Below are 57,671 nucleotides of genomic sequence, written 5' to 3'. Positions count from 1 at the left end.
AAAAACAAAATCTACAGCGTTCATAATTGTGCTTGTCCAAATAGGATCATAAAAAGCTGCTAGTAAAATACCGACAACAGCTGCATTGACTCCAAGTAGTGCGCCTTGTATGAATGATATTTTTCTCACGCTGTTCCAAAATGGTACAACACCAATAACGAGTAAGAAAGCAGGGAAGAAAATTGCAATTGTTGCGAGTAATGCCCCAAGCGTCCCGTTTAACACTGCTCCTATATAAGAGGCGAATGTAAACAGTGGTCCTGGTACTGCTTGTGTTAATCCGTATCCAGCTAGGAACTGTTCTTTCGTCATCATTCCGTTTTGTACGAACTCACCTTCAAGAAGAGGCAGCACGACATGTCCTCCTCCAAATACAAGTGCGCCAGAGCGATAGAAACTATCAAATAAAGCGATGTAATAAGAGAACGGTCTTAATATTGGTAGCAGTAGTAATAGTCCAAAGAATAAGACGAGACAAGAAACTGCTATCTTTTTTGAAATAGGTACTTTTATATTTTGAGATTGGCTAATTGGTTGGTTGCGATATAAAAACCAGCCGATAAAGCCACATATTATGATGAGGGTGACTTGTGTCCAACTACTTGGCCATAATAAGGCGATTGCGGCAGTTACAATCGCAATCGTTGCACGATTTCGATCTGGAGTTAACTTCCGCGCCATTCCCCATATGGCATGAGCGACAATAGCGACTGCTACAAGTTTTAGTCCATGAATCCAGCCAGCACTTCCAAGATCGAACTGATTAAGGAATGAGGCGAAGAAAACCAAAACAAGCACAGACGGTAAAGTGAATCCAATCCATGAAATAATAGCTCCTAATAGCCCGCCCCGTAATAATCCAACCCCCATACCGACTTGACTGCTGGCAGGACCGGGAAGGAATTGACATAGTGCTACTAAATCTCCATAGCTTCGTTCATCCATCCATTTTCTTTTTTGCACGTATTCGTGGTGGAAATAGCCGAGATGAGCGACAGGACCGCCGAATGAAGTAAGTCCTAATTTAAATGAGACGAGAAAAATCTCTAATAATGTATGAAAAGTGTATTTGTTAGTTTTCAATGGAACCTCCTATAATGTTTTTCTATGTGCATTATACAAGAGACTTTCAATCTACAGGAACAATTACAATGTAAAGATTTTGTGAATCTTTTCTTTGTAATTAAAATTGAAAAAGTCATAAATGATTATGTCTAAACCATAAAGTAGTAGAAGTAGTGCTGGGAAATTTATATAAGGAGAATGCCTTATGACAACACATTTCTTTGCCAGGTTAACAGGTAAGAGGGAAGTGCCTCCTGTAAATACAGAAGCTTTTGGGGTAGCAGAGTTTATTTTTAGTGATGATTTAACGAAATTGCATTACAGAGTCATACTAAAAAATATAGAAAAGGTTACATCGTGTCAAATTCATTTAGGGAAGTCTACTCAAATTGGTCCTGTTGTTTTATATTTGTATGGTCCACTGGAGCAAGGTATTAGCTTGAACGAGGGAAGCATTACTGGTGTAGTGAATGTGGAGGATTTTGAGGGACCTTTACAAGGGAAATCATTTGTACATTTACTTCAAGAAATTATTCAAGCAAACGTATATGTTAATGTCCATACGAAATCACAAAAAAGAGGAGAAATAAGAGGGCGAGTTAGAAAAGTAAAGAAATAGAGGAAAAGGCTGTCCATATGTTGGAACAGCCTTTTCTTCTTAATATAAGGTGCTAGTTTTAGCGATTATTGTCGGTAAAGCGATATATTTTGAAAATCGCTGATATAACTCGCGTTACGGTCGATATTTTTAAAAACTGCCTCGATTAATTTTTCGCAGGCTGATTTTTAATAAAGAAGTCCATAACGTAAAATACTTCGTCATCAGGTATTTGTATTTCAAATGTATTTTCAATTGGTTGCAATGCTTTTTTTACTTTCATATACATCCAGTATTCATCTTGTCTTCTTTTCTCTTTATCAGGATGAGGAAGAAGGCTTTCTCCTTTTTGAAGACGGTCAACCATACAGCTCATATGCAGAATAACACCCATTAAGCTATCAGGAGTTAGCTGTAAGGAAATTAATTCTTGAATTGTATTTAATGCGTAACGAATTGTTTTGATCAGTAATGCCCCATCGTTACGCTGCATTTGTTGTTCAAGAATATCCGCCATTTTTGCATATGTTTCTTCATACGTAATTAATTCTTGAATGGGCTGAATTACTGTGTAGTTTACGATGTCTTGGAAATGATATGTTAAGCACGGCACTTGCACATCGAAATTCGTGACGATACAAATGATGTTACGCTCTTTTTTTATGTTCTCAATCATTTTCGTTAAATCTTTTTCATGGACGATACTAATCGGAATAATTTCAATTAAGTCTTTATCAAATCTTAAATAGTTTTCTAACATTTTTTGAATAGCTAAAGCACTTCCTTCACCAGTTAAACAAGCTGTTAAAATAACAGATTTCATTGGAGAGAGAGGTTTTTTCTTTTCTTCTTGTACGTTTAAGTAAAATGGTGTTAAATTTTTTACTGTTTCATACAGCGCATCTAATGAATAACCGAGCTGAGCTTTTCGAGCTGCTTCTAGTGCATGTGGTGTGCTCGTCATCGAGAGAACACGTACAGGGATTTTGAACTCCGTTTCTAATATGTCACCGATATAAGCAAGTGACCCCATATCAACAAGTAAGAGAAGCCCATTTACATTTTGTAGTGTTTTCATATACACTTTCACACGTTCCAAGAAATCTTTCGGTGATTCGTGTAACGGCATATCAATACCGGTTACTTCCTCAATGCCGAGAAGTTCGTTTGCAACGTTTGCCATTTCAGTTGCGATGCCATTACCGTGTGCTAATATTAATACTTTTACTTCTGTTTGTGAGGCAGGAATTGGATCAACAACGAAGAACATTGTTAAAAAGCCAGCTTCATCAATAGGCATTGTTATTTGTAATTCTTCCTCCAGTAGTTGAATGCATTGCATAGCTACGGAAAAAGCTTCTTTATATTTCGTACGAATTTGATTTAATTGTGGGTGATGTATTTGTTTTCCGCTTTGTAAACGTTGTAGAGTTGTCTGTACATGTAAACTTAAAGCGAGAAATACTTTTTCATCAAACGTCTTAGATAAATGCTTTTCAGCAAGTTCCGCTATTTTTTCACATACGGAAACGATATTACGATCCACAATTTTAAAAACATTTTCATGGCTTGTTTTTTTGGATATTTGGTTAAAATATTGTACGAAAAAGCTTTGAACATCATTTTCTATTAGTAATTCTAATTCTTCCTCTTCAATACCACGGGCTTGAAGTTCTTCGTATTTATAGTCAATATAATCGTAAATAGAAGAGCGTTTTTCATCTTCTGTTTTATGATTACTCCAACCTTCCTCACCTGTAAATACAAATGTTTCATTTGGTATTTGGTATAAGTGACGGCTCTTCCTTTCAATGAACAACCCTTCTTTCATATACCAAGGTAAATCTGTACTTGAAACATAGACAGAATCACGTTTCTTTGTGACCAAATCAGAATAGGCTTTCGCACAGGCAATTTGAACATCTGTTTTTAATTGACCAATGTTATTGGGACAATTATAAAAGACGAAAGCACGCATTGCATTTGGGCTAACGTGAATGTCTTTTCGCAGACGAATTGCTTCATTTGTGAAAAATAGCTGTAGTAAAGCAAAGCGCTCTTTATGTGTACGCTCACGAAGTGGTGGCAGCGTAACAGTCATCGGTATACGTCTTGTAAATGTTTTTAATAAAAATGAATTTGGTTCTTCTGTTGTTGCAGTAATGATTAATACTTGTGCTTTACGTTCGTTCTCTGTTTCTCCAAGGCGGCGGTACACTCCGCGGTCAATAAAGGTGAAAAGCATTTCTTGTCCCTCTGGAGGTAGGCGATGTACTTCATCTAAGAAAAGAATTCCTTCATGTGCTTTTTCAATTAATCCTTTTTGATCACTTGCTCCTGTGTAAGCTCCTTTTTTAATCCCAAATAATTGCCCGAGTAGTAGCTGTGGATTATTTGCGTAATCAGCACAGTTAAAGACGATAAATGGTGCATTTTTAGGAAGCTGTTCAACTTCAATTGCATATTCGTGCATTAAAGAAGCAAACATAGACTTTCCGACCCCTGTTTCTCCCAGTAGTAAAGTATGCATACCGTTTGGAGGATAGAGCATAGAAGCTTTCGCTTTTTCAATTGCGATTTTAAGGCTCGTATTTTCAATTGCAAATGTATCTAATGAAGTTACTTCTTTTGAATGCGTTTCCAACGAAGTGTTCGTTTCTATGTAAAAACGAACAGGTCGCGTATTTGTTTTTAATAAACGTTTATCTTTTACAAGTTTGTTTAAGTCGCTACTTACATTGGCGCGATCTAGTTGCAACAGGGTAGCTAGTTCTGATGCGGTTACACCTTCTGTATAATTGCCTTCTTGTATTGCGTTAAAAATGAGATCTATTCGTTTCATTTCTATTCACCTCGAAACTTCATCACTATTTAAAATTTTACACAAAAACGGGAAGGGTGGGAAGAGAAAAATAAAACAGCTTTAGCACATAGGCACTAAAGCTGTTACAATCTTGTGTCTTTCCAAAAATTTACCTTGAGATGAGAAGAAGGATTATAGGGAAGAAGTTTGTATCCTTGTGACTGTAAATAATCAATTACTTTTGGCAGTATTTGTACGGTTACACTCGAATCATGCATTAAAATGACTTCTACTTGTTCATCACTTTGATTACGTACTCTTTCGAGTATGGCAGAAGGATTGTCATAGCTTTTCCAGTCGTATGTATCGATTGTCCAATCCCACATTTTATACTGGGCCGATACAAGTGCGTCACGGTAATTCTTTTTTAAGTAAGGCATACTACCATATGGAACGCGAACGAGATGTGTATTTAATTTCGTAACTTGCTGGACAATGCTTTGTGTTTGCTCCATTTCTGCAATTAAAGTGGAAGGGTCACCAGTGTAAAGGCGTTTTACATCATGTGACATGCTGTGGAGACCGATATAATGTCCTTCTTTAATTAATCTTTGCATCGTTTTTGTGTAATGTGGCACTTTTCCGCCAATAACAAAGAAAGTTGCTTTTCCGTTCTTTTCTTTTAAGATGTTTAAAATTTGTGTAGTATATTTGTTTGGCCCGTCATCAAATGTTAAGTACGCAATTTTTTGTGTAGGAGAGGTCGTTTCAGTATTTGGATGATATTCAGCAGGAATAACAGTTGTTGCTTCAGTATTAGATGATGCGTACATAGTAATGGTTAAAAATAAAATAATACATTGCAATACTCGCTTGATCATAACATTCACCCTCAGTTTGACAATCAAGATGTAAAAAGAAAACTTGATACGTTTCTTATTATGTATATCTTTCTCCAATAGAGGAACTCTCAAACAATCTATATTTTGGAAATGTAAAATAATGAATAAAAAAATAGCATCCTCTTATAAGAAAGAGGGTGCTATTTGAATATTTCATAATGGTAAAGGCTATACTACAATTAGTCTTCGCGTTTTTTCACTTTTTTATAAAAGGAAATAAGTGGTTTGTAACGTTCATGTACAAGCCCGATTATTTCAGCAATGATTTCTGTGAAGAAAATCAAAGCGAAAAGAAGAATAATGGATAACCATAACGTTGCACTAGTGAAAATAATGGCATTTACACTAAAGAAAATACCGAATGCGTATATTATTAGTACCGTTTTGCGATGAGAGAATCCCATTGCAAGTAAGCGGTGATGTAAATGCGATTTATCTGGTGCTGAAATAGGTTTTTTATTTACGATACGACGGATGATTGCAAATATCGTATCAAATATAGGTACACCTAAAATGATAATTGGAACAATAAAACTGAATAACGTTACACTTTTGTATAATCCAAGTAACGATATAACAGAAATACAGTATCCTAAAAATAGTGCTCCTGTATCTCCCATGAAAATTTTTGCTGGATGGAAGTTGTAGAATAAAAATCCAATTGTACTTGCTAATATAATTAATGCGAGTGGCAAGATAATCGCTGTTCCAGTACCCCATGGGCTAGTGAAGGCCATATATGCTAGCGTTGCAAGTACGATAGACGAAATCCCAGCAGATAATCCATCTAAGCCGTCAATTAAGTTGATTGCATTCGTAATACCTACAAGCCAAAATACTGTAATTGGATAAGCAAGCCATCCAAGTTCAGTATCCCCAAGGAATGGGATATATAATACTTGCACTAATAATCCACTTTTTACAATCATAATGGCAACTAACAGTTGTCCACCGAATTTTACTCTCGCAGATAACTCGTACATATCATCTAAAATTCCAATGATTACAATGATAATCGCACCTAGCGTTATCGATAACATTCTTTGCTCATATAAGCCGCCGACAACAAATCCTACAGCTACACCGATAAAGATTGCTAACCCGCCAAGACGTGGCATAATCTTTTGGTGCACTTTACGTGCGTTTGGCTTATCTGTCGCTCCTATTTTAAAAGCTAATTTAATAACTAAAGGAGTAACGACGAGTACAGTGATGAAAGATGCCAAAATGGCATAAATCACTTGTGAGTCCATTAATACCCCACCCTTTATAGTCTAACGTAATTTTTTTTTTGAAAATATATTTATCTGAAAATTATGATGTTTATTTACAGGCTCATAACATATGGTATCACAAAAAGATTAGAATTCAATCTTTTTTTCTTTTTACGGTTAATGGAAGCGGATAGAATATATGACAATTGTATATAGAATATTGAATCATATAAGAAGGTTAATCGTACTGGACTTTGGAATATGACATTTCCTCTTTTTCTTCGATAGTGAATACTTTTAGTTCAGTATTATAAGTGTTACACGTAGAAATGAGTAAGTCTCGTGTTAAAATGTGGGAATTTATCTGGAGTGAGCTGGTAACTGGATTCCCAATGATTAAGTTTCACTTTATATTATAGTGCATTTAATTTTACAAAAACTTTAAAAAGAATGAGGGAAGTAATTCATATAATGAAAAAGGAAAAGAGTTTTCTCATTTTTAATGTGAGAGGGGGAAGCGCAGGGAGAATTCTATATTTCATATCTTTTCTATTGTATATTCCTGTGCGAAAAGGAAATGAAAATTACGATAGTAGGTACTGGATATGTTGGATTGATTACAGGAGTAGGACTGGCAAAGTTGGGGCATTCAGTTACATGTTTTGATATAGATGATGAGAAAATTGAACGGATAAAACAAGGGGATTTACCTATTTATGAGGTTAGATTACATGAATTAATAAATCATGCATATGAGAATAATGCTTTAACTTTCACATCAAATAAAGAAGAGGCGTTTGAGGATGTAGAGTTTATATTTATTGCAGTTGGAACACCACCTTTATTAGATGGGACGGCGGATTTAACATATATTCAGAGTGCTTGTAATGATATTGGAGTATATGCGACGAACGATATTATTGTTGTTACGAAAAGTACAGTTCCAGTAGGTACAAATGATGTAATGAAAGGATGGATTGAGGAGGAGTTAAAGGGGAGATATACATTACATATCGTATCGAATCCAGAGTTTTTGCGTGAAGGTTCAGGTATTTATGATTTCTTTCATGGAGATCGTATTGTAATTGGAGCAGATAGTGAGGAAGTAGCAAGAAGAGTAAAGAGTTTGTATAGCGAATTACGCTTAGAAACGTATGTTACAGATATTAAAAGTGCAGAGATGATTAAATACGCGTCGAATGCCTTTTTAGCTACAAAGATTAGTTTCATTAATGAAATTTCAAATATATGTGAGAAGGTAGGCGCAAATGTATTGGATGTTGCTAAAGGGATGGGAATGGATAAGAGGATCGGTGCATCTTTTTTAAATGCAGGTATTGGATACGGGGGATCATGTTTTCCAAAAGATACGAAAGCGCTGGTGCAAATTGCGGGAAATGTTGCTCATGATTTTCGTTTGTTAAAAGCGGTTATTGAAGTAAATAATAAGCAACAACTGCTATTGATTGAAAAAGCGAAAAAAGTCATGAACATGAATAAAAAGCGGATTGCAGTTCTTGGCGCATCCTTTAAACCGAATACGGATGATATTAGAGAGGCATCATCTCTTATTATAATAGAAGCATTAATTAATATAGGTGCAGATATTGTTCTTTACGACCCAAAAGCAATTCAATATGTGAAAAATATATTTGAAGATGCTATACAATATAGTAGATGTATAGATGTATAGATGTATAGATGAATCGATTAGAGATGCGAGTGCGGTTTTTATCGTAACAGAATGGGAAGATATTCAAACTTATCCGTTAGAAAAGTACGTACAACTCATGAGGGAGCCTATTTTATTTGATGGGAGAAATTGTTATACTGATGAAGATGTTAAGAAACAAAAGATAGATTATTACTCGGTGGGAAGAAAAAGTATTTGTAATAGAAAAGTTTCTGTTATGCGTTAAAAAGGGATGTACTCATACATATTTTTATATGTCATAATAGAAGCTGTAATTAGTGAAAGAAAAGAGGCAATCACATGACTGAACGTTTAAAAGTAATGACAATTTTCGGGACACGTCCAGAAGCAATTAAAATGGCACCTCTTGTATTAGAGTTGCAAAAACACCCAGAAAAAATTGAATCGATTGTGACTGTAACAGCACAACATCGCCAAATGTTAGACCAAGTATTAAGTATCTTTGGAATTACGCCAGATTTCGATTTAAATATCATGAAAGACCGCCAAACTTTAATTGATGTTACAACGCGTGGCTTAGAAGGTTTGGATAAAGTAATGAAAGAAGCGAAGCCGGATATTGTACTTGTACATGGTGATACAACAACAACATTTATTGCAAGCTTAGCTGCTTTTTATAATCAAATTCCAGTAGGTCATGTTGAGGCGGGCCTTCGTACGTGGGATAAGTATTCTCCATACCCAGAAGAGATGAATCGTCAATTAACAGGTGTAATGGCGGATCTTCATTTCTCACCAACAGCAAAATCAGCAACGAACTTACAGAAGGAAAATAAAGATGAGTCACGTATTTTCATCACAGGAAATACAGCGATTGACGCGCTACAAACGACTGTAAAAGAAACATATAGTCATCCTGTACTAGAGAAACTTGGAAATGATCGTCTTGTACTTATGACAGCTCACCGTCGTGAAAACTTAGGTGAACCGATGCGTAATATGTTCCGTGCAATTAAGCGTCTTGTTGATAAGCATGAAGATGTACAAGTTGTGTATCCTGTTCATATGAACCCTGTTGTTCGTGAAATAGCAAATGAAATTTTAGGTGAACATAACCGTATTCATTTAATTGAGCCGCTAGATGTAATTGATTTCCACAATGTTGCAGCTCGTTCATACTTAATGTTAACGGATTCTGGTGGTGTACAAGAAGAAGCTCCATCACTTGGGGTACCAGTTCTTGTTCTTCGTGATACAACAGAGCGCCCTGAAGGTATTGAAGCAGGTACGCTGAAATTAGCAGGAACAGACGAAGAGACAATCTTTGGTCTTGCTGATGAGTTGTTATCAGATAAAGAAGCTCATGATAAGATGGCGAAAGCATCTAATCCTTACGGTGATGGTCGTGCATCAGAGCGTATTGTAGAAGCAATTTTACAACACTTTAATAAGTAAATAAAAAAGGCCCAATCGGATAGATTGGGCCTTTTTGTTATGGCTGATTGCGCATAATCCACTCTGCATGAGCATTTGTAGAAGGTGGCGGATCAGTTGGTGTTTTATTTTGGTTTGTTTCTTTTTTTGTTTGTTCGTTAGAACTTGAATTTGAATCAGGATTTGAGTTGTTTTTTGTAGTTGGATTTTTTGCTTTTTCTCCTAATTCTTTTTCAATTTCGTTACGCACCGTTTCTACACTGATTGGATCTGGAAGGAAGTAATAAATACCGCCTATCTTTTTGTCTTCGCCTTCAAGCTTTAACGTTTGCATTGTAGAAGGATCAAATCCAGAAATTTTATTGTAAAGAGCAAGTCCGTCTGAAATAGGAATGTCGGTTTTTATATATTTTCCAACGACAGCCGTTAAATCTTTAATTTTAAATACAGTAGATGTGGAGTTTAGTTTATGAGCAACAGCGGCCAGTAATTGTCTTTGTCTAGCAGCTCGACCATAATCGCCATTTGGATCTTGCTTTCGCATACGGACGTAAGCAAGTGCTTCTTCACCGTTTAAGTTTTGCTGTCCTTGCTTAAATTGAATTTTTTTGTAGTAATCCACGTCAGAGCGCTCCCAGAAATCGAAGGGTACGTCAACAGTAACACCGCCAACAGCATCAACGATACCTTTAAAGCCTTGGAAATCAATTTTAAGATAATGGTCTACAGGAACTTTTAGAAAGCCTTCGACAGTTTTGATTGCCATTTCTTCTCCGCCGTAAGCATGGGCAGCGTTAATTTTGTCTTCTTTATTTTTACCAACAATTGTAACTCGAGAATCACGAGGAATACTCATAAGTGAAATCTTTTGCGTTTTCGGGTTGACTGTTGCAAACATTAATGAGTCTGTACGACCATTTTGACCGTCTGTCGCATAATCTTCTATACCCATAATGAGAATTGTAAAAGGTTCCTTTGTAATTTCTACATCTTTGTTTCTTAAATCCGATTTTTCACGAGTAAAACCACTATACATCCCCATAAGAGAAGAGTAAGAATTTAACACATAAACTCCTATACTGCCAAATAAAAATGCGAAAATAAGGAAGAAGAAAAGTTTCCTTCTTCGTTTCTTTTTTATTCTGCTATTTTGGAGATGATAATAACGTTCTTCCATATATAATCTCCTTAGTTCGTTAGTTCATTTGTAGGGAAGTAATTCACTACATTAATCTTTAAAGGTGATAAAAGAGTTATGCTTAGATAACATCTTGTTCTAAGTACAACATATCTCCTTCTGTAATTGTACATTTCCCGTTTGTTAATTCAATCATCCAATCTGTAAAGGCTTGTTTGCCGTCTTCTTCAACATACGTATCAAATGTGACATTTTCTAGATAATGTATATCTTTAATGGCATATTTTGAATTGCGTAATTCATTTTCCACTTTGCCAAGTAATGTGTAATCAATCTCGGTTTGCATCACACGCATTAGTTTTCGCTGGACAACACCGACATGATTAATGCCTTCGCTTGTACACTTTCCATATGCACGAATTAATCCACCTGCGCCAAGTTTAATGCCACCAAAATAGCGTGTTACGACAACAACGGTATCTTTTAGTCCACGTTTTTTAAGTACTTCTAGCATTGGTACGCCAGCTGTACCGCTAGGCTCGCCGTCATCATTTGCTTTTTGAATATGATCTTGTTCGCCAATTAAATAAGCGGAACAATTATGTGTTGCATTCCAATGTTGTTTTTTTATTTTTTGTATAAATTCTTGAGCCTCTTCCTCAGTCGTTGCTCGACTAATATAACAAATAAATCTTGATTTTTGAATGACGATTTCGTGTTCGCCGTAGTCTTTGATTGTTAAATATTGTAATAGCACTTGTATACGCCCCTATCTATCAAAATGACTAGTACTTTCCATTTTAAAAGCGAGCCTTTTTATATTCAAACATTTTTTCTAAATACGTTGAAGTTTTTGGTGATTATTTTATCTTTTTGTTGTAATTTGTCGAGATGGTGAGTATAATTTCAACCGGCATTTCCCTGTATGGATGCACCATTTGTAGTTTTCGTGTAAAATTAGGAAATAAAACTTTTTATAAGGCAGGTACGAAAATGAAAATAGCTATTGTTACTGATAGTACAGCATATATACCGAAGCAAATTCGTGATGAACTCAATATATATATGATTCCATTAAACGTTGTGTTTGGAACAGAATCTTATCAAGAAGAAGCTGAAATTTCAGCAGATGATTTTTATGTGAAAGTACGTGAACAAGAGGAACTTCCAAAAACTTCTCAACCAGCAATCGGAAAGTTTGTTGAGCTATATGAAGAACTAGCTAAAGATTATGATGCAGTTATTAGTATTCACCTATCAAGTGGAATTAGTGGTACATATCAAACATCAACAACAGCTGGACAGATGGTAGAGGGTATTGATGTATATACGTATGACTCTGAAATTAGTTGTGAAGTACAAGGATTTTATGTGCGTGAAGGTGCAAAGTTAGCAAGTGAAGGAAAGAATCCAAAAGAGATTATCGCTCGTTTTGATGAAATGAAGAAAACGATGGACGCCTATTTTGTAGTTGATGATTTACATCATTTGCAACGTGGTGGTCGATTAAATAGCGCGCAAGCTTTCATCGGCAGTCTGTTACAAGTGAAGCCAGTTTTATATTTTAGAGATAAAATCATTATTCCGTTTGAAAAGATTCGTACACGTAAAAAAGCATTAAAACGTATCATTGAAATTTTTGATGAGCAAGCAAGTAAAGGTGTACCTATGGAAGCAGTTATCATTCATGCGCAACGTGAAGAGGAAGCGAATGAATGGAAGAAAGAATTAGAAGCAAAATATCCTCACGTCACAATTCGTACAGGTTATTTTGGAGCTGTAATTGGTACGCACTTAGGTGAAGGTGCATTAGGTCTTGGATGGTATACGAAGTAATAAAGATATAAAAAGCTCTCTTTTTAAGAGGGTTTTTTTACGGGTATGTTACGTTTAGTTGACAAGTTAATATTTGGAAATGGTAAAATGTACGTAAAATAAAATAATGAGGAAAGTTTTATAACTTACTTTTTACAAGAAACTATATTATAATAGAAGAGAGGTGAAACATATGGAGCATAATTCTTGTTTATGTCCAAAGTTTGAGTCAGCTTTTACTTTGCTTAGTAAGAAATGGACTGGCTTAATTATTAAATCTTTGCTTGAAGAGTCGAAACGTTTTAGAGAAATCGCAGATATCATCCCAAATATGAGCGATCGTATGTTGTCAGAGCGTTTGAAGGAATTGGAAAGCGAGGGCATTGTAGTTCGTAATGTTTATCCAGAAGTACCAGTTCGAATCGAGTATGGCTTAACTGACAAGGGAAAAGCGTTAGAAAGTGTTATGGATGAGGTCCAAAATTGGGCTGAGAAATGGATGAAGTAGCATTTCATTTGTATTCGTATATTTAATAAAACGTAAGGGATTCCTTACGTTTTTTCTTTGTTCACAGAAGTGAGAAAATTATATAAATTTCTACACATACATACAAAAATATACGAATTTTGCGCTAGAGCTACAAATAATATTACATTTGTTTTACAAAAACGTAACATTAGCAAAAAAAATCCCGAATTATGGTATAAATTTTATAGGTTATATACGGAAAAAGAAAAAAGAAAGCGGTGTAAAAAATAAAATGAAAAAGCTAAAAATGGCATCTTGCGCATTAGTTGCAGGGTTAATGTTTTCAGGACTAACACCAAATGTATTTGCAGAAGATAAAATTTCTGACGTGAAATCACAAATTAATACACAAAATGACACTTTACATAAACAACAACAAGAACGTGATGAATTACAAAAACAAATGAATGACTTAAACAAAACAATTCAAGGTTTAGATAAGTCTGTTCAAGAGAATGCTGCAAAACTTGATGAAACAACGAAAAAAGTTTCTGATACTGAGCAATTAATTGAAAAGAAAAATAAAGATATTGCAGAATTACAAACAAAGATTGCAAAACGTGAAGAGTTATTAAGAAAGCGTTTAGTTGCACTTCAAGAACAACCAAATACGAACGTTGTAACAGAAGTTCTTGTAAACTCTAAAAACGTTGCAGATTTAGTTGATCGTTTAACTTCTGTTTCTAAAATTCTTGAGTCTGATGAAGATATCATGAAAACACAGCAAGAAGATCAAGCTAGTGTGAAAAAAGATGTTGCAACGGTAAAAGAGAAACAAAAAGAATTAAAAGAAGCACAAGCTCAAATTGAAACTGCTAAGAAAGAACTTGACGCTGAAAAAGAGAAAAAAGCAACAGCGGTAAACGATTTAAGCGGTAAAATGGATACAGTTGTAACTACAATGACAAGTACGGAAAGCCAATTAAAAGAGCTTGAACAACAAGCATTAAAATTACAACAAATTGCTGAAAAAGAAGCGCAAGAAAAAGCTGCACAAGAAGCTGCTGCTCAAAAACAAGCAGAGCAAGCTGCACAACAACCAGCAGCGGCTCAACCAGCACCAACACAAGCTCAACCAGCAGCTCCAGCAAATAATGCTGTACAAGCTCCAAAAGAAGAGTCTAAAAAAGAAGAGCCTAAAAAAGAAGAAGCGAAAAAACCAGCTCCAACTCCAGAAGTACCAGCTGATACTAAAGGTGGCAGACAAGATGTTGTCGAAAAAGCTAAAGGTTTAGTAGGTCTAAAATACGTATGGGGTAGTGCGTCAATTTCAAACGGTGGTTTTGACTGCAGTGGTTTAATCTCTTATGTTTACGGTTTAGGTCGTCAAGATACTAGAAGCCTGTGGAGTTCTGTACAAAAGATTAGCGCATCTGAAGCGAAACCAGGAGATCTTATCTTCTTACAAGGTACATATAGAGAAGGTGTATCTCACGTTGGTATTTATATCGGTGGCGGTCAAATAATTCATGCTGCTGATGAGTCAACAGGTGTTACTTACGGTAGTGTAAATAGCTCTTACAACCAAAAACATTTCTTAGGTTACGGAAGATTATAGAATTATAATTCAATAAAAAACGTGTATAAAGTCGATAGCTTACTATTTTATAAGTAGGTTATCGGCTTTTTTGAGTTTTTACGGGATTTGAAGAAGGGTTTATAGTAGTGCTGGAGGTGATTGTTGATGCTGGCGGGGAAACAGTTGCTATTAGACGAACTTTCTTCAGATTTACAGAGGGAATTAAATGATTTGAAAAGGAAGGGAGAGGTCATATGTGTACAAGGTGTAAAAAAGAAGAATTCTAAATATATGTGCCAACGCTGCGGAAATGTAGATCAGCGGCTATTTGCGTCGTTTTTATGTAGAAGGTGCAGTAAAGTGTGCACATATTGCCGGAAGTGTATAACGATGGGGAGGGTAAGTGAATGTGCTGTACTTGTTCGCGGGATTGCTGAAAGAAAGAGAGAAAAGAAATTAAACTTGTTACAGTGGAACGGGAAGTTGTCTACTGGTCAGAATTTGGCGGCACAAGGTGTTGTAGAGGCTATTAAGCAAAAAGAATCATTTTTTATTTGGGCTGTATGCGGGGCTGGGAAAACAGAGATGTTGTTTTACGGTATTAACGAAGCGCTTCAAAAAGGAGAAAGAGTTTGTATCGCAACGCCGAGAACGGATGTTGTTCTGGAATTAGCACCGAGATTACAAGAAGTATTTCCATATATAAAGGTAGCGGCTTTATATGGAGGGAGTGTGGATAAAGAAAAAGATGCAGTACTAGTCGTTGCGACCACGCATCAATTATTGCGTTATTATAGGGCGTTTCATGTCATGGTTGTAGATGAGATAGATGCTTTTCCATATTGTGCAGATCAAATGTTACAGTACGCGGTAAAACAAGCGATGAAAGAAAGGGCGGCGCGTATTTATTTAACTGCGACTCCAGATGAAACGTGGAAGCGAAAATTTAGAAAAGGTGAACAAAAAGGTGTTATTGTTTCTGGACGATATCACCGTCATCCTTTGCCAGTTCCTTTATTTTGTTGGTGCGGGAATTGGAAAAAAAGCCTCATTCATAAAAGAATTCCTCGAGTTTTACTACAGTGGTTACAAACATACTTAAATAAAAAACATCCTATTTTTTTATTTGTCCCCCATGTGCGATATATAGAAGAGATAAGCCTGTTGTTAAAATCATTAAACAAGCGAATTGAAGGTGTACATGCAGAAGATCCGGGGAGAAAAGAAAAAGTAGCGGCTTTCAGAAAAGGAGAAATCCCATTATTAGTTACAACGACAATTTTAGAGCGAGGCGTAACGGTGAAAAATTTGCAAGTAGCGGTTTTAGGGGCTGAAGAAGAAATATTCTCAGAAAGTGCACTCGTACAAATTGCGGGCCGAGCAGGGCGGAGCTTTGAAGCACCGTATGGAGAGGTCATTTATTTTCACTATGGTAAGACAGAGGCGATGGTGCGCGCGAAAAAACATATTCAAGGTATGAATAAAAATGCCAAAGAACAAGGATTGATCGATTAATGCATTGTTTACTTTGTGATGAGTGTTTTGTAGAAAAGGTTAGTTGGTACACTTTTTTTGTAAAGTGTCATAGAAAATATATATGTGATAGATGTGAGCAGAAACTTTCCTATATTATAGGAGAAATTTGCATGGAGTGCGGCCGACCTTTAGAATTTGTTCCTGCCTCATTTCAAGAAGACGGTATTTGCATAGATTGTATAAGGTGGATGAATGAGGAGAAGTATCGTCCTTTTAAAAACCGTTCGTTATACATGTACGATAATGAGATGAAAGAAATAGTAGCACAGTTTAAGTTTCGGGGTGATGCAGAGTTAGTGCGCATTTTTTATCGTCCTTTTCGAAGTTTATTTCAAAAGTATTTTGCTGATGTTTCAACCGTTATCGCTGTTCCGCTTAGTAAGGAAAGGGAAGTTGAACGTGGCTTTAATCAAGCGGAGTTATTAGCAACTTGTTTGCCTGTCCGTATTTCTGATTTTTCCTTAAGACGGCGAGAAACAGAAAAGCAAAGTAAGAAGACGCGTAAAGAAAGGATGTCAGGAAGCAATCCTTTTTATTTTCAGGGAGAAGAGATGTTTTGTGGGCAACATATTTTACTCGTTGATGACGTGTATACGACAGGAATTACAGTTAGGCAAATCGGAAGTTTGTTATATGAAAGAGGGGCAAGGGAAGTATCTAGTTTGACACTTTGTAGAAGTTAATATGGCAGTGTCGAAAGGGATAATAAAAAGGCGATAAGTCTTCTTTGACTTCATATGTTGTCATTCGTTATAGTCAAAATATGGGGCGAATGCCCTGATTTTTAGAGTGAAGGGAATGGAATGAACATGCAAGGACGAGTGAAATGGTTCAATGCAGAAAAGGGATTTGGATTTATTGAGCGCGAAGATGGTGACGATGTATTTGTCCATTTTTCTGCTATTCAACAAGATGGGTATAAGTCATTAGAAGAAGGGCAACAAGTAGAGTTTGACATTGTAGATGGAGCACGTGGACCACAAGCAGCTAATGTTGTAAAACTGTAGGAATATTGTTTTTGGGAAGAGAAAGCTGCATTTGTGGCAACGTTATATATATGGTAGAACCTCTTGTTTTTCGCAAGGGGTTTTTTGTTATAGGGTAAGTTGTCAAAAAGTTGTTTCTTTTCTGTAACGAATTGGCCACAGTTATATTCGTTATTCACGATGTTAATAGGATAAAATAAAGATAGAAACGATGCATCTTTTCATTTCAACAAAAAACGATAAAAAAATCGCAATTCCACTAATTTTTTTAAAAAAGTTAGAAGGAGTTTTTAAGCCAGTGTCGAAATTATAGTACATAGGCTTGAAAGGAGGAATTCATCTATGAAATTCAACATTCGTGGTGAAAATATTGAAGTAACTCCAGCATTAAAGGAATATGTAGAGAAAAAACTAAGTAAGTTAGAACGTTATTTTGATACATTCCCAGAGATTAAAGTTAATTTAAAAGTATACTCTGACAAGCAACGTGTCGAGGTAACAATACCATTTACTGATTTATTACTTCGTGCAGAAGAAACTAATAGCGATATGTACGCTGCTATCGATTTAGTAGTTGATAAAATTGAGCGACAAATTCGTAAACATAAAACAAAAGTAAATCGTAAGTTACGTGAGAAAGGTTCTATGAAAACAAACTTTATCCTTCCAGAAGCAGTAGCTGTTATGGATGAGGTAGAAGAGGATGAATTAGAACTTGTACGTACAAAACGATTCGATTTAAAACCGATGGACGTTGAAGAAGCGATTCTACAAATGGATATGCTAGGACATAATTTCTTCGTCTTCACAAATGCTGATACAAATGAAACTAATGTTGTATACGGCCGTAAAGATGGGAAATATGGTTTAATCGAAACTAAATAATAATTCAAAAGCGCAGCCAAATGAGGCTGCGCTTTTTTGTATTGAGATTTTGAATGTGATTATCTCCATAAGTATGTACTTGTTAGGAGTATACTAATTTTGTTTAATTTAACAATATTTTATAATTGTAAATAAAATATTAAGTTTTCTGGAATCAATTGATAGTGTATTTTGCTTTTGTTATCTTTAAATTGCATTATATAGATTTACTTTGTTTCTTTAGTGAAAAAATAAAATCAATATAATGCTACAAATTATCGGAGGTGCTTTTAGTGAGTATTAAGAAAAAAAGTCGTTTTATGTTTGGATCTGTTTTATCTTTAGGTATTTTAGCTAGTACTTTTGCTTTAACCGAACCTGCTAAGGCTGATACAAGGGATGATCATGTAGAATTTACCTTTAGACTTTGGAGTGCATATGATTTTACTAATGCACGTCCTAAAGAGAACCCTACTTCTATGTATATGCGTGTGAAGAGTAGTGAGAAGGGCGGTGGTTCTTTTAACGTTTGGACAGAAGCGGATAAAAATAAAGGTAAAGGTGATAGAGATTGGGTAAATGTTTCAGGTAAGCATGAAGGAGAAGTGAAACCATATAAAACTTATCTTTTCATGAATCATGCGGTAGAAAGCTATGGGAAAAATGTTCCGGTTAGATTTGGTGGTTATTCTAGAGAAAATAATGCTTATCCTACTGCTTGGAGTCCTGATAGTGTAAGACCTAGTGGACCTTACACTGAATATTGATTTAGAAATTATAAATTAAAATTATTTATTTTATAGTGCTAGAAAAAGTCGTATAGTTTCAAATCTAGATTATACGACTTTTCCTGCTATTTCATTTTAAAAATAGGAGGAGCTGTAATGAAACTTATTTTAAAATATATTGTATTCTGTTGTTTTATATTGAGTATTAGTTTCTTAGTTTCTTGTCAAAAGAAAGTAGATGAACCTATTGTAAATATTGAAGATACTTTAACGGAAAAATATAATTTGAAAAGTATTCAGTTGCAAGAAATTAAGAAAAATACTATTTATGAACAAGTATTTTCGGGGAATAAAAATGGTAATGATTTCTTTCAAGGTCAAATAGATAGAAATGATATTGCAATAGAAGATAGGCTTTCAGATAAAAATTTAAAGTCAGGAGTTATACCAGAAAATTATTATGTGTTTTTATCGGGTGTTACGAATAAGAAAAAACCAACGTATCTTTTGGGACGGATTGAACAAACTGATGGGAAAGTAATTGAGTGGAAACAAGAAGTTAAGAGTGTAAAAAGAAAAGGTACAAATGATGTTTATCAGTATGAAGTTGAGTTTCCTAAATTTGAAGGAGAGAGAGCAAATGTTGCTTTTCGTTACATCTGGTTAAATAAAGAAAATAAATGTTATGGTGTTGCGGATCAATTGTTCATATTAAAAAAGGTTTAAATTTAATTAATGGTTTATGGAGGAGCTGTAGATGAGTTACTTTTTAGGAAGGATTTTAAAAGGTAGGATGTTTTGGTTGTCTTTATTTATTATGTTAATAATTGTTACTGCTCAATATATTGCTATGTTTGTGACAACTAAAGGATTTAACGATGCTGGGATTATAAAGGCATCCCCATATTTATCTAATATTTTACATTTTAATAGATTGTCATTTTATAGTGAGTTTTATCTACTTATATTTCCTATGCTTTCCGCAATGGCTGTAGCAGGGATCTATAGAATTGATAAAAATTATGGATTTATTTATCCTGTTATTTCTAAAATGGGAACAGGTTATTATTTTAAGCTACTTTATTTTATTAACTTTAGTGTATCTTTTTTTATTATAAGTTTCCCTTTACTATTTAATTTTTATTTATATGCAATGACTTATCCAACAGTCGCTCCGCATCCAATATTAAATTATATGGCTGCTACTGTCTCACCAACAGCTCAATTTAATACAGTTTATTATGAGTACCCTACTTTATATTTTCTAATGTATGTATTTTTAAATGGTTTATACGGTGCGGTTTTTTCGAGTTTGGCTTTATCAGTTTCATTTTTTATAAAACGAGTTTATTTTATTTATTTAGTTCCATTTGTTTTACATATTTTTTGGCTTGGTATTGGAAAAGGGATTCTCAATCCTAAAGATTATGTAATTAAAGATTTCGGCTTTTTTGAATTACAAATTTTTCTTAGTGTCTTGTTATGTATTTGGTTTTGTTCTGTAGTTCTTTATTTACGGGGGAGTAGGAAGCATGTTCTTTTATAATGTAATGAAAGAAACTATAAGGATGAAGTACGTTTGGTTAAGTATTCTTTTTTTACTTAATGTTAGTATCATTGGTTGTTTGTTCAATTATTTTGAACCTGGAATTATAAAAGAGAAAATGAACGAATTGGAAACCTTGTATAAGGTTATGTCGTTTTATAATTTGTCGACTATATTTATTCCTTTAACCATCGTTTTTTCTGTATATTCTATGTCGAATTTTTTTAGTATTTATGTAGTTTCTCGAGTAAATAATGCATTGAAATTAGTTTCTATATATTATTTGAAACTATTCATTTTTGTTTGTTTTTTCGCTGGGAGTATGATTTTACAGTTATTTTTGATGTCAAATATGATGGCTGTAAATAGTGTTTCTGTAAATTATGAATTGTTATTTTGCATTCAATTATTTGCGAATATTTTTATATGCATGATAAGTGCTGTATTGCAATTATTTTTACCTAGTTTACTTGTAATAATATGTATGATTACTGCTGTTTTATTAGATAGATTTATATTACATGGATTTTTATTTACAAATGCTTTTTATATAAATGTTTTTGAAGATGCTACTGGTTTACTTATACGCTTATTTGGATGTTTTTTTATCTTTTTTATAAGTGTATGGATTTTATCTAAAAAAAGTTATATTGCTATGAATGATGAGACAGAGGTGATCTAGTTTACATTATGATTTTATATCATTTGTTAAAAAGAGATTTACATGTAAGGTTTAGAGATTCCATCAAGATAATGGCTTTTTTATTCTTAATTTACGCTATGATTGTAGTTACTTTTTTATACAATCAGCCTCTTAGTAATGGTAAAGAACCTGTATTGGTAGATGTTACCTTTTATCGATTTTTTCATGGAGTAGACTTTGTGGATTTATCTTATTTTTATAAGGAAGGGCGATTTTCTATTCCTTTTTATTGGATATTTTTTCAAATCGCTCCTTTGTTGCTAGTAGGGAAGTTTGCTTTTTCAGATATTCAGCAGAATGGTGTTTATTTATTTCCTCGTGTTAAGAAGAAGCATTTTCTTTGGTTAACGAAAATACTATCTTTGTTTTTTTACATAATTAGTATTTGGATTGTTATGTATTTGATTTGGTTTACTGTTTATTATTTGCTTACTTTTGGCGGGCATTCTTTTTCAAATGTATATAGTCAATTTTTTTATAAGATAGTAGGTACTATGCTAATTCAAATAATTATAAGCTTTTTATTAGCTTTAATTTTTGAGTTTTTAACGCTTTATATACCAATAACTATTGTTTTTATACTGATGTTGATGTACCTATTTTTGTCTATTTTCTTTCATAGTATTTATTTTTTAGGTTCTTTTGTTATGCCAAATCGTTGGTATTTTGTTGATCACAGTTCAATGCAATTGACTTTAGGTAATAATCAATCTATTCAATGGCATGAGTTACTTTTAATCGGAGTAGTAATTGTTGTTGTAATGATTTTGTTAGGTAGTTTTTGTTTGAAAAAACTAGATGTGATAGGTGAATAATTTATGGACAATTATATTAAATGTGAATGTATGACGAAAAGATTAAAGGGAAATATTGTGTTAGATAATATTAGTTTGTCAGTAAAAAAAGGAGAGTTTTTAGTTTTGAAGGGGCATAATGGTTCTGGTAAAACAATGATTTTACGTGCTATATCAGGATTAATGCGTTTAAATTCTGGAGTTGTTTATGTAGATAATGAAATGATTGGAAAACACAAGCAATTTCCTGATTCTATGGGGATATTGATTGAATATCCAAGTTTTATTCCGGGGTATACTGGTTTTCAGAACTTGAAGTTTTTATCATCGATTAACAATAAAATCTCTGATGAGGAAATTTATAATATTATTCAAAGGGTTGGACTTGATAAAACAGATAAGAGAAAGTATAAAAGATACTCTTTAGGTATGAAGCAACGTTTAGGGATAGCGCAAGCTTTAATGGAACAACCAAAATTATTGTTATTAGACGAGCCAACTAATGCTTTAGATAGTGATGGAATAAAAGATGTTTTGGATATTTTGAAAGTAGAAAAATCTAAAGGAACGACTATTATAGTAGCTAGTCATGATGTGCATGTTCTAGATAATGAAATAGTAGATCGCATTGTACATGTTAATAATGGAAAGTTGGTAGATTAAGAGTGACAAGAAATCATGTCTTAATAATCATTGGATTGTGTCTGTTGCTATGTATATTTGCTAGTTTCTTTAGATTTAAAACATTAAATCTAAAGAATGAATCTTATAAAGTGGTAAAAGGTGAGTTTTTATCTGATAGAAATTTTGAAGATGGACAAGGAATTACGTTTCATGCACTTGATCCTCTTGATCCTACAAAAGTTTATGATCCTTATGAAGACCGTGAAGTAGTGACGTATGTGTTACCTTTAGATATTACAAATACAACGAATCGGGATATTAATTTGCTTAGTAACAAGTCTATTTCTAATACAATGTTTTATTCTAAAATAGGAGAGTTTTATAATTTAATTCCGTATGCAATGGAGTTACCTAAACAATATCAGTTTGAGCCTGTAATACCTGCTGGTAAAACGGTACGAGGATATATTGGGGCAAATTATTTTATAGGAGATGACCCTGGTAAGAATTATAAAAACTTTTCAAATGAATCAACTAAGGTGAAATTCATTTCTTTTATGAAGGATCAGAAAGGGAAATATCATGAATTAGAAATACCAATAAATTAATAAAATTCATGATTGATACAGATATATTTTAAGGGTGTTTTTTGCTGTGGTTGAGTAGATCTTGCAACATAATAATATCTTTTAAAGTCGGAGTTGTTTCGCAGGTGTAAGTATCTATGGATGCTGCACTTGCGGAATTTCCGACTTTTTGTAATTGTTCATTTAAAACTAATAGATTTCCTTCGATTATCCTCTTTTAAAGGGGGATATTTAATACGAAATTTGCAATAGAGGGATAGAGAAAAGACATATTAGTTTGTTGGAACAAATGAAATGAAAACTTTTTTTGAATATAAGGCCTGACATTCGGCCGATTGTTGTCATAGTTATAAGACAAGTGTTACAATTATCATTAGGTATATACATTTTAGTTTTTTTAATTAGGAGAAAAATTGGCATAACATACATTTGATTTTTACAACGACTGATTGTAATAGAGAAAAAGAAAACAATCGGAAGTTTTATTTTAATAAAAGAGGAGCGTATTTCCTATGATCGGTATTTTAAAAAAGGTGTTTGATGTAAACCAACGCCAAATTAAACGTATGCAAAAGACAGTTGAGCAAATTGATGCATTAGAGTCATCTATTAAGCCACTAACTGATGAACAATTAAAAGGAAAGACGCTTGAATTTAAAGAACGTCTAACAAAAGGTGAAACAGTAGATGATCTACTACCGGAAGCTTTTGCAGTTGTTCGCGAGGCGGCAACTCGTGTTCTTGGAATGCGTCCATATGGCGTACAGTTAATGGGTGGTATTGCCTTACATGAAGGGAATATTTCTGAGATGAAAACGGGTGAAGGTAAAACGTTAACATCTACATTACCTGTATATTTAAATGCTTTAACAGGAAAAGGTGTTCACGTTGTTACAGTCAATGAATACTTAGCACAACGTGATGCGAACGAAATGGGACAACTTCATGAGTTCCTTGGCTTAACGGTAGGAATTAACTTAAATAGTATGTCACGCGAAGAGAAACAAGAGGCTTATGCTGCTGATATTACGTATAGCACAAATAATGAGCTTGGATTCGATTACTTACGTGACAACATGGTTTTATATAAAGAGCAGTGCGTTCAACGTCCACTTCATTTTGCTATTATCGATGAAGTCGATTCTATTTTAGTCGATGAAGCACGTACGCCGCTTATTATTTCGGGACAAGCTCAAAAATCAACAGAGCTATACATGTTTGCAAATGCATTCGTTCGTACGTTAGAAAATGAAAAAGAGTATTCATTTGATGTGAAAACGAAAAATGTAATGTTAACAGAAGATGGTATTACGAAAGCAGAGAAAGCTTTCCATATTGAAAACTTATTCGATTTAAAACATGTAGCACTTCTTCACCATATTAATCAGGGGCTTCGTGCACACGTTGTTATGCACCGTGATACAGATTATGTTGTACAAGAAGGCGAAATCGTAATTGTAGACCAATTCACTGGTCGTCTTATGAAAGGTCGTCGTTATAGCGAAGGATTACACCAAGCAATTGAAGCAAAAGAAGGTGTAGAAATTCAAAATGAAAGTATGACACTTGCGACAATTACATTCCAGAACTACTTCCGTATGTATGAAAAATTATCTGGTATGACTGGTACAGCGAAAACAGAGGAAGAGGAATTCCGTAACATTTACAATATGAACGTTATTGTAATTCCAACAAACAAACCGATTATTCGTGATGATCGTGCTGATTTAATCTTTAAATCAATGGAAGGTAAGTTCAATGCTGTTGTTGAGGATATTGTAAATCGTCATAAACAAGGGCAACCTGTTCTTGTAGGTACAGTTGCAATTGAAACTTCAGAGCTTATTTCAAAAATGTTAACGCGTAAAGGTGTACGTCATAACATTTTAAATGCGAAAAACCATGCACGTGAAGCAGATATTATTGCGGAAGCTGGTATGAAAGGTGCTGTAACGATTGCGACGAATATGGCTGGTCGTGGTACAGATATTAAGCTTGGAGATGATGTGAAAATCTTCGGTCTAGCAGTTATCGGTACAGAACGTCATGAAAGCCGTCGTATTGATAATCAGTTACGTGGTCGTGCTGGTCGTCAAGGGGATCCTGGTGTGACGCAGTTCTACTTATCGATGGAAGATGAATTAATGCGCCGATTTGGTTCAGATAATATGAAAGCAATGATGGATCGTCTTGGTATGGATGATTCCCAGCCAATTGAAAGTAAAATGGTTTCTCGAGCGGTAGAGTCTGCACAAAAACGTGTTGAAGGAAATAACTATGATGCACGTAAGCAGTTATTACAATACGATGATGTACTTCGTCAGCAACGTGAAGTGATTTATAAGCAGCGTCAAGAAGTAATGGAATCGGAAAACTTACGTGGCATTATTGAAGGTATGATGAAATCTACAGTAGAACGTGCTGTTGCGCTTCACACACAAGAGGAAATTGAAGAAGATTGGAACATTAAAGGTCTTGTTGACTACTTAAATACAAACCTTCTTCAAGAAGGAGACGTAAAAGAAGAAGAATTACGTCGCCTTGCTCCTGAGGAAATGAGCGAACCGATTATCGCGAAATTAATAGAGCGTTACAATGACAAAGAAAAGCTTATGCCAGAAGAGCAAATGCGTGAGTTTGAGAAAGTTGTTGTATTCCGCGTTGTAGATACAAAATGGACGGAGCATATTGATGCGATGGATCACCTTCGTGAAGGTATTCATTTACGTGCTTACGGTCAAATTGATCCACTTCGTGAGTACCAAATGGAAGGATTTGCGATGTTCGAGTCAATGGTTGCTTCTATTGAAGAGGAAATTTCTCGTTACATTATGAAAGCTGAAATTGAACAAAACTTAGAACGTCAAGAAGTTGTTCAAGGTGAAGCTGTTCATCCATCTAGCGACGGCGAAGAAGCGAAGAAAAAGCCAGTTGTAAAAGGTGACCAAGTGGGCCGCAACGATTTATGTAAATGTGGTAGCGGTAAAAAATATAAAAACTGCTGTGGTATTGTTCAGTAATATAGGGCGGTAGCTTTGGCTGTTTTGCAAACTTTTATATCAAAAATGTATAATTAAGAAGGGTTAAACTCTCTCCGTAATAAGTGGAGAGAGTTTCCCTTGTTTTCATACGAAAGTAACAGCAATTACATAGAGGTGAAGGAAATGGAATTAGTAGAAATTAGACAGGAATTAGAGAAAATGGCTAAGCGATTAGCGGCTTTTAGGGGGTCTCTTTGACCTTCCTACTAAGGAGAAACAAATTGCAGAATTAGAAGAAAAAATGATGAGCGCAGGATTTTGGGATGACCAACAAGGCGCGCAAGCTGTAATTAATGAAGCGAATGCGTTAAAAGATATGGTTGGAAGTTTCCGTCAATTAGATGAAACGTTCGAAAATTTAGAAGTAACGCATGAGCTTTTAAAAGAAGAATACGATGAAGATTTACATGAGGAATTAGAGTCAGAAGTAAAAGGCTTAATTCAAGAAATGAATGAGTATGAGCTTCAGTTACTATTAAGTGATCCTTATGATAAAAATAATGCAATTTTAGAATTACATCCAGGTGCAGGTGGAACTGAGTCACAAGACTGGGGTTCTATGTTATTACGTATGTATACACGTTGGGCTGAAAAACGTGGATTTAAAGTAGAAACGGTTGACTATTTACCAGGTGATGAAGCTGGTATTAAGAGTGTAACTTTATTAATTAAAGGTCATAACGCTTACGGTTACTTAAAAGCAGAGAAAGGTGTACATCGTCTTGTACGTATTTCACCATTTGATTCTTCAGGTCGTCGTCATACGTCGTTCGTATCTTGTGAAGTTGTACCAGAGTTCAATGATGAAGTTGAAATTGAAGTACGTACAGAAGATTTAAAAATTGATACGTACCGCGCAAGTGGAGCGGGTGGGCAGCACGTTAATACGACAGATTCAGCAGTTCGTATTACACATACACCGACAAATACAGTTGTAACGTGTCAGTCGGAACGTTCTCAAATTAAAAACCGTGAGCATGCGATGAAGATGTTAAAAGCGAAATTATATCAAAAGAAACTAGAAGAACAACAGGCACAATTAGATGAAATCCGCGGGGAACAAAAAGAAATCGGATGGGGTAGCCAAATCCGTTCTTACGTATTCCACCCGTATTCTCTTGTAAAAGACCACCGTACAAATACGGAGGTTGGTAACGTACAAGCAGTTATGGATGGAGAGATTGATCCATTTATTGATGCCTACTTACGTTCTCGCATCTAATAAGTGAAAAAAAGCCAACTAAATTGTTGGCCCACGCTGAGGATATAGAGGATATAAAGAATTTGATTTTATTTTTATAGATGAAGTAAAGAGGAAGAGAAGTTGGAAACGACAACTTCTCTTTTTGATGGGATTATATGTAGATTACAATGGTGTATATTGTTTTGTAAAAAGTAGAGAATAGTAAAATAGAGCGATAATAGGGTAAAGATTTATATAGAACATTTCTAATTTTCCTTTTAAAAAGGATTCTTTATAGAAGTTTTTTAAGCTGTTCACAGAATTGAAACAACTTATGAAAGCTTTATTTTATCAAGGTTCTCACTGTATTTTTGAGGAATATGAAATACACCTTAGTTTTTCTATATAAAGATAATGCTTATAATGAAAATGAGTGTGTTAGGAATAAAAAGAATATCAACAATGGGGAGCGATAGAAGTGAAAAAGAAATTGTTGGCTATTGCGCTAGGGACATCGGTTGTTTTTGCTTTAGGAGCATGCGGAAATAAAGAAGAGAGTAAGTCTTCGAAACAGTCTGCAAGCACAGACAGCGCAGAACAAATTTTCCAAAGAAGTTGTGCTGGATGTCACGCGACAGATTTATCAGGGGCAACTGGACCTGATTTAAGAAAAGTAGGCGGTAAGTACGACGCTGCAGATATCGAAGAGATTATTAAAAAAGGCCGCGGTTCAATGTCACCAGGACTTATTCAAGGTGAAGATGCGAAAAAAGTATCTGAATGGTTAGCTGAACATAAATAAAAAAGGTGAACTGGACGAGTTGATAATATAGGTCAACTCGTTTTCCTTTTCATTTATGTAACATAACTGTAACAAAAATGTATCCGAACTGGAAACCGTTTGATGTTACAATGGGGTTTGTAGAATTTTGCTGAAATATATTACATAGAGTGGTATTGCTTATGAGAAAGCATAAGTAAACTACCTTCAACAAGGATGACTAAGTGAAAATGAAGGATGTCTTTTATTTTCAGATGTACAGAAAAGTATTTCGAAAAAAATCATTAAGTATTGGGTGATAAATAATGATAAAAATGACGAATGTTTATAAGGAGTACCCGAATGGTATGAAAGCCATTGCTGGTCTTACAGTTAACATTAAACAAGGTGAGTTCGTATACGTAGTTGGACCGAGTGGAGCCGGAAAATCTACATTTATTAAAATGATGTATCGTGAAGAGAAGCCATCTACAGGATCAATTAATGTAAATGGACTTGTTATTGAAACATTGGCAGAAAGAGATGTTCCATATTTTCGTCGTCAATTAGGCGTAATTTTCCAAGATTTTAAATTACTACCTAAATTAACGGTATATGAGAATGTTTCGTTTGCTTTAGAAGTAATTGAAGAAGAACCAGATGCAATTCGTGAGCGTGTAACAGAGGTTTTAGGTCTTGTAGGTCTTGAAGATCGTGCAGATGCAATTCCAAGTGAACTTTCAGGTGGAGAGCAACAACGTGTTGCGATTGCAAGAGCGATTGTAAATCGACCAAAGGTTGTAATTGCCGATGAGCCAACAGGTAACTTAGATATTGAAACAGCTCTTGATATTATGAAGATTTTTACTCGCATTAATGAGCGTGGTACAACAATTGTTATGGCGACGCATAATGCAGATATCGTAAATACAATCCGTCATCGTGTAATCGCGATTGAAGGCGGAAAAATTGTTCGAGACGAGATTGAGGGAGGATACGGATATGAAGGCTAAGACCCTTAGTCGACATTTGCGAGAAGGTGTAAAGAATCTATCACGTAACGGATGGATGACATTTGCTTCTGTTAGTGCAGTAACAGTTACATTATTACTTGTAGGTGTCTTTTTAACAGCGATTATGAATATGAACCATTTTGCGACGAAAGTAGAGCAAGATGTAGAGATTCGTGTACACATTGATCCAGCTGCGAAAGAAGCTGATCAAAAGAAATTAGAAGAAGATATGAGTAAGATTGCAAAAGTAGATTCTATTAAATATTCTTCTAAAGAAGAAGAGTTAAAACGTTTAATTAAAAGCTTAGGTGATAGCGGAAAAACGTTTGAGTTATTTGAACAAGATAACCCACTTAAAAACGTATTCGTTGTAAAAGCAAAAGAACCAACAGATACAGCGACAATCGCGAAGAAGGTTGAAAAAATGCAGTTTGTCAGTAATGTTCAGTACGGAAAAGGGCAAGTTGAACGATTATTTGATACTGTAAAAACTGGTCGTAACATTGGGATTGCGTTAATTGCTGGTCTTTTATTCACAGCAATGTTCTTAATCTCTAACACAATTAAAATTACAATTTATGCTCGTAGTACAGAAATTGAAATTATGAAACTTGTTGGTGCAACAAACTGGTTCATTCGTTGGCCATTCTTGCTAGAGGGGTTATTCTTAGGAGTATTAGGATCAATTATTCCAATTGGCCTAATTCTAGTTACGTATAATTCGTTGCAAGGTGTGTTTAACGAAAAACTTGGCGGAACAATTTTCGAGCTTCTACCATACAGTCCTTTCGTATTCCAATTAGCTGGTTTACTAGTGTTAATCGGTGCGTTAATCGGTATGTGGGGAAGTGTAATGTCAATTCGTCGTTTCTTAAAAGTATAAAAAGTTGCAAACATAATTCGTACAAGCTTATCATATAGTAGAAATAGGTAAAGGCATCACACACTGTGTGATGCCTTTTGCTACACCACCTGTGTGTTTTGGAAAGGGGAATTCCGCATTGAAACGTAGAGTTGCAATTATTGGAATGGTTGTTGCATTTTTAATTGGTGCTGGCGGAATGTTTGCAGGCATGTCTGTATTTGGGGTTAACCCAGCAGAAGTAACGCAAACAATTTCGAGTGGGAATGCTAGCACTGCGCAAGGGAATTTGGCAAAAATTAATGAGGCGTATGCACTAATTGATTCACGTTATGTGGAAGACGTGAAAGATGAAAAGTTAGTTGAAGGTGCAATACAAGGCATGTTGTCTACGCTGAAGGACCCTTATTCCACGTATATGGATAAAGAAACAGCCAAACAGTTTAGTGAATCGCTTGATCCTGAATTAGAGGGGATTGGGGCTGAGGTGAACAAAACGGACGATAAGCTTATTATCGTATCGCCAATTAAAGGTTCACCAGCAGAAAAGATAGGAATTAAACCGAATGACCAAATTTTATCTGTAGATGGAAACAGTGTGAAAGACTTATCACGTGAAGAAGCAGTATTAAAGATCCGTGGTAAAAAAGGAACGACTGTCGCAATTGAAATTAAACGTGCGGGAGTAACTGATCCGATTGTATTTAAAATTAAGCGTGAAAAAATTCCGATCTTTACAGTGTTTAGTTCTGTGAAGCAAGAGAGCGGAAGAGATATCGGTTATATGCAAATCACTTCTTTTGCTGAAAATACAGCGAAGGAATTTAAGGATCAGTTAAAAGAGTTAGAGAAGAAAAATATAAAAGGCTTAGTTATTGACGTGCGTGGTAATCCTGGTGGCTATTTAAATAGTGTAGAAGATATACTGGGAGAAATTATGACGAATAAAAAGCCGATGCTACAAGTAGAGCAGCGAAATGGTGAGAAGAAGAAATTCTCTACGGAACTGAAAGAGAGAAAACCATATCCAATTTCAGTATTAATTGATAATGGAAGTGCTTCTGCTTCAGAGATTTTAGCTGGTGCACTGAAGGAAGGAGAAGGATACGATTTAATTGGTGAAAAGACATTTGGTAAAGGTACTGTCCAGCAAGCTGTTCCATTTAAAGACGGCAGCAACATTAAATTAACGATGTTTAAATGGTTAACACCGGATGGGAACTGGATTCATAAAAAAGGAATCACGCCAACAGTAGAAGTGAAGCAACCAAATTATTATCATGCGACACCAATTCAAATTGAAAAAACACTTTCATACAATTCAAATGATGTACAAGTAAAACATGCTCAAGAAATGCTTAAGAGCTTAGGATATGTACCAGGTCGTGAAGATGGATACTTTAGTAAAGAGACAGAATCAGCGCTGAAAGCATTCCAAAATGCGAATGAAATGGAAGCGACAGGACAGCTTGATAAAAAGACAGCTGAAGCGATTCAAACTAAAATTATCGAAAAAATCCGTTCTGGAGAAAATGATCTACAATTACAGTCAGCATTAAAATTAATGGCAAAATAAGAAGAAATACAGGCAGTTTGCTGCCTGTATTTTTTTGTGTTAAACAAACGTTTGTTTAGTTATGATAATATAAAAAGAAAGAATGATATAAATGGTGGTGAATGAGTTCGTGGAGTCGTGGATTTTTGAAATAATGCGGGCAGTTGGACGTTTTTTCTTACACCCTGCTGTCTATATATTTGTAATAAGTAGTATCTTCGTTGGATACTTACGTATGTTAAGAGAACGAAAAGATTTTTCTTTTAAAGTTTATGATATTTGGTTTGAACTGCGAACCTCTCTATTTGCAGGGATTGGATACGGATTAGTAGTATCTATTATTACGATTGGGCTTGGACTTGTTGTTTCTAAAGCAAGCTTATGGGCCATTTTAATTTGGACATTACTATTTGGATTAACGGCTATGTATCGATATTTATCAGCGGCTTATACATTTAGCATTGCGATTGTATGTGTTCTATTATCTTCTAAGCTACCAGTTTCCTTCTTACAGCTTCGAGAAGGTGAAGAGAATACCATTGTATCCCTTGCTATTTTGCTAGGCGTTATGCTTATTGTAGAAGGCTTATTGATTTCTAAAAACGCAGTAGGATATTCTACACCGAAGATTAGGAAGGGGAAGCGTGGATTAAAGATTGGTTTACACGAATCAAAGCGTTTATGGATCGTTCCTATTTTTATTCTTGTACCGGGTGATGCGGTAACGCAGTTTATTTCATGGTGGCCTGTCGTTTCAATAGGTTCAAATACATATTCTCTATTTCTCGTTCCATTTTTAATTGGATTTATGAGAAAGATTAAAAGTTATGAGCCGACGGAAGCTTTATTATTTACAGGAAGACGTGTTTATGGGTTAGCAGGACTTGTGCTCGTTTTAGGAATCGCAAGTTACTGGTGGCATGTACTTGCAATTATCGCGATGGGAGTCGCAATGCTTGGGCGTTTCACAATTTCGATGCAAGAGAAAATTACTGATGAAACAAGACCAGCGTATTTTGCTGCACGCAATGATGGGCTCGTTGTACTAGATACAATCCCAAATACAATTGGAGCAGAGCTAAAATTACTACCTGGAGAAATTATTACGAAAGTAAATGGAGTCATTCCAAAAAGCGCCGAGGAATTTTATGATGCGCTTCAAACGAAGACGACAGGAGCATTTTGTAAATTAGAAGTATTAGATACAAATGGTGAGCTTCGTCTTGCACAAACTGCATTATATGCTGGTGGACATCACGAATTAGGTATTGTATTCGTTGAGCAGGAGCATGAGTGGGATTCGGAAGCGATGTAATAGAAGGAATGGTATCACCTTGTGGTGGTACCTTTTTTTGTTTTGGGGGAGGGTAGTTAGTAAATGAAATTTATATCGGCGATTATTTGAATATATCGACTCTCTGGAAAAAATGACAAATACCAAAAATCTTATTTTTAGTTTCATAGACGGATAACTTGAATAATTATTTGATAATGGTTATCATTTAGAGAGTCTTTTTAATTTTGGAAAATGGAGGTAAGATATGCTGCGTAAATTTTTTTCTTACTATAAACCGTATAAAGGTTTATTTATACTCGACTTTTCTTGTGCGGTTGTCGCAGGATTACTAGAACTTGGCTTCCCGCTTATCGTAAATCAATTTATTGATAAGTTATTGCCAGGACAAAACTGGACGCTTATTTTATGGGCTTGTTTCGGTTTACTTGCAGTGTATATATTAAATGCAGGCTTACAATATGTTGTTACATATTGGGGACATATGCTTGGTGTTAACATTGAAACGGATATGAGGCAGAAATTATTTGATCATATTCAAAAGCTATCATTTAGATTTTTTGACAATAATAAAACAGGTCATTTAATTTCACGTCTTACAAACGACTTAATGGAAATTGGGGAAATTGCTCACCATGGACCAGAAGATTTATTTATCGCTATTATGACTTTAGTTGGGGCATTTTCATTTATGATGATGATCAACTGGAAGTTAGCGCTATTAACGTTCTTCGTCATTCCATTCTTATTATGGTTAGCACTTTACTTCAACAAAAAAATGACAGGTACATTTAGACGTTTATTCTCAGACGTTGCTGATTTCAATGCATGTATTGAGAATAATGTTGGTGGTATTCGCGTAGTACAAGCATTCGGAAATGAAAAGTTTGAGAAAGAGCAATTTGCTGTTAACAACGCTCGTTTCCGCACAACGAAATTAATGGCGTATAAAATTATGGCATTAAATTCATCGATTAGTTATATGCTCATGCGTCTCGTAACACTCTTCGTCTTAATATGCGGTACATGGTTTGTTCTGCAAGGTGAATTAACGTACGGTGGATTTATTGGATTCGTTCTATTAACGAATATTTTCTTCCGCCCAATTGAAAAAATTAATGCGGTAATCGAAAGCTATCCGAAAGGGATCGCTGGTTTTAAGAGATATGTAGAGCTTCTTGAAACAGAGCCAGATATTGTAGACTCTAAAGGTGCGATGGAAGTTAAACATGTACATGGTGATATTCAATATAACAACATTACGTTCGGATATGAAAATAAAGAACCGATTTTAAATGACATTAGTTTGAACATACATGCAGGTGAAACGGTTGCGTTCGTTGGACCATCAGGAGCTGGAAAAACAACGTTATGTAGTTTACTCCCACGTTTTTATGAACAATCGTCTGGTTCAATCCAAATTGATGGTATTGATACGAAAGATATGACATTATCTTCACTTCGTAAACAAATTGGAATTGTGCAGCAAGATGTGTTCTTATTCTCAGGAACGATTCGTGAAAATATTGCTTATGGAAATTTAAAGGCGTCAGAAGCTGAAATTTGGCAGGCGGTAAAACGTGCGCAGTTAGAAGACTTAATTTACTCACAACCAGACGGTTTAGATACCGTTATCGGTGAGCGTGGTGTGAAACTTTCTGGTGGACAGAAACAGCGTCTAGCGATTGCTCGTATGTTCTTGAAAAACCCACCAATTTTAATATTAGATGAAGCGACTTCTGCATTAGATACAGAGACGGAACTAGCGATTCAAAAATCGCTTGCAGAACTATCTGTCGGCCGTACAACATTAGTTATCGCTCACAGGCTTGCAACGATTAAAAATGCAGATCGTATCGTCGTTGTAAATAAAGATGGTATTGCAGAACAAGGTTCGCATGAGGAACTAATTGAGCAAGGCGGAGGATACAGCCGATTATACGAAGCTCAGTTCAGTTCATAAATATAATTTCTGCTGAATTAGTGCACCATAAGTAAGTGAAAATCTTATATGGGAGGCTATAAAGCATGATTGTAACAACAACGTCTACAATTCAAGGAAAAGAAATTATTGAGTACATCGATATCGTCAATGGAGAAGCGATTATGGGCGCGAATATCGTTCGTGACCTTTTCGCTTCTGTTCGTGACGTTGTCGGCGGTCGCGCGGGTGCTTATGAAAGTAAATTAAAAGAAGCGCGCGACATCGCAATGGAAGAAATGAAAACTTTCGCAAGACAAAAAAATGCGAATGCAATTGTTGGTATCGACGTGGATTACGAAGTAGTTCGCGAAGGAATGCTAATGGTTGCGGTGAGCGGGACTGCTGTCCGTATATAAAAGTAAAAAGCCGTGCATCAGCACGGCTTTTTACTTTTATATGTCGAAGTTTCAATATTTCTTGGGAAATGCGGAAGGTCCCGTCGATATATAGGGAAGACATTAGAGTACTTCTTTACATTTTTGAATTTGAGTTAATAATTTTGCGTATTCTTGTTCGAGAGATGTGATGTCATCGTGATGATTTGGTATGGAAATTCGGCCAATGATTTCTGTTAATTTTGTTTGTAATCGTAATAAATCTTGTTCAGTAACGTTTACAGAATCCCCGGTTGTTCTTTTTGTGTATTGCTCGTAATTACCATGGAATATTCTTGGTTCACTCTCATCTACTTGTAGAATATGGTCTGCAACAGAGCGAATAAAGGCACGGTCATGGCTAATGAAAAGTATTGTGCCAGGGTATTCTTGTAACATAATTTCTAATTCTTCTTGCGTCGCTAAGTCTAACTAGTTTGTCAAACTTATTTCTGTTCGCTATTTTTGAATTTATTATTATACAATTGTGCTTTTGCCAGCGCCTCAGCATCGTTTTGGATTTCATCTAGTCCATTCGCATCCCCAATAATATATCCTTCAAATGATGAACCAACAAAATCAAAGATGTATTGAAACTGAGCGATAAGCGGCAATGCTTTCAGTTTTGGATTGTCTCCGCCAACGATGACAACATACATTTTTTTGCCTTTCATTTTTTCTTTGAAATGAAGAGATGTATCGCGCAAGCTTTGTGACCAACGATCGACGAAGTTTTTCATATGTCCGCTCATTCCGTACCAGTATAGCGGTGTAGCAAAGATAATTGTGTCGTGCTCTAACATGCGTTTCGTTAACTGCTCATAATCATCATTTACAGGTTGGAATCCTTCTGTATCATGGCGCTTATCTGTAATAGGATAGACTGTGTGATCACGTAAATAAATTTGTTCTGTTTCAATTCCATCAATCATCATATGTGTTAAAGCTTCCGTATTTCCGTTTTTTCTTGAACTGCCATGTATAACAAACATGTAATCATCCCTTTTCTTTTGCTTGTTTTAGGAGTGAAACGTGTTTTTGCAAATTTGTTTGGATGTTGGAAAGCAATGAGATTTGCTTTGTTACTTCATTGAGTTTATCTTCATAAAGCGTAAGAATGCTGCTGCACGGATTGTCGTATAGGTGCGGTTCAATTGCAAGGCAACGCAGCATCCTTGCTGTCTCTTCTAAATTTAAGCCAATTTGTAAGTACATTTGAATAAGTTCTACTTTTTCGATGGCACTTTCATTAAAATCACGGTAGCCATTTGCGAGGCGCTTAGAAGGGAGTAGTCTCTTTTCTTCGTAATGTCTTAGTGATCTTTCACTAACGCCAGTTTCTTTTGATAATTCTCCAATTCGCAATGTGTTTCACTCCTTTTACATGTATTGTAAACCTTCACACTAATGTGAAGGTCAATGCTGTTTTTTCGCAAAAGAGTCTACATGATTTAAAAACACCTGAATGGCTTTAGACGGGATGAAGTATTTGCCGCGCACGATGGAGAATGGACGGATGAGTTGTTCATTTGGAACTTCGACGTGGAATAGCTCTTTTGCCAGTAGCTCTTTTCGTACAGTCCAATCAGAAAGTATAGCGATGCCAAGTCCGGCACTAACTGCTTCCTTAACGCTTTGGATACTACTAAATGTAAAGAATCGTTTCATTTTCAAATGGTGTTGATGAATAAAGCGGTCACTATAAGCGCGTGTACCAGAACCACTTTCTCTTAATACCCATACTTGATCTTGGAGTGTACTTTCATTTATTTCATTTGTGCGGAGCAGTGGATGATTTGGAGGGACGACGAGCTTCATTTCATCTTGCATAAACGTTTCAACGTCAACGTCGGCGTATACGACTTGCCCTTCCACTAAGCCGATATCGATTTGATTAGAGCGAAGGCTTTGTAAAACGTCTTCTGTATTTGAGATAAAGGTATGAACTTCGACGTGTGGATTTTCATTCGCATAGTTAGCCAGTATTTTTGGAAGTAAGTATTCGCCAATTGTGAAACTAGCACCGATGCGAAGAGTTCCTGTTACAACGTTATGTAATTCGTTAATTTCTTGTTTGGCTTCTTCGTAAAGAGAGAGCATTTGCTTTGCATGTATATATAGTATGTTTCCAGCCTCCGTCACTTGGACGTGCTTTGGGGAGCGCTGAATAAGAGTAGTGCCAAATTCGTTTTCTAAGTTGCGTATATGCATACTTACGCCAGGTTGTGAAAGGTTTAATAATTCTGCTGCACGGGAGAAGTGTTTCTGTTCAACGACAGTAACAAAAATTTTTAAAATGTCTACGTTCATATAATGGGCTCCTTTCTTTTTCTATCATCTTATCATAAGTATTTCTGATGATAGAGATTTGGTATTGGTATTAAACTTATTATAGAAACTCTCTTATAATGTAAGTAGAAAGAACATGCATGTTCCAATACGATTATTGGAGTGGTTCAAAGTGGAACAAACACTTGTTATACAAAAGAAGAAGGGCTTTGGATTTTCGCAAGGAATTGGGATTACATTATTAATCGCAATTGCCGCGAAATATTTAGCAGAGCTTCCATTTTTAAATATTATGGGACAATTAGTAATTGCTATTCTAATTGGGATGGTTTGGCGAGCAGCTATCGGAGTTCCACAAGAAGCGATAGCTGGAACGAATTTCGCGAGTAAGAAGTTACTTCGCTTTGGGATCATCTTACTTGGAATGCGATTAAATCTTGTTGATATTGCGAAGGCAGGGCCGAAAGTATTGGTCATCGCTGCGGTTGTTATTGCATTTACGATTTTCGTTGTATATGGACTAACGAAAGTATTTAAAGTAGAAAAGAAACTCGGAATTTTAACAGCGTGTGGAACAGCAATTTGCGGTGCGGCAGCGGTCGTGGCAATTGCACCGCAAGTGAAAGCAAAAGATGACGAAACAGCAGTTGGAGCAGCGATTATCGCAATTTTAGGTACTATATTTACGCTTATTTATACGTTATTATATCCAGTGCTTGGTTTATCTCCATACGGTTACGGTGTATTCTCAGGTGCGACGCTGCATGAGATCGCCCATGTCATCGCAGCTGCGGCACCAGGAGGAAGCACGGCTGTAGACATCGCAGTTATCGTGAAATTAACGCGCGTTGCAATGCTTGTGCCAGTAGCGATTTTAATTGGATTATGGTTTGGTAAGAGTGAAGGTAGCGAGGAAAAAAAATCGTGGCGCGATCTTCCAATTCCGTGGTTCATCTTCGGATTTTTAGCGATGAGTGCAGTGCATTCGCTCGGGGTTATACCAGAAGTTGTTGCCGGCTACATTGTTGTCATTGCTTACATGCTGATTGCAATGGCGATGGCGGGGCTTGGTTTAAATGTAGAGTTTAAAACGTTCCGTAAGTTAGGAAGTAAGGCATTCGTGGCGGGGCTGATCGGCTCGGTTTGCCTTTCTATTCTTGGATACGTTCTTGTATATGCGTTAGGATTTATGTAGTAGGACGAAGAAGCTGTTCCAAAAGATATTTTGGGACAGCTTTTTTCTTATGCTTATAGTGCTATCGATGTCGATATATTAAAAAAACGCTGATATAAATTGAACTACTCTTGTACTTTGTTAGAGTAGATGTTTAGTGAAATGTTTTTCTAAAATTTGTAAGGATATCTTTACTTGTTGCTGGAAAATATTTATAATTTAAGTAAAGATATCTTTACTTTTGAAGGTGGATCCTATGGGTGTGAAAAATAAAATAAAAGAGTTAAGAAAGCAAAATCATATAACACAAGTTGAAATGGCAAAGGCGATGCAGGTGACGCGGCAGACGATAGTGGCGATTGAAAATCATCATTACAATCCGAGTCTAGAGTTATCCTTAAAAATCGCCAAGTATTTTGGAGTGAAGGTGGAGGAAATCTTTACGCTGGAGTAAGGGAGAAAGAAAATAAATGATAAGTTTGAGAGATTTCAATTAGATTAAACGTTTAAATATATAAGGATTGGTTTTGGTTTATTGATAAGTATCGCATCAACGAGCGTGTTAGCAACAAGGAATAGATAGAAAAAAGGGGAACTGGGATGGGATTACCGGTATTATGTGTCGCTACGGCTATTTTTGCTTTGTTTTGGGGAATGCAAAACTTTTCTCGTAATCCAGTGCCAAGTATTTGTATTATGATTGGTACTGTAGGTTTAACGTATTATTTATTAGTATTAGCCCATTATCATAAAACGGCAACGAGTGTTGTTGTTGGAGCACTTATTTTATTTTGTGGGCGCGCCATACAAAAGGGGTTATTTCCATAAAAGCTGTTTATACACTTTGTATAAACAGCTTTTTGTATTTTTTTACAAATTACTTGAAAGTTACGTAACGTCATCTTTTATAATGAAGGGGAAGAGGTGATGGTAGTGATTTCAATACAAGAATTGACGAGAGAAACAGGGGTTACAGTACGTACATTACGTTATTACGATCAAATAGATTTGTTAAAGCCGAGCGGGAAAACAGAAGGTGGGCATCGTTTATATAGTGAAGTTGACGTAATAAGGCTGCAACAAATTTTATTTTTAAAGGAAATGGGATTTTCATTAAAAGAGGCTGCGAATATGTTAGTAAAAGGTGAGCTTAACTTAAAGGATTCTCTTGAAAAACAACTTCGGTTTGTACAGGAAGAACAAAAGAAATTTAATCGAATGGAGCGTGTTTTACAAGCTGTTGTTTATTCGGTAGATGTGGAGGGAGATCTTGATTGGAAAGTTATGTTTGAACTTATTCAGCTTTCGAAACAGTCTCCTCGTATACGTGAAATATTCCAAAATGAAGTGTTTTCAAAGGAAGAACAAAAGTTGCTTCACAATTTGCCGAATATGAGTGAAGAAGATCCGAATGTTTTAGAATGGGTAGATTTATTAAAGCAATTCCGTACTTTTATGAAGGAAGGTAAAGAAGCTGCTAATGATGAGGTACAAGGGGCAACGAAAAAATTAATGCAGAAGTGTTTAGAAATGGCTAATGGTGACGAAGCATTTTTAGATAAGTTATGGGAAGTTAGAAAATCGAAGGAAGATTCACAGAAAATGAGCATGTATCCAATTGAAGAAGAACTTTTAATATATATGGATGAAGCTTTTCGTATTTATGATGAAAAGGAGAAGGATAAATGAGTATACTCGCAGAATATCGTTGGTATTTTTTAATTGGGGCAGAAATTGTATTTTGGTTATCAGCTATCGGTTTCTTTTTACTCCGTTACGGATTCCGTTTGAAAAAGGCGAGCTTTATTATGGGGATTGTACTCCTCGTAAATGAAGTGTTTATTTTAACATTAGGGGTAGTGGACTATTATCAAACAGGAAAGTTCTCTAATTTTCAAATCATTACTGTAATTATTTTATTGTATGCAGTTTTCTACGGGAAAAAGGATTTGAAGAAGCTGGATATATTTGCGCAAAAGCTAGTTGCGAAATGGCGTAATGAACCAGCGCCAATTATGGAAGAGCACGTAGAATTAACAGGTATGGCCTATGCGAAGCAGGAAATAAAAAATTGGGTATTACATCTTGTTTTATTCGTTGGTGTGCACATATTCTTTTTCTTTGCGTATGGATTTATTTCGTTTGAACAATGGGGTAATTGGTTAGAATCGGGAATCGTTTTAAATAAAGCTGCAAGTCGCGTGAGCCAAGTGTGGGCAATTATATTTTTAGTTGATACAGCGATTTCATTTTCATATGTGATTTTTCCGAAGAAGGAGAAAGGAAAAGAAAAGCTACTTTCATAGTTGAAAGTAGCTTTTGGGTATACAAATAATTTTTATAGGAGAGGATGACAATAGGAAAAAGAATCAGTTTTATATGTCTATTTCTCTTTAGTTTAGTAGCATGTGCACCATCTAACACTACAATTAACAAGAAGAATGATGTCATTGTAAAGGGAACCAGGATTTCCAATCTAGATAAATTCGAGCAGTTCGTTTGGAATGTGGAACAAGGGAAAGTTGATGAAATAAGAATTGTACAGTATACCGATGAAGGTGACCCGGTTTTTCAAACGTTAGAGCATAGTGGGAAAGATATCCTTTATGTGTTAGATAGTAGACAAGACAAATTTGCTGGTGAGGATAAAAGGTTATATAAAGATAGCTGTAAAAGGATTGTTAAAGAGCAGCGTGAATCGCAAACGGCTTATAGGTTAATAGACTGTGTGAATGAAAATGGGCGCAATGGATATGACTTAGTATATGTACCTAAAAAATAGAGTTAGTAGAGGAAGGAAGTATTTACTCCTTCCTTTTTCTATGTGTATATTGTCGAAAACTTTACCGAATATCTGTTCGTTTTTTTAGGTTTTTTATAGGTATTCGTGGTAAAATAATAATACAGATTTTTATGAGGAGGTCGGATTTTCTTGGAACGTCAATTTGAAATTGTCTCAGCGTATTCCCCGCAAGGTGATCAGCCGGTAGCTATAGAGAAGCTTGTAGAGGGAATTAATAGTGGAAAGAAAAAGCAAGTGTTGCTTGGAGCGACAGGAACGGGTAAGACATTTACGATTTCAAATGTCATTAAAGAAGTGCAAAAGCCAACACTTGTCATGGCTCACAATAAAACATTAGCAGGTCAGTTATATAGTGAGCTAAAAGACTTTTTCCCGAATAATGCAGTTGAATATTTTGTTAGTTATTACGATTATTATCAGCCAGAAGCGTATGTACCACAAACAGATACGTTTATTGAAAAGGACGCGCAGATTAATGATGAAATTGATAAATTGCGTCACTCGGCAACGTCTGCATTATTTGAACGGGACGATGTAATTATCGTTGCGAGTGTATCGTGTATATATGGTTTAGGTTCTCCTGAAGAATACCGCGAGTTAGTTGTGTCACTTCGAGTTGGTATGGAGAAGGACCGCAATCAATTGCTTCGTGAACTTGTTGATGTACAGTATGGACGTAATGATATTGATTTCAAGCGTGGTACATTCCGTGTGCGCGGAGATGTAGTTGAAATCTTCCCAGCATCACTTGATGAGCATTGTATTCGGATTGAATTTTTCGGCGATGAAATTGATCGTATTCGTGAAGTAAATGCGTTAACAGGTGAAGTATTAGCAGAACGTGATCATGTAGCAATCTTCCCAGCATCTCACTTCGTTACACGTGAAGAGAAAATGAAGGTCGCTATTGAAAATATCGAAAAAGAATTAGAAGAGCGTTTAAAGGAATTAAATGATAACGGTAAGTTGCTAGAAGCACAGCGTATAGAGCAACGTACACGTTATGATTTAGAAATGATGCGCGAGATGGGCTTTTGTTCAGGGATTGAAAACTATTCCCGTCATTTAACACTTCGTCCAGCGGGTGCAACACCGTATACGTTATTGGACTATTTCCCGGAAGATTTCTTAATTGTTATGGATGAGTCGCACGTATCAGTGCCACAAGTAAGAGCGATGTATAACGGGGACCAAGCACGTAAGCAAGTGCTTGTGGATCATGGATTCCGTCTGCCGTCAGCTTTAGATAATAGACCGCTCATGTTTGATGAGTTTGAGGAGAAAACAAATCAAGTTATTTACGTTTCGGCGACGCCAGGACCGTACGAGTTAGAGCAGTCACCAGAAGTAATAGAACAAATTATTCGTCCAACAGGGCTTTTAGATCCACCAATCGATATACGACCTATTGAAGGTCAAATTGACGATCTATTAGGAGAGATTCAAGATCGTATTGCAAAAAATGAACGTGTACTAATTACGACTTTAACGAAGAAAATGTCAGAGGATTTAACGGATTACTTAAAAGATGTAGGAATTAAAGTGAACTATCTTCACTCTGAAATTAAAACGTTAGAACGTATTGAAATTATTCGTGACCTTCGCCTTGGTAAGTTTGATGTACTTGTCGGTATTAACTTATTACGAGAAGGATTAGATATTCCAGAAGTATCACTTGTAGCGATTTTAGATGCAGATAAGGAAGGGTTCTTGCGTTCAGAACGTTCGTTAATTCAAACGATTGGTCGTGCGGCGCGTAATGAAAACGGCCGCGTTATTATGTACGCAGATCGCATAACGAGATCGATGGGAATTGCAATTGAAGAAACGCAGCGTCGTCGTACTATACAAGAAGCTTACAATGAAGAGCATGGTATCACGCCGAAAACGATTCAAAAAGGCGTTCGTGATGTAATCCGTGCAACGACAGCGGCTGAAGAGACAGAAACATACGAAGCAACTCCTGCTAAGAAAATGACGAAAAAAGAGCGCGAAAAGACAATTGCGAAGATGGAAGCAGAGATGAAAGAAGCAGCAAAAGCGTTAGACTTCGAGCGTGCAGCTGAACTAAGAGATTTACTATTAGAATTAAAAGCGGAAGGGTGAAAAGAGTGAGTAAGAGCAAGGATTTTATCGTTGTAAAAGGTGCTAGAGCACATAACTTAAAAAATATTGATGTAACCATTCCGAGAAATCAGCTTGTTGTTGTAACGGGATTGTCTGGTTCGGGGAAATCATCATTAGCATTTGATACGATTTATGCAGAAGGGCAGCGCAGATATGTAGAATCGTTATCTGCGTATGCGCGCCAGTTTTTAGGACAAATGGATAAGCCGGATGTAGATACGATTGAAGGATTGTCACCAGCGATTTCAATCGATCAAAAAACGACGAGTCGTAATCCACGTTCAACTGTCGGAACAGTGACGGAGATTTATGATTATTTACGTTTATTATTTGCACGAATTGGTACGCCAATTTGTCCGAATCATGGGATTGAAATTACATCACAAACAGTCGAGCAGATGGTAGACCGTGTTCTTGAATATCCTGAGCGTACGAAATTACAAGTGTTAGCGCCTATCGTGTCTGGGCGTAAAGGAGCGCATGTGAAAGTACTTGAAGATATTAAGAAGCAAGGGTATGTTCGTGTACGTGTTGATGGTGAAATGCTTGATGTGTCTGAAGAGATTACGTTAGATAAAAATAAGAAGCATTCCATTGAAGTTGTAATTGACCGTATTGTTGTAAAAGAAGGAATCGCAAGCCGTCTTGCTGATTCACTTGAAAGTGCATTAAAGCTTGGCGGAGGCCGAGTGTTAATCGATGTAATGGGAGAAGAGGAACTTCTATTTAGTGAACATCATGCTTGTCCGCATTGTGGTTTTTCAATCGGAGAATTAGAGCCGCGTATGTTCTCATTCAACAGTCCGTTCGGAGCATGTCCTTCTTGTGATGGACTTGGTTCAAAGCTAGAGGTAGATTTAGAACTTGTTATTCCGAACTGGGATTTATCATTAAATGAACATGCGATTGCTCCATGGGAACCGACAAGCTCACAATATTACCCACAGCTTTTACAATCTGTATGTAATCATTACGGCGTTGATATGGATGTGCCTGTGAAAGATATACCGAAAGATTTATTTGATAAAGTGTTGTACGGAAGCGGTGAAGAGAAAGTTTATTTCCGTTATGTAAATGAATTTGGTCAAGTAAAGGAAAATGAGATTTTATTTGAAGGTGTTATTCCAAATATCGAACGTCGTTATCGTGAAACGAGTTCTGATTATGTCCGTGAGCAAATGGAAAAGTATATGGCAGAGCAAGCTTGTCCGAAGTGTAAAGGTGGACGCTTAAAGCCTGAGAGTTTAGCTGTTTTCGTTGGTGATAAAACGATTGCTGATGTAACGAGGTATTCTGTTCAAGAAGTACAGGAATTCTTCTCGAATGTGGAGCTAACGGAGAAACAACAAAAAATTGCTCATTTAATTTTAAGAGAAATCCAAGAGCGCGTTGGGTTCTTAGTGAACGTCGGTTTAGATTATTTAACGTTAAGTCGTGCCGCAGGAACTTTATCAGGTGGTGAGGCGCAGCGTATTCGTTTAGCGACGCAAATTGGTTCTCGTCTTACTGGCGTACTTTACATTCTTGATGAGCCTTCTATCGGTTTACATCAGCGCGATAACGATCGTCTTATTCGTACGTTGCAAGAAATGCGCGATTTAGGTAATACATTAATCGTTGTTGAGCATGATGAAGATACAATGATGGCTGCTGATTATTTACTTGATATCGGACCGGGTGCAGGTATTCACGGTGGGCAAGTTGTATCGGCAGGGACACCAGCTGAAGTGATGCAAGATGATAATTCGTTAACAGGAAAATATTTAAGCGGTAAAGAGTTTATTCCAGTTCCACTTGAAAGACGTAAAGGTGACGGACGTAAAGTGGAGATTGTCGGCGCAAAAGAGAATAACTTAAAGAATGCAAAAATGTCATTCCCACTCGGTACGTTTGTAGCGGTAACAGGTGTATCTGGATCAGGTAAAAGTACGATGATTAATGAAGTACTATATAAATCGTTAGCGCAAAAGTTATATAAAGCGAAAGCGAAGCCAGGTACTCATAAAGAGATTAAAGGTCTTGAACATTTAGATAAAGTAATTGATATTGATCAATCGCCAATTGGTCGTACACCACGTTCTAATCCAGCGACGTACACAGGTGTATTCGATGATATTCGTGATGTGTTTGCACAAACGAACGAAGCTAAAGTGCGCGGATATCAAAAAGGACGTTTCAGCTTTAACGTAAAAGGTGGCCGTTGTGAAGCGTGCCGTGGAGATGGAATTATTAAAATCGAAATGCATTTCTTACCAGATGTGTATGTTCCGTGTGAAGTTTGTCACGGTAAACGATATAATCGTGAAACGTTAGAAGTGAAATATAAAGATAAGAATATTTCTGAAGTGTTAGGGATGACAATTGAAGATGGAGTAGAATTCTTCGCCAATATTCCTAAAATTAAGCGTAAACTTCAAACGCTTGTAGATGTTGGGCTTGGTTATATGAAATTAGGTCAACCAGCAACAACATTATCTGGTGGGGAAGCACAGCGTGTGAAATTAGCTTCTGAATTACACCGTCGTTCTACAGGTCGTACGTTATATATTTTAGATGAGCCAACGACTGGTTTACATGCGCATGATATTGCACGTCTTCTAGAAGTGCTGCAACGTCTTGTTGAGAGTGGTGAGACAGTACTTGTAATTGAACATAATTTAGATGTGATTAAAACAGCTGATTATATCGTTGACCTTGGACCAGAAGGCGGGGACAAAGGTGGACAAATCGTCGCTTCGGGAACGCCAGAGCAAGTAGTAAAAGAAGAGCGCTCGTATACTGGTAAGTATTTAAAAGAGATTTTAAATCGTGATAAAGCAAGAATGAAAGAGAAAATAAAAGAAGTAGAGTTATCGCAATAAGTTTATTGATGAAAACCGAGTGGAAATGACGCTCGGTTTTTATTGTATAGGGGGAGATGATGGAGTTTTTAGATGTGTTGCGAAAGAAGAATATGAAGGTAAGAAAGTTCCAAAAGTGGGGTGTATATTTTCGGAAGCGCTGGGAGAATAACTTTGCAAACCATTTAAGTGATGAAGAAAAAGAAGACATTTTCTTTTACGGAGATAAGTATGTATGTGGATATCTTTGGCACATATTTAGTTATGAGAAAAAGAAGTGCTTAGAAGGAATAGAAGCAGAGAGCGCGTTTCATAATGAAGTGAAAAAGGAGTGCTACATTTTCTACCAACACTGTGATGAGGTACTATTAATAAAGGATGCGAGTTTATTACATATGGATGATACATTGTGTGAGACAGATGATGCGTATAAAGGTGATATCTATATTGTAGATAAAGATTTCACTTGGACTTTTGTAAAAACTCATGAACATAGATGGTGTGGTCCCTATTTCACAAAGAAATGTTGGTAGGTATACAAGCGTGAAGAGTAGAATAAGTTGGTATAAGTATTTGTATGATACTTGCGTTTATTGTCTATTAGCGTATGATGAAATATATATGTTAAAAGGATGTGTAAGAAAATGAGATGGATTGTATCACTTCTTGTAAATAGCGTTGTGTTAATCGCTGTATCGGGACTTTTAAAAGGGATTGCACCAGACGCGTTTTACGTAGCGAATATACAAACTGCAATTATTGCGAGTATTATTTTGGCTGTTTTAAATGTGTTCGTAAAGCCGTTTTTAATTTTAATTACGCTACCAATTACTGTTGTAACTTTCGGCTTCTTCTTAATTGTTATTAATGCGATTACGTTAAAAATAGCAGATTCATTATTAGGAGATGCTTTTAATATATCAGGATTTGGTGTAGCGATTGTTGCGGCAATTTGTATTTCAATTTTTAATATGATTATTGAAAAGGTAATTGTGGAACCTCTATATGAAAAAAAGAGAAAATGACAAAAAGAAAAACATTTCATTATTCGTATGAAATGTTTTTTTCTATTTATCAGAAACCGTATTTCTTGTTTCCAGAAAAAAATGGTACAATATCCGGTAGAATGGAATTTTACATCAAACGAGACTGAACCCGCAGCGGAGTGGAGGTTTATACATATGCCAAAAGTAAGGACAAAAGATTTAATTGAACAATTTCAATTGGAGTTAATAAGTGGTGAGGAAGGAATTCATCGTCCGATTGATACAAGTGATTTATCACGACCTGGAATTGAAATGGCAGGATTCTTTACATATTATCCAGCTGATCGCGTGCAGCTTCTTGGAAAAACGGAGCTTACGTTCTTTGATACGTTAACGACAGAACAAAAACAAGAGAGAATGAAAGCGCTTTGTACCGAGGAGACGCCATGTATTATTATAACTCGTAATCAAGATGTACCAGATGAGTTATTACAAGCATCACGTGAATCAGGCATGCCTTTATTACGTTCTTCTCAAACGACAACGAGATTATCAAGTCGTTTAACCAATTATTTAGAAGGTAAGCTAGCACCAACAACTGCTGTTCATGGTGTATTAGTGGATATTTACGGTGTTGGTGTTTTAATTACAGGTCAAAGTGGTGTTGGTAAAAGTGAGACAGCTCTTGAACTTGTGAAGCGTGGCCATCGCCTTGTTGCGGATGATAGTGTAGAAATTCGCCAAGAAGATGAAGACACATTAGTAGGAAGCTCACCAGATTTAATTGAGCATTTATTAGAAATTCGTGGTCTAGGTATCATTAACGTTATGACGTTATTCGGTGCAGGGGCAGTGCGAAATTATAAGCGTATTACACTTGTTATTAATCTTGAAATTTGGGATCAAAAGAAAAATTATGATCGCTTAGGTCTTGATGAAGAGAAGATGAAAATTATTGATACAGAACTTACGAAGATTACACTTCCAGTTCGTCCTGGTCGAAACTTGGCTGTTATTATTGAAGTAGCAGCGATGAACTTCCGTTTAAAGCGTATGGGAGTCAATGCAGCACAGCAGTTCTCAGAACGATTAATGAGTGCGATTGAGTTAGGGAATCAGGAGTAAACATTGGAGAGGGAGGTCATACATATGCTGTTAGGTTCTGTACCGCAGCTTGACCGCGTAGCTGTCCAACTTGGGCCGTTTCCTGTTTATTGGTACGGGATTATTATCGGTACAGGTGTGCTATTAGGTCTTTGGCTAGCAACTCGCGAGGGAGAAAGGCTAGGTATTCCAAAAGATACATTTGTTGACCTTGTATTAATTGCAGTACCGATCGCTATTCTATTTGCGAGAATGTATTATGTTATTTTTGAATGGGAATATTACGCGCAAAACCCGAGTCAAATTATTAATATTCGTCAAGGTGGCTTGGCGATTCATGGTGGTTTAATCGGAGCGGTTATTACCGGAATTCTTTTTGCAAAGCGACGCGGGGTTTCATTCTGGAAGTTGGCGGATATTGCTGCGCCAAGTATTTTACTAGGACAAGCAATTGGCCGATGGGGAAACTTTATGAACCAAGAGGCACATGGTGATGAAGTAACGAGACAGTTTTTAGAAGGTCTTCATTTACCAGATTTCATTATTAATCAAATGTATATTGAGGGTGTGTACTATCATCCGACGTTTTTATATGAATCATTATGGAATTTTGTAGGTGTAATTTTACTACTTGCATTAAGAAAAGTGAATTTACGCCGCGGGGAATTATTCTTCACATATTTAATTTGGTATTCAGTAGGACGCTTCTTCGTAGAAGGCTTACGTACAGATAGTTTAATGCTAGGACCACTTCGTATTGCACAAGTAATGTCAATTGGACTTGTTGTTATTTCTATTATTTTCATTATTGTGAGACGAAAAATGGGGCAAGCTGATAAAAGATATTCGGAAAATTAGAGAAAAGTAGCATCTTATTGTAAGATGCTGCTTCTTTCATATTCAGGAAAGCGAAAGGACTAAGGCAATGAGAATAAATACAGTGTTATTTGATTTAGATGGAACTTTAATTAATACAAACGAACTTATTATTTCTTCTTTTTTACATACTTTACATACATATTATCCAAATCAATATAAGCGTGAAGATGTGTTGCCATTTATCGGTCCATCTTTGCATGATACTTTCAGCAAGATTGATGAAAGTAAGGTTGAAGAGATGATTACAAGCTATCGCGAATTTAACCATGATCATCATGATGAATTAGTAGAAGAATATGAAACTGTATATGAAACAGTTCGAGAGTTGAAGAAGCAAGGTTATAAAGTTGGTATTGTTACAACGAAAGCGAGACAAACCGTTGAGATGGGATTACAGTTGTCAAAGCTTGATGAATTTTTTGATGTTGTCGTGACAATTGATGATGTAGAGCATGTGAAACCACATCCAGAGCCACTTCAAAAAGCGCTTGAATTATTAGATGCAAAACCAGAAGAGGCATTGATGGTTGGGGATAATCATCATGATATTGTCGGTGGTCAAAATGCGGGGACGAAAACAGCTGCGGTTTCATGGACGTTGAAAGGTAGAGCGTATTTAGAAGCTTACAAGCCGGACTTTATGCTAGATAAAATGAGTGATTTGCTACCGATTTTGTCTAATATGAACCGTTCATAAAGGTCCAAGTAAGTTAGTAGAGGAGCGAGCTAAGTGCGACGGACAACGCGCTATCCTGTTTCAGGAGGAAATTCATTATGGAATGTGTATAAAACAGTGTCTTTTTGGAAGGTAATGAAAAACTTTATTATTATCCAAATTGCGCGTTACACGCCATTTTTATCTGTGAAGAATTGGTTGTACCGTACTTTTTTACGGATGAAAGTAGGAAAGAAAACATCATTTGCACTTATGGTAATGCCGGATATTATGTTCCCAGAAAAGATAACTGTGGGAGAGAATTCGATTATTGGTTATAACACAACGCTTTTAGCACATGAATATTTAATTCGTGAATATCGACTTGGGGAAATCATCATTGGAAATGAAGTGATGATTGGAGCGAATGTAACAATATTACCAGGTGTGAAAATTGGAGATGGTGCGACTGTCTCAGCTGGCACACTTGTTCATAGAGATGTACCGAGCGGAGCTTTCGTAGGTGGAAATCCAATGCGTATTATTTATACGAAAGAGCAAATGACCGCAAGAGAAGGTTCATGGTGAAAATGTAACATTTCTCTCCTTTTTTTATGAATAAAAAGGAAATAATTGAGTAGAATATACTGTTTTGTTTTTTACGGAATCGTTTATACTTATAGATAGAAGAATGTGTGAACGAAGAAAACAAAAAACTGGAGGATATATGGGGAAAAATCAAAGAATATATAAGGAGAACGGACAAGTTATCTCTTTTAATCAGCTAGCGGACTTCTTTTATAAAAAAGGGATGAGAGCTTACAAAGGGCAAAAATTGCAAGATGCAATTAAATATTTTCGAAGAGCGGCACAAAGTGAGAAGGAGCCGTTTATTTTATGTCAATTAGCATCAGTATTATCTGAGGCTGGTGAATATCAAGAATCGAATCAAATCTTCTTAAAGTTAGTTAGATCTAATCCAGAACTTGAACAGTGCTATTATTTTATTGCAAATAATTATGCATATATGGGGTTATTTCAACAGGCGAAGAAATATGCGGATCGCTATTTAGAATTTGCAAAAGAAAAGGAATTCGTAGAAGATACATTAGAACTTCTTGAGATTATGGAAGAAGAAGCAATGGGTGCGGAAGAGATTGAAGATGAAGATGATTTAATTGTTATGCAGGAAGAAGCGAATCGTTATATTCGTAATGGACAATTGGAAGAAGCGATTGCTACATTAGAAATTGTTACGAAAGATTATCCGGAATTTTGGTCAGGTCATAATAATTTAGCCATTGCACATTTTCAATCTGGTAATGTAGACAAGGCACTGAAGTTAACAGAAATGATTTTAGAGAAAAATCCTGGTAATATACATGCGCTTTGTAATACGCTTATTTTTCTATATTCAATTGGAGAGCATAAACAAGTAGAAGCGTTAGCGGGACAGCTAGTTTCAGTATATCCGATTTCATTTGAACATCGTTTGAAACTGGGAACCACACTTGCAACGATTGGTTATTTCGAGCATGCATATAAATGGTTCAAATTATTAAAGCGTCAAGGATACGAGGGAGACGTTAGTTTTTATTATTGGTTTGCATATTCTGCTTATATGGTGAAAGATCAGCAACTAGCTGAAAAAATGTGGCAACATGTCGTGGAATTGCACCCTGATAAAAAAGGAAAAGAGCCCTGGAATGCGCTGAATTTAGCAGATGAAGGACAAAGTTTGCTATTTGAAGAATTACGAAAATCATTTCAGCAAAGTGCGACGTTAGAAGAACAAATGCTGGCTTTATATTTAATGAATGAATTGTCAACGCCGGAGAAGGTTGGATTCTTCTTTGATATAACGCAAGCGAAGAACGGTGTTCCCATCGTATCACAACTTGCAAATTACTTCTTTTTACTTAATAGTCATAAGAGTATTCCAGCTGATTTACAACAATTTGAGCAGTGCGTACGAATCGCGGATGCATTATACAATTATACGAAAAAAGATGATGAATTAATTGAAGAGTGTTTACACTTTTGGTTTTGTACGTTCATACGTTTATATACATCTGGAGATATATTTACAAATGTGTACGGCTGGTCAGCTGCGATTGAATACATTGTACGCGGCGAACAAGGAAATAAAATGACACAGTCGGAGCTTGGAGATGTATATAATGTATCTGTAGCGACTGTCCGAAAGTATGTGCAAGCTGTTAAGCGTACGCACACATAAGATAAGCAAATCATTGGGAAAAAAATGATGCTAACAGTATAATGAGGGTAACTTAATTGTGTAGGAATGGATAGGAGTGAATAGTGTGTCAGAAGAAAAAATTTATGATGTCGTTATTATTGGTGCAGGACCAGCTGGTATGACAGCTGCAGTATATACATCTCGTGCAAATTTAAGCACATTAATGCTTGAGCGTGGTATTCCAGGTGGCCAAATGGCAAACACAGAAGATGTAGAAAACTACCCAGGTTATGAGTCTATTTTAGGACCAGACTTATCAAATAAAATGTTTGAGCATGCGAAGAAATTTGGTGCTGAATATGCATACGGTGATGTGAAAGAAGTCATCGATGGTAAAGAATACAAAACAATTATTGCTGGTAAAAAAGAATATAAAGCACGTGCAATTATCGTTGCAAGCGGTGCAGAGTATAAAAAAATTGGTGTACCGGGTGAAACAGAACTTGGCGGCCGTGGTGTATCATATTGTGCAGTATGTGACGGGGCATTCTTTAAAGAAAAAGAACTTATCGTAATTGGCGGCGGAGATTCTGCTGTTGAAGAGGGTGTATTCTTAACGCGCTTTGCATCAAAAGTAACGATTGTTCACCGTCGTGACACGCTTCGTGCACAGAAAATTTTACAAGACCGTGCTTTCCAAAATGAAAAAGTAGATTTCATTTGGAACCATACTATAAAAGAAATCAACGAAGCAAGTGGTAAAGTAGGAAGTGTAACACTTGTCGACGTAAACAGTGGAGAAGAGAAAGAAGTCAAAACTGACGGCGTATTCGTATACATCGGTATGTTACCATTATCAAAACCATTTGTTGAACTAGGTATTACAAATGAAAATGGTTACCTTGAAACGAACGAACGTATGGAAACGAAAATTCCTGGTATTTTTGCAGCTGGTGATGTTCGTGAAAAAATGCTTCGTCAAATTGTAACTGCAACAGGTGACGGTAGTATTGCAGCACAAAGTGCTCAACATTACGTAGAAGAATTATTAGAGGAATTAAAAACTGTATCAGAAAAATAAGGGATAATATACCTTGTGAGAAGAAAGCTACCGACAGGAGCTTTCTTCTTTTTTTGTTTGAAAATGTCAAAGTTTTGTCAAAAAATATTAGGATTATAAGCTTTCTTATTGATATACTGGACTTTACGGAAAAAATCACTATAAGAAATGAGGAATTTATTCAGTATGGAATGGCGTAATATATATCGTGGATTTTGTATGGGCGTTAGTGATTTAATTCCTGGTGTGAGCGGCGGTACAATCGCTGTTGTGTTAGGGATTTATGAACAATTACTTGCGGCAATTAGTGGATTCTTTAGTCGTGAATGGAAAAAACATTTAGGATTTTTAATTCCCCTTGCAGCTGGTGTGGCAGCAGCATTTTTAACGTTAAGTCACGTTATTAAATATTTACTTGCAAATCATTATGAACCGACTCAATTTTTCTTCCTCGGTTTAATTATTAGTATATTACCGATGTTAATGAGAGAAGCTGATGCAAAGTCATCGTTTAAAGGTAAGCACATTGTTTTATTAATAGTTGCAGCAATTCTTGTTGCGATTACAGCTTTCTTTAAACCAGATAAGGCAGCAGATCCAATTACGACGTTAACAATTTTAAATGCAATTGGTTTATTTTTCGCAGGATGGATGGCTAGTATGGCCATGCTGCTTCCTGGGATTAGTGGATCGTTTATTTTATTAATTATTGGTGTGTATCCAACAGCAATTAACGCTTTAACTACACTTAATTTACCTTTAATCGTGGTTATCGGTGCTGGTGTTATGGTCGGATTTGTTGTAAGTAGTAAAGGCATTAGTTTTTTATTAGATCGTTATAAAAGTATGACATTTGCGGCAATTATTGGACTTGTAATCGGTTCGATTGTAATTGTGTTCCCTGGGATTCCGACTGGCGGATTTTCAATTATAAGTTCGATTATTACCTTTATTTTAGGATTTGCGATTGTTACTTATTTCGGTAAGAAATAAAGGCTTTAATCCCCTTGGCGATAAAAATCGTTAAGGGGATTTTTTATGCTATTCATTGAAAGTCTAAGCATTTACATTGCTTGTTATAGAAAGCTTTTTTAAAATTGTTGAGTAGCATATGCTTAACGAAAGAGGACTGGCTCCTTCGTTGTAGCAAACTGTTTTTGATAGTATAATGAAAGAAGTATGCAGTGAGGAATTTTACTGCAAGTAGCTGAGGTGAAGAAACATGCAAAGAGTGACAAACTGTGTGTTAATTAGAGATAATGAAGTACTCTTACTCCAAAAACCTCGCCGAAATTGGTGGGTTGCACCAGGCGGGAAAATGGAGCGTGGTGAGACTGTAAGAGATTCCGTTGTTCGCGAGTATCGTGAAGAAACAGGTATTTATTTGAAAAACCCAGCGTTAAAGGGGGTCTTCACCTTTGTCATCCAAGAAGGTGATAAAGTTGTTTCTGAATGGATGATGTTCTCCTTTTTAGCGACAGATTTTGCAGGAGAAAACAAACTAGAGAGCGAAGAAGGCATCATTGGTTGGCATACATTTGACAAAATTGATGATTTAGCAATGGCGCCAGGAGATTATCACATTATTGATTACTTAATTAAAGGAAATGGCATAATCTACGGTACATTTGTATATACCCCAGATTTTGAGTTGCTTTCATATCGATTAGATCCGAGTTAAACCGTCAAGGAGAGGATACGATGACAGAGAATAATGATATAAAAATGGTAATTATTACAGGGATGTCTGGAGCTGGAAAAACAGTAGCTTTACAAAGTTTTGAAGATTTAGGATATTTTTGTGTAGATAATTTGCCACCGATGTTATTGCCAAAGTTTATTGAACTTATGGCGGATTCAAAAGGGAAAATGAATAAAGTGGCACTTGGTATTGATTTACGTGGCCGCGAGTTTTTCGAACATTTATGGGGAGCGCTTGATGATTTATCAGAACGTACATGGATTATTCCTCATATTTTATTTTTAGATGCGAAAGATAGTACGCTTGTAACTCGTTATAAAGAAACGAGACGTTCGCATCCACTTGCACCAACTGGTTTGCCGTTAAAGGGAATCGAAGCAGAGCGCGATTTATTAACAGATATGAAGGCACGAGCGAATATTGTGCTTGATACATCGGATTTAAAACCGAAAGAATTACGTGAAAAAATTGTTCACTTGTTCTCAACAGAAACTGAGCAAGCATTTCGTGTAAATGTTATGTCATTTGGATTTAAGTACGGTATTCCAATTGATGCAGATTTAGTATTTGATGTTCGTTTTTTACCAAATCCATATTACATTCCACATATGAAGCCATTAACAGGACTAGATGAAGAAGTTTCTTCGTATGTACTGAAATTTAATGAGACACATAAGTTTTTAGAGAAGTTGACGGATCTGATTACTTTCATGTTGCCTCATTATAAAAGAGAAGGCAAAAGTCAACTTGTAATTGCAATTGGATGTACAGGTGGACAGCATCGTTCTGTTACGCTTACAGAATACCTTGGGAAACATTTGAAACCAGAGTATAGTGTTCATGTATCTCATCGTGATGTGGAGAAGAGAAAGGGCCATTAAGGGATGAAAAAAGAGAGAAAGCCTAAAATTGTTATCATGGGAGGCGGAACTGGACTCTCTGTTTTATTAAGAGGATTAAAGCAATATCCTGTTGATATTACAGCAGTTGTTACAATCGCTGATGATGGTGGCAGTTCAGGTAGATTACGTGATGAGCTAGAAATTCCACCTCCAGGTGACATCCGTAACGTACTTGTTGCGTTATCGGATGTAGAGCCACTGGTGGAAGCTTTATTTCAGCACCGTTTCACAACAGGGGACGGACTGAAAGGTCATGCGTTAGGAAATCTATTGTTGGCAGGTATGACCTCAATTACAGGAGACTTTTTCCATGCAATTACGGAAACAAGTAAAGTATTAAATGTCAGAGGACGTGTATTACCAGCAGCGAATCAAAGTGCGGTACTTCATGCGGAACTTGAAGATGGAGAAATTGTAACAGGCGAATCAAAGATTCCTTATTACGGAAAGAAGATTAATCGTGTCTTTTTAACTCCAGAAGATGTAGAGCCATTGCATGAAACGTTGGCTGAGATTAAACGAGCTGATTTACTCGTTTTCGGTCCAGGAAGTTTGTATACAAGTATATTACCCAACTTAGTTGTTAATAAAATTGGGGATGCTGTTCTTGCTGCAAAGGCGAATAAGGTGTATGTATGTAACGTTATGACACAAGCGGGTGAAACGATGGGATATACTGCTTTTGATCATGTGCAGGCGTTACACGATCATTTAGGGCAACCATTTATCAATACTGCAATTGTAAATAACCGTGATATTCCTTGTGAATTACGTAAGTTATATGAGGAAGAAATGTCTACACCAGTTGTAGTGGATGAAGAACGTTTTGCTGAAAATAATATTGATGTCATTCAAGGTGGATTAGCGAAGTATGATGATCGTGTTGTAAGGCATGATACGTTAAAGTTAGCTTCGATTTTATATTCATTGTTATAAATATGCGTTGCCTCGTTTGAGGTAGCGCTCCTCATTCATATAGGACAAGAATTTTGTTCCATAATAATCGTATAAGGAGGTGTTGACTGTGTCATTTGCATCAGAAACAAAGAAAGAGCTGACGAACCTTGAAATGAAGGAATGCTGTGAAAAAGCTGAATTATCAGCGTTACTTCGAATGAATGGATCGCTTTCTTTTTCAAACCGTCGTCTATCTATTGATATTCAAACAGAAAATGCGGCAATTGCAAGAAGAATTTATACGCTTTTGAAAAAGGGATATGACGTAACGGTAGAATTGCTTGTTCGTAAAAAAATGCGATTGAAGAAAAATAATGTATATATCGTAAGGCTTGTTGAGAAGTCTCGCGAAATATTAGCCGATCTTCATATCGTGCGAGATGACTTTTCATTTATTCGAAATATATCACAAGAATTGATTGAGAAGAAGTGTTGTAAACGATCGTATTTACGCGGTGCATTTTTAGCAGGTGGTTCAGTAAATAACCCAGAAACATCATCTTATCATTTAGAGATCTTTTCGTTATATAAGGAACATAATGATGCTATATGTGAACTGATGAACGGATTTGATTTAAATAGTAAGACGCTGGAAAGAAGAAAAGGGTACATTACGTATTTGAAAGAAGCGGAGAAAATTACGGAATTTTTAAATATTATTGGTGCTCATAATGCGCTTTTAAGATTTGAAGATATTAGAATCGTACGTGATATGCGTAATTCCGTAAATCGTTTAGTGAACTGCGAAACAGCTAATTTAAATAAAACAATTGGTGCAGCGCTAAGGCAAATTGAAAATATCCGCTATATTGATGAGACGGTTGGTCTTGATATATTGCCAGATAAACTACGAGAAATTGCGCAGCTACGAAGAGATTATCAAGATGT

General features: G+C 36.0%; 56 protein-coding genes and 2 pseudogenes (2 of these 58 running past the window's edge). 48 read left to right on the top strand and 10 right to left on the bottom strand.

The window, feature by feature from the left end; genetic code table 11:
• Window positions 1–1,083, bottom strand: partial view of a chromate transporter gene (locus AC0ONG_RS24755; protein WP_136996569.1) — the 5' portion only. It extends 99 nt beyond the left edge of the window; 1,083 of the gene's 1,182 nt are visible here — the first part of the coding sequence; the start codon lies at window positions 1,081–1,083; the stop codon falls past the left edge of the window.
• A 187-nt stretch (window positions 1,084–1,270) separates the two neighbouring features.
• Here AC0ONG_RS24755 and exsM point away from each other — a divergent pair, with 187 nt between their 5' ends.
• Window positions 1,271–1,684, top strand: coding sequence for an exosporium regulatory protein ExsM (gene exsM / locus AC0ONG_RS24750; RefSeq protein WP_000207046.1), 414 nt, complete (start codon window positions 1,271–1,273; stop codon window positions 1,682–1,684).
• A 145-nt stretch (window positions 1,685–1,829) separates the two neighbouring features.
• Here the strand turns inward: exsM and AC0ONG_RS24745 are convergent, their stop codons facing one another.
• The 3 genes from AC0ONG_RS24745 to AC0ONG_RS24735 all read right to left on the bottom strand — a co-directional run bounded on the left by AC0ONG_RS24745 (window position 1,830) and on the right by AC0ONG_RS24735 (window position 6,621).
• Window positions 1,830–4,505 (bottom strand): sigma-54-dependent transcriptional regulator, encoded by a 2,676-nt coding sequence (locus AC0ONG_RS24745; protein ID WP_000820955.1) that lies wholly within the window; start codon window positions 4,503–4,505, stop codon window positions 1,830–1,832.
• Between the two features lie 104 nt (window positions 4,506–4,609).
• Window positions 4,610–5,347 carry a polysaccharide deacetylase family protein gene (locus AC0ONG_RS24740; protein WP_000597185.1) on the bottom strand — a complete coding sequence of 246 codons (738 nt, stop codon included), beginning with the start codon at window positions 5,345–5,347 and terminating at the stop codon, window positions 4,610–4,612.
• A 200-nt stretch (window positions 5,348–5,547) separates the two neighbouring features.
• The gene (locus AC0ONG_RS24735) at window positions 5,548–6,621 is read right to left on the bottom strand and encodes a glycosyltransferase family 4 protein (protein ID WP_000378320.1); all 1,074 of its coding nucleotides are present in this window, start codon (window positions 6,619–6,621) and stop codon (window positions 5,548–5,550) included.
• Between the two features lie 538 nt (window positions 6,622–7,159).
• Here AC0ONG_RS24735 and AC0ONG_RS24730 point away from each other — a divergent pair.
• Window positions 7,160–8,501 (top strand): annotated as a pseudogene (locus AC0ONG_RS24730) (UDP-glucose dehydrogenase family protein).
• A gap of 74 nt (window positions 8,502–8,575) precedes the next feature.
• Window positions 8,576–9,691, top strand: a complete 1,116-nt coding sequence (gene wecB, locus AC0ONG_RS24725; RefSeq protein WP_000140145.1) for a non-hydrolyzing UDP-N-acetylglucosamine 2-epimerase — start codon at window positions 8,576–8,578, stop codon at window positions 9,689–9,691.
• Between the two features lie 37 nt (window positions 9,692–9,728).
• On the opposite strand, the gene AC0ONG_RS24720 is transcribed toward wecB, so the two are convergent.
• Window positions 9,729–10,847, bottom strand: coding sequence for an LCP family protein (locus tag AC0ONG_RS24720; RefSeq protein ID WP_000392802.1), 1,119 nt, complete (start codon window positions 10,845–10,847; stop codon window positions 9,729–9,731).
• An 82-nt stretch (window positions 10,848–10,929) separates the two neighbouring features.
• A complete protein-coding gene (locus AC0ONG_RS24715) occupies window positions 10,930–11,565 on the bottom strand; it encodes a YigZ family protein (RefSeq protein ID WP_000926669.1) in 636 nt (211 codons plus the stop codon).
• 236 nt (window positions 11,566–11,801) lie between these two features.
• On the opposite strand from AC0ONG_RS24715, the gene AC0ONG_RS24710 reads away from it, so the two are divergent.
• From AC0ONG_RS24710 to AC0ONG_RS24600, 23 genes are all read left to right on the top strand, one after another.
• Window positions 11,802–12,644 (top strand): DegV family protein, encoded by an 843-nt coding sequence (locus tag AC0ONG_RS24710; RefSeq protein ID WP_000684725.1) that lies wholly within the window; start codon window positions 11,802–11,804, stop codon window positions 12,642–12,644.
• Window positions 12,645–12,816: 172 nt separating this feature from the next.
• Window positions 12,817–13,131: a winged helix-turn-helix transcriptional regulator gene (locus tag AC0ONG_RS24705; RefSeq protein ID WP_000400857.1), complete on the top strand. Its 315-nt coding sequence runs from the start codon at window positions 12,817–12,819 to the stop codon at window positions 13,129–13,131.
• A 148-nt stretch (window positions 13,132–13,279) separates the two neighbouring features.
• Window positions 13,280–14,710 carry a C40 family peptidase gene (locus AC0ONG_RS24700; protein WP_000499489.1) on the top strand — a complete coding sequence of 477 codons (1,431 nt, stop codon included), beginning with the start codon at window positions 13,280–13,282 and terminating at the stop codon, window positions 14,708–14,710.
• 126 nt (window positions 14,711–14,836) lie between these two features.
• Entirely contained in the window at window positions 14,837–16,186 is a 1,350-nt protein-coding gene (gene comFA / locus AC0ONG_RS24695) for an ATP-dependent helicase ComFA (RefSeq protein WP_002083580.1), read from the top strand.
• The gene (locus tag AC0ONG_RS24690) at window positions 16,186–16,890 is read left to right on the top strand and encodes a ComF family protein (RefSeq protein WP_044783038.1); all 705 of its coding nucleotides are present in this window, start codon (window positions 16,186–16,188) and stop codon (window positions 16,888–16,890) included. The genes comFA and AC0ONG_RS24690 overlap by 1 nt, the downstream gene beginning before the upstream one ends.
• A 126-nt stretch (window positions 16,891–17,016) precedes the next feature.
• Window positions 17,017–17,214 (top strand): cold shock protein CspC, encoded by a 198-nt coding sequence (gene cspC / locus AC0ONG_RS24685; RefSeq protein WP_001990088.1) that lies wholly within the window; start codon window positions 17,017–17,019, stop codon window positions 17,212–17,214.
• Window positions 17,215–17,535: 321 nt separating this feature from the next.
• Window positions 17,536–18,078: a ribosome hibernation-promoting factor, HPF/YfiA family gene (gene hpf / locus AC0ONG_RS24680; protein WP_000671187.1), complete on the top strand. Its 543-nt coding sequence runs from the start codon at window positions 17,536–17,538 to the stop codon at window positions 18,076–18,078.
• A 272-nt stretch (window positions 18,079–18,350) separates the two neighbouring features.
• Entirely contained in the window at window positions 18,351–18,824 is a 474-nt protein-coding gene (locus tag AC0ONG_RS24675) for a hypothetical protein (RefSeq protein ID WP_000023375.1), read from the top strand.
• Window positions 18,825–18,941: 117 nt separating this feature from the next.
• A complete protein-coding gene (locus AC0ONG_RS24670; protein ID WP_000767072.1) occupies window positions 18,942–19,511 on the top strand; it encodes a hypothetical protein in 570 nt (189 codons plus the stop codon).
• Window positions 19,512–19,542: 31 nt separating this feature from the next.
• Window positions 19,543–20,331, top strand: coding sequence for a hypothetical protein (locus AC0ONG_RS24665; RefSeq protein WP_136996572.1), 789 nt, complete (start codon window positions 19,543–19,545; stop codon window positions 20,329–20,331).
• A complete protein-coding gene (locus AC0ONG_RS24660; RefSeq protein WP_000466501.1) occupies window positions 20,318–21,013 on the top strand; it encodes a hypothetical protein in 696 nt (231 codons plus the stop codon). Before AC0ONG_RS24665 ends, AC0ONG_RS24660 begins: the two co-directional genes overlap by 14 nt.
• A gap of 71 nt (window positions 21,014–21,084) precedes the next feature.
• Window positions 21,085–21,849, top strand: coding sequence for a hypothetical protein (locus tag AC0ONG_RS24655; RefSeq protein WP_042598540.1), 765 nt, complete (start codon window positions 21,085–21,087; stop codon window positions 21,847–21,849).
• A gap of 3 nt (window positions 21,850–21,852) precedes the next feature.
• Window positions 21,853–22,491: an ATP-binding cassette domain-containing protein gene (locus tag AC0ONG_RS24650; RefSeq protein WP_000371030.1), complete on the top strand. Its 639-nt coding sequence runs from the start codon at window positions 21,853–21,855 to the stop codon at window positions 22,489–22,491.
• A 41-nt stretch (window positions 22,492–22,532) separates the two neighbouring features.
• Window positions 22,533–23,060 carry a hypothetical protein gene (locus AC0ONG_RS24645; RefSeq protein WP_033669096.1) on the top strand — a complete coding sequence of 176 codons (528 nt, stop codon included), beginning with the start codon at window positions 22,533–22,535 and terminating at the stop codon, window positions 23,058–23,060.
• A 491-nt stretch (window positions 23,061–23,551) separates the two neighbouring features.
• Entirely contained in the window at window positions 23,552–26,059 is a 2,508-nt protein-coding gene (gene secA / locus AC0ONG_RS24640; protein ID WP_000579374.1) for a preprotein translocase subunit SecA, read from the top strand.
• A gap of 144 nt (window positions 26,060–26,203) precedes the next feature.
• Window positions 26,204–27,302 (top strand): peptide chain release factor 2 gene (gene prfB / locus AC0ONG_RS24635; RefSeq protein WP_097807990.1). Its coding sequence is split into 2 segments (ribosomal slippage): window positions 26,204–26,275 and window positions 26,277–27,302, totalling 1,098 coding nucleotides; the frame shifts between segments, so codons are not numbered across the junction.
• Window positions 27,303–27,741: 439 nt separating this feature from the next.
• The gene (gene cccB / locus AC0ONG_RS24630) at window positions 27,742–28,065 is read left to right on the top strand and encodes a cytochrome c551 (RefSeq protein WP_000727971.1); all 324 of its coding nucleotides are present in this window, start codon (window positions 27,742–27,744) and stop codon (window positions 28,063–28,065) included.
• Between the two features lie 284 nt (window positions 28,066–28,349).
• Window positions 28,350–29,036 (top strand): cell division ATP-binding protein FtsE, encoded by a 687-nt coding sequence (gene ftsE, locus AC0ONG_RS24625; protein ID WP_000594331.1) that lies wholly within the window; start codon window positions 28,350–28,352, stop codon window positions 29,034–29,036.
• Entirely contained in the window at window positions 29,026–29,919 is an 894-nt protein-coding gene (gene ftsX / locus AC0ONG_RS24620; RefSeq protein WP_000645028.1) for a permease-like cell division protein FtsX, read from the top strand. The genes ftsE and ftsX overlap by 11 nt, the downstream gene beginning before the upstream one ends.
• A 118-nt stretch (window positions 29,920–30,037) precedes the next feature.
• Window positions 30,038–31,474 (top strand): S41 family peptidase, encoded by a 1,437-nt coding sequence (locus AC0ONG_RS24615; protein ID WP_474204353.1) that lies wholly within the window; start codon window positions 30,038–30,040, stop codon window positions 31,472–31,474.
• A 91-nt stretch (window positions 31,475–31,565) separates the two neighbouring features.
• Entirely contained in the window at window positions 31,566–32,768 is a 1,203-nt protein-coding gene (locus tag AC0ONG_RS24610) for a PDZ domain-containing protein (RefSeq protein ID WP_000261257.1), read from the top strand.
• A gap of 226 nt (window positions 32,769–32,994) precedes the next feature.
• Complete coding sequence (locus AC0ONG_RS24605; protein ID WP_000944606.1) at window positions 32,995–34,710, top strand: ABC transporter ATP-binding protein; 1,716 nt, start codon at window positions 32,995–32,997, stop codon at window positions 34,708–34,710.
• A gap of 65 nt (window positions 34,711–34,775) precedes the next feature.
• Window positions 34,776–35,087, top strand: coding sequence for a heavy metal-binding domain-containing protein (locus tag AC0ONG_RS24600; RefSeq protein WP_000637523.1), 312 nt, complete (start codon window positions 34,776–34,778; stop codon window positions 35,085–35,087).
• A gap of 102 nt (window positions 35,088–35,189) precedes the next feature.
• On the opposite strand, the gene AC0ONG_RS24595 is transcribed toward AC0ONG_RS24600, so the two are convergent.
• The 4 genes from AC0ONG_RS24595 to AC0ONG_RS24580 are packed head-to-tail and all read right to left on the bottom strand — an operon-like array spanning window position 35,190 to window position 37,415.
• Complete coding sequence (locus AC0ONG_RS24595) at window positions 35,190–35,504, bottom strand: macrolide transporter (protein ID WP_136997771.1); 315 nt, start codon at window positions 35,502–35,504, stop codon at window positions 35,190–35,192.
• 47 nt (window positions 35,505–35,551) lie between these two features.
• Window positions 35,552–36,097: a flavodoxin family protein gene (locus AC0ONG_RS24590; RefSeq protein ID WP_136997769.1), complete on the bottom strand. Its 546-nt coding sequence runs from the start codon at window positions 36,095–36,097 to the stop codon at window positions 35,552–35,554.
• Between the two features lie 4 nt (window positions 36,098–36,101).
• Window positions 36,102–36,470, bottom strand: coding sequence for a MerR family transcriptional regulator (locus tag AC0ONG_RS24585; protein ID WP_136997767.1), 369 nt, complete (start codon window positions 36,468–36,470; stop codon window positions 36,102–36,104).
• Between the two features lie 51 nt (window positions 36,471–36,521).
• Window positions 36,522–37,415 (bottom strand): LysR family transcriptional regulator, encoded by an 894-nt coding sequence (locus AC0ONG_RS24580; RefSeq protein WP_001100016.1) that lies wholly within the window; start codon window positions 37,413–37,415, stop codon window positions 36,522–36,524.
• A 151-nt stretch (window positions 37,416–37,566) separates the two neighbouring features.
• On the opposite strand from AC0ONG_RS24580, the gene AC0ONG_RS24575 reads away from it, so the two are divergent.
• The 22 genes and pseudogenes from AC0ONG_RS24575 to whiA all read left to right on the top strand — a co-directional run.
• Window positions 37,567–38,589: a YeiH family protein gene (locus AC0ONG_RS24575; protein ID WP_136997765.1), complete on the top strand. Its 1,023-nt coding sequence runs from the start codon at window positions 37,567–37,569 to the stop codon at window positions 38,587–38,589.
• A 235-nt stretch (window positions 38,590–38,824) separates the two neighbouring features.
• Complete coding sequence (locus AC0ONG_RS24570) at window positions 38,825–39,022, top strand: helix-turn-helix transcriptional regulator (protein WP_000538364.1); 198 nt, start codon at window positions 38,825–38,827, stop codon at window positions 39,020–39,022.
• Between the two features lie 57 nt (window positions 39,023–39,079).
• Window positions 39,080–39,151, top strand: a pseudogene (locus AC0ONG_RS24565) (ATPase); the annotation flags it as partial.
• Between the two features lie 17 nt (window positions 39,152–39,168).
• Window positions 39,169–39,396 carry a hypothetical protein gene (locus AC0ONG_RS24560; RefSeq protein ID WP_000524121.1) on the top strand — a complete coding sequence of 76 codons (228 nt, stop codon included), beginning with the start codon at window positions 39,169–39,171 and terminating at the stop codon, window positions 39,394–39,396.
• A gap of 99 nt (window positions 39,397–39,495) precedes the next feature.
• Entirely contained in the window at window positions 39,496–40,257 is a 762-nt protein-coding gene (locus tag AC0ONG_RS24555) for a MerR family transcriptional regulator (RefSeq protein WP_000260349.1), read from the top strand.
• A complete protein-coding gene (locus AC0ONG_RS24550; protein ID WP_000025208.1) occupies window positions 40,254–40,874 on the top strand; it encodes a hypothetical protein in 621 nt (206 codons plus the stop codon). The genes AC0ONG_RS24555 and AC0ONG_RS24550 overlap by 4 nt, the downstream gene beginning before the upstream one ends.
• 44 nt (window positions 40,875–40,918) lie before the next feature.
• Window positions 40,919–41,350 (top strand): DUF4362 domain-containing protein, encoded by a 432-nt coding sequence (locus AC0ONG_RS24545; protein WP_000151993.1) that lies wholly within the window; start codon window positions 40,919–40,921, stop codon window positions 41,348–41,350.
• Between the two features lie 150 nt (window positions 41,351–41,500).
• Window positions 41,501–43,477: an excinuclease ABC subunit B gene (gene uvrB, locus AC0ONG_RS24540; RefSeq protein ID WP_000441044.1), complete on the top strand. Its 1,977-nt coding sequence runs from the start codon at window positions 41,501–41,503 to the stop codon at window positions 43,475–43,477.
• Window positions 43,478–43,482: 5 nt separating this feature from the next.
• Window positions 43,483–46,359, top strand: a complete 2,877-nt coding sequence (uvrA, locus tag AC0ONG_RS24535) for an excinuclease ABC subunit UvrA (RefSeq protein ID WP_000045590.1) — start codon at window positions 43,483–43,485, stop codon at window positions 46,357–46,359.
• Window positions 46,360–46,418: 59 nt separating this feature from the next.
• Complete coding sequence (locus tag AC0ONG_RS24530; RefSeq protein WP_000394721.1) at window positions 46,419–46,871, top strand: DUF4275 family protein; 453 nt, start codon at window positions 46,419–46,421, stop codon at window positions 46,869–46,871.
• A gap of 111 nt (window positions 46,872–46,982) precedes the next feature.
• The gene (locus AC0ONG_RS24525) at window positions 46,983–47,363 is read left to right on the top strand and encodes a phage holin family protein (RefSeq protein ID WP_001267311.1); all 381 of its coding nucleotides are present in this window, start codon (window positions 46,983–46,985) and stop codon (window positions 47,361–47,363) included.
• Window positions 47,364–47,519: 156 nt separating this feature from the next.
• Window positions 47,520–48,449, top strand: a complete 930-nt coding sequence (gene hprK, locus AC0ONG_RS24520; protein ID WP_001127251.1) for an HPr(Ser) kinase/phosphatase — start codon at window positions 47,520–47,522, stop codon at window positions 48,447–48,449.
• Between the two features lie 24 nt (window positions 48,450–48,473).
• Window positions 48,474–49,286, top strand: coding sequence for a prolipoprotein diacylglyceryl transferase (lgt, locus tag AC0ONG_RS24515; RefSeq protein WP_000924241.1), 813 nt, complete (start codon window positions 48,474–48,476; stop codon window positions 49,284–49,286).
• Between the two features lie 67 nt (window positions 49,287–49,353).
• On the top strand, window positions 49,354–50,004 hold the full coding sequence (gene ppaX / locus AC0ONG_RS24510) for a pyrophosphatase PpaX (protein ID WP_003256046.1): 651 nt from the start codon (window positions 49,354–49,356) through the stop codon (window positions 50,002–50,004).
• Window positions 50,005–50,037: 33 nt separating this feature from the next.
• On the top strand, window positions 50,038–50,550 hold the full coding sequence (locus tag AC0ONG_RS24505; protein WP_001255086.1) for an acyltransferase: 513 nt from the start codon (window positions 50,038–50,040) through the stop codon (window positions 50,548–50,550).
• Between the two features lie 139 nt (window positions 50,551–50,689).
• Window positions 50,690–52,201, top strand: a complete 1,512-nt coding sequence (locus AC0ONG_RS24500; protein WP_000517718.1) for a tetratricopeptide repeat protein — start codon at window positions 50,690–50,692, stop codon at window positions 52,199–52,201.
• A gap of 85 nt (window positions 52,202–52,286) precedes the next feature.
• On the top strand, window positions 52,287–53,243 hold the full coding sequence (gene trxB, locus AC0ONG_RS24495; RefSeq protein ID WP_001288077.1) for a thioredoxin-disulfide reductase: 957 nt from the start codon (window positions 52,287–52,289) through the stop codon (window positions 53,241–53,243).
• Window positions 53,244–53,408: 165 nt separating this feature from the next.
• Window positions 53,409–54,215 carry a DUF368 domain-containing protein gene (locus AC0ONG_RS24490; protein ID WP_000455196.1) on the top strand — a complete coding sequence of 269 codons (807 nt, stop codon included), beginning with the start codon at window positions 53,409–53,411 and terminating at the stop codon, window positions 54,213–54,215.
• 229 nt (window positions 54,216–54,444) lie between these two features.
• A complete protein-coding gene (locus tag AC0ONG_RS24485; protein ID WP_001190080.1) occupies window positions 54,445–54,903 on the top strand; it encodes an NUDIX hydrolase in 459 nt (152 codons plus the stop codon).
• 20 nt (window positions 54,904–54,923) lie between these two features.
• On the top strand, window positions 54,924–55,805 hold the full coding sequence (gene rapZ, locus AC0ONG_RS24480) for an RNase adapter RapZ (RefSeq protein WP_000138458.1): 882 nt from the start codon (window positions 54,924–54,926) through the stop codon (window positions 55,803–55,805).
• A gap of 3 nt (window positions 55,806–55,808) precedes the next feature.
• A complete protein-coding gene (locus tag AC0ONG_RS24475; RefSeq protein ID WP_000712190.1) occupies window positions 55,809–56,762 on the top strand; it encodes a gluconeogenesis factor YvcK family protein in 954 nt (317 codons plus the stop codon).
• Window positions 56,763–56,850: 88 nt separating this feature from the next.
• Window positions 56,851–57,671, top strand: partial view of a DNA-binding protein WhiA gene (whiA, locus tag AC0ONG_RS24470; RefSeq protein WP_000006563.1) — the 5' portion only. Its footprint extends 130 nt past the window's final position; only the first 821 of its 951 coding nucleotides appear in the window; it begins with the start codon at window positions 56,851–56,853; the stop codon falls past the right edge of the window.

This window comes from Bacillus sp. TCT6, from assembly GCF_056033845.1.
This window is presented reverse-complemented; position numbering and strand designations above follow the sequence as displayed.

Coding starts and splice junctions, on each gene's coding strand:
- exsM (WP_000207046.1), top strand. CDS start 1,271: ATGACAACACATTTCTTTGCCAGGTTAACAGGTAAGAGGGAAGTGCCT.
- AC0ONG_RS24745 (WP_000820955.1), bottom strand. CDS start 4,505: ATGAAACGAATAGATCTCATTTTTAACGCAATACAAGAAGGCAATTAT.
- AC0ONG_RS24740 (WP_000597185.1), bottom strand. CDS start 5,347: ATGATCAAGCGAGTATTGCAATGTATTATTTTATTTTTAACCATTACT.
- AC0ONG_RS24735 (WP_000378320.1), bottom strand. CDS start 6,621: ATGGACTCACAAGTGATTTATGCCATTTTGGCATCTTTCATCACTGTA.
- wecB (WP_000140145.1), top strand. CDS start 8,576: ATGACTGAACGTTTAAAAGTAATGACAATTTTCGGGACACGTCCAGAA.
- AC0ONG_RS24720 (WP_000392802.1), bottom strand. CDS start 10,847: ATGGAAGAACGTTATTATCATCTCCAAAATAGCAGAATAAAAAAGAAA.
- AC0ONG_RS24710 (WP_000684725.1), top strand. CDS start 11,802: ATGAAAATAGCTATTGTTACTGATAGTACAGCATATATACCGAAGCAA.
- AC0ONG_RS24705 (WP_000400857.1), top strand. CDS start 12,817: ATGGAGCATAATTCTTGTTTATGTCCAAAGTTTGAGTCAGCTTTTACT.
- comFA (WP_002083580.1), top strand. CDS start 14,837: ATGCTGGCGGGGAAACAGTTGCTATTAGACGAACTTTCTTCAGATTTA.
- AC0ONG_RS24690 (WP_044783038.1), top strand. CDS start 16,186: ATGCATTGTTTACTTTGTGATGAGTGTTTTGTAGAAAAGGTTAGTTGG.
- cspC (WP_001990088.1), top strand. CDS start 17,017: ATGCAAGGACGAGTGAAATGGTTCAATGCAGAAAAGGGATTTGGATTT.
- hpf (WP_000671187.1), top strand. CDS start 17,536: ATGAAATTCAACATTCGTGGTGAAAATATTGAAGTAACTCCAGCATTA.
- AC0ONG_RS24670 (WP_000767072.1), top strand. CDS start 18,942: ATGAAACTTATTTTAAAATATATTGTATTCTGTTGTTTTATATTGAGT.
- AC0ONG_RS24665 (WP_136996572.1), top strand. CDS start 19,543: ATGAGTTACTTTTTAGGAAGGATTTTAAAAGGTAGGATGTTTTGGTTG.
- AC0ONG_RS24660 (WP_000466501.1), top strand. CDS start 20,318: ATGTTCTTTTATAATGTAATGAAAGAAACTATAAGGATGAAGTACGTT.
- AC0ONG_RS24655 (WP_042598540.1), top strand. CDS start 21,085: ATGGCTTTTTTATTCTTAATTTACGCTATGATTGTAGTTACTTTTTTA.
- AC0ONG_RS24650 (WP_000371030.1), top strand. CDS start 21,853: ATGGACAATTATATTAAATGTGAATGTATGACGAAAAGATTAAAGGGA.
- secA (WP_000579374.1), top strand. CDS start 23,552: ATGATCGGTATTTTAAAAAAGGTGTTTGATGTAAACCAACGCCAAATT.
- ftsE (WP_000594331.1), top strand. CDS start 28,350: ATGATAAAAATGACGAATGTTTATAAGGAGTACCCGAATGGTATGAAA.
- ftsX (WP_000645028.1), top strand. CDS start 29,026: ATGAAGGCTAAGACCCTTAGTCGACATTTGCGAGAAGGTGTAAAGAAT.
- AC0ONG_RS24610 (WP_000261257.1), top strand. CDS start 31,566: ATGGTGGTGAATGAGTTCGTGGAGTCGTGGATTTTTGAAATAATGCGG.
- AC0ONG_RS24605 (WP_000944606.1), top strand. CDS start 32,995: ATGCTGCGTAAATTTTTTTCTTACTATAAACCGTATAAAGGTTTATTT.
- AC0ONG_RS24600 (WP_000637523.1), top strand. CDS start 34,776: ATGATTGTAACAACAACGTCTACAATTCAAGGAAAAGAAATTATTGAG.
- AC0ONG_RS24595 (WP_136997771.1), bottom strand. CDS start 35,504: ATGTTACAAGAATACCCTGGCACAATACTTTTCATTAGCCATGACCGT.
- AC0ONG_RS24590 (WP_136997769.1), bottom strand. CDS start 36,097: ATGTTTGTTATACATGGCAGTTCAAGAAAAAACGGAAATACGGAAGCT.
- AC0ONG_RS24580 (WP_001100016.1), bottom strand. CDS start 37,415: ATGAACGTAGACATTTTAAAAATTTTTGTTACTGTCGTTGAACAGAAA.
- AC0ONG_RS24570 (WP_000538364.1), top strand. CDS start 38,825: ATGGGTGTGAAAAATAAAATAAAAGAGTTAAGAAAGCAAAATCATATA.
- AC0ONG_RS24560 (WP_000524121.1), top strand. CDS start 39,169: ATGGGATTACCGGTATTATGTGTCGCTACGGCTATTTTTGCTTTGTTT.
- AC0ONG_RS24555 (WP_000260349.1), top strand. CDS start 39,496: ATGGTAGTGATTTCAATACAAGAATTGACGAGAGAAACAGGGGTTACA.
- AC0ONG_RS24550 (WP_000025208.1), top strand. CDS start 40,254: ATGAGTATACTCGCAGAATATCGTTGGTATTTTTTAATTGGGGCAGAA.
- AC0ONG_RS24545 (WP_000151993.1), top strand. CDS start 40,919: ATGACAATAGGAAAAAGAATCAGTTTTATATGTCTATTTCTCTTTAGT.
- AC0ONG_RS24530 (WP_000394721.1), top strand. CDS start 46,419: ATGGAGTTTTTAGATGTGTTGCGAAAGAAGAATATGAAGGTAAGAAAG.
- AC0ONG_RS24525 (WP_001267311.1), top strand. CDS start 46,983: ATGAGATGGATTGTATCACTTCTTGTAAATAGCGTTGTGTTAATCGCT.
- hprK (WP_001127251.1), top strand. CDS start 47,520: ATGCCAAAAGTAAGGACAAAAGATTTAATTGAACAATTTCAATTGGAG.
- lgt (WP_000924241.1), top strand. CDS start 48,474: ATGCTGTTAGGTTCTGTACCGCAGCTTGACCGCGTAGCTGTCCAACTT.
- ppaX (WP_003256046.1), top strand. CDS start 49,354: ATGAGAATAAATACAGTGTTATTTGATTTAGATGGAACTTTAATTAAT.
- AC0ONG_RS24500 (WP_000517718.1), top strand. CDS start 50,690: ATGGGGAAAAATCAAAGAATATATAAGGAGAACGGACAAGTTATCTCT.
- AC0ONG_RS24490 (WP_000455196.1), top strand. CDS start 53,409: ATGGAATGGCGTAATATATATCGTGGATTTTGTATGGGCGTTAGTGAT.
- AC0ONG_RS24485 (WP_001190080.1), top strand. CDS start 54,445: ATGCAAAGAGTGACAAACTGTGTGTTAATTAGAGATAATGAAGTACTC.
- rapZ (WP_000138458.1), top strand. CDS start 54,924: ATGACAGAGAATAATGATATAAAAATGGTAATTATTACAGGGATGTCT.
- AC0ONG_RS24475 (WP_000712190.1), top strand. CDS start 55,809: ATGAAAAAAGAGAGAAAGCCTAAAATTGTTATCATGGGAGGCGGAACT.